General features: G+C 54.3%; 50 protein-coding genes and 2 pseudogenes (1 of these 52 running past the window's edge). 36 read left to right on the top strand and 16 right to left on the bottom strand.

Annotated elements, in window-relative coordinates:
• The 8 genes from FQ179_RS10780 to FQ179_RS10745 all read left to right on the top strand — a co-directional run.
• Window positions 1-1,230 carry the 3' portion of a caspase family protein gene (locus tag FQ179_RS10780; RefSeq protein ID WP_149397302.1) on the top strand. Its footprint begins 2,304 nt before the window's first position, so the window shows 1,230 of its 3,534 coding nt (coding positions 2,305-3,534); its start codon lies beyond the left edge, outside the window; it ends in the stop codon at window positions 1,228-1,230.
• Between the two features lie 33 nt (window positions 1,231-1,263).
• On the top strand, window positions 1,264-4,368 hold the full coding sequence (locus tag FQ179_RS10775) for a CHAT domain-containing tetratricopeptide repeat protein (RefSeq protein ID WP_149397301.1): 3,105 nt from the start codon (window positions 1,264-1,266) through the stop codon (window positions 4,366-4,368).
• A gap of 208 nt (window positions 4,369-4,576) precedes the next feature.
• Entirely contained in the window at window positions 4,577-4,906 is a 330-nt protein-coding gene (locus tag FQ179_RS10770; protein ID WP_149397300.1) for a YegP family protein, read from the top strand.
• Between the two features lie 271 nt (window positions 4,907-5,177).
• Window positions 5,178-6,308 (top strand): TAXI family TRAP transporter solute-binding subunit, encoded by a 1,131-nt coding sequence (locus tag FQ179_RS10765; RefSeq protein WP_149397299.1) that lies wholly within the window; start codon window positions 5,178-5,180, stop codon window positions 6,306-6,308.
• Window positions 6,309-6,314: 6 nt separating this feature from the next.
• Window positions 6,315-8,255, top strand: coding sequence for a TRAP transporter permease (locus FQ179_RS10760; protein ID WP_149397298.1), 1,941 nt, complete (start codon window positions 6,315-6,317; stop codon window positions 8,253-8,255).
• Between the two features lie 342 nt (window positions 8,256-8,597).
• Window positions 8,598-8,885 carry a hypothetical protein gene (locus FQ179_RS10755; protein WP_223146239.1) on the top strand — a complete coding sequence of 96 codons (288 nt, stop codon included), beginning with the start codon at window positions 8,598-8,600 and terminating at the stop codon, window positions 8,883-8,885.
• Window positions 8,882-9,850, top strand: coding sequence for a c-type cytochrome (locus FQ179_RS10750; RefSeq protein ID WP_149397297.1), 969 nt, complete (start codon window positions 8,882-8,884; stop codon window positions 9,848-9,850). The genes FQ179_RS10755 and FQ179_RS10750 overlap by 4 nt, the downstream gene beginning before the upstream one ends.
• On the top strand, window positions 9,847-11,547 hold the full coding sequence (locus FQ179_RS10745; RefSeq protein WP_223146238.1) for a cbb3-type cytochrome c oxidase subunit I: 1,701 nt from the start codon (window positions 9,847-9,849) through the stop codon (window positions 11,545-11,547). Before FQ179_RS10750 ends, FQ179_RS10745 begins: the two co-directional genes overlap by 4 nt.
• 59 nt (window positions 11,548-11,606) lie before the next feature.
• On the opposite strand, the gene FQ179_RS10740 is transcribed toward FQ179_RS10745, so the two are convergent.
• The gene (locus FQ179_RS10740; RefSeq protein ID WP_149397296.1) at window positions 11,607-12,644 is read right to left on the bottom strand and encodes a nitronate monooxygenase family protein; all 1,038 of its coding nucleotides are present in this window, start codon (window positions 12,642-12,644) and stop codon (window positions 11,607-11,609) included.
• A gap of 189 nt (window positions 12,645-12,833) precedes the next feature.
• Window positions 12,834-13,739, bottom strand: a complete 906-nt coding sequence (locus tag FQ179_RS10735) for a LysR family transcriptional regulator (RefSeq protein WP_149397295.1) — start codon at window positions 13,737-13,739, stop codon at window positions 12,834-12,836.
• Window positions 13,740-13,838: 99 nt separating this feature from the next.
• Here FQ179_RS10735 and FQ179_RS10730 point away from each other — a divergent pair, with 99 nt between their 5' ends.
• A complete protein-coding gene (locus FQ179_RS10730; RefSeq protein WP_149397294.1) occupies window positions 13,839-15,044 on the top strand; it encodes an MFS transporter in 1,206 nt (401 codons plus the stop codon).
• 225 nt (window positions 15,045-15,269) lie between these two features.
• Window positions 15,270-16,073, top strand: coding sequence for a 2,5-didehydrogluconate reductase DkgB (dkgB, locus tag FQ179_RS10725; RefSeq protein WP_149397674.1), 804 nt, complete (start codon window positions 15,270-15,272; stop codon window positions 16,071-16,073).
• Window positions 16,074-16,168: 95 nt separating this feature from the next.
• On the opposite strand, the gene FQ179_RS10720 is transcribed toward dkgB, so the two are convergent.
• Window positions 16,169-17,092: a LysR family transcriptional regulator gene (locus FQ179_RS10720; protein ID WP_149397293.1), complete on the bottom strand. Its 924-nt coding sequence runs from the start codon at window positions 17,090-17,092 to the stop codon at window positions 16,169-16,171.
• A gap of 260 nt (window positions 17,093-17,352) precedes the next feature.
• Here FQ179_RS10720 and FQ179_RS10715 point away from each other — a divergent pair, with 260 nt between their 5' ends.
• The 3 genes from FQ179_RS10715 to FQ179_RS10705 all read left to right on the top strand — a co-directional run bounded on the left by FQ179_RS10715 (window position 17,353) and on the right by FQ179_RS10705 (window position 20,377).
• Window positions 17,353-18,741, top strand: coding sequence for an L-serine ammonia-lyase (locus FQ179_RS10715; protein WP_149397292.1), 1,389 nt, complete (start codon window positions 17,353-17,355; stop codon window positions 18,739-18,741).
• Window positions 18,742-18,966: 225 nt separating this feature from the next.
• Window positions 18,967-19,440: a nuclear transport factor 2 family protein gene (locus tag FQ179_RS10710; protein WP_149397291.1), complete on the top strand. Its 474-nt coding sequence runs from the start codon at window positions 18,967-18,969 to the stop codon at window positions 19,438-19,440.
• 196 nt (window positions 19,441-19,636) lie between these two features.
• Window positions 19,637-20,377 carry a sulfite exporter TauE/SafE family protein gene (locus FQ179_RS10705; RefSeq protein WP_149397290.1) on the top strand — a complete coding sequence of 247 codons (741 nt, stop codon included), beginning with the start codon at window positions 19,637-19,639 and terminating at the stop codon, window positions 20,375-20,377.
• A 123-nt stretch (window positions 20,378-20,500) separates the two neighbouring features.
• Here FQ179_RS10705 and FQ179_RS10700 read toward each other — a convergent pair whose 3' ends face one another.
• Window positions 20,501-21,139 (bottom strand): sulfite oxidase heme-binding subunit YedZ, encoded by a 639-nt coding sequence (locus FQ179_RS10700; protein ID WP_149397289.1) that lies wholly within the window; start codon window positions 21,137-21,139, stop codon window positions 20,501-20,503.
• 1 nt (window position 21,140) lies between these two features.
• A complete protein-coding gene (msrP, locus tag FQ179_RS10695) occupies window positions 21,141-22,124 on the bottom strand; it encodes a protein-methionine-sulfoxide reductase catalytic subunit MsrP (RefSeq protein WP_149397288.1) in 984 nt (327 codons plus the stop codon).
• A 196-nt stretch (window positions 22,125-22,320) separates the two neighbouring features.
• Here msrP and FQ179_RS10690 point away from each other — a divergent pair, with 196 nt between their 5' ends.
• Both FQ179_RS10690 and FQ179_RS10685 read left to right on the top strand, forming a co-directional pair.
• A complete protein-coding gene (locus FQ179_RS10690) occupies window positions 22,321-22,992 on the top strand; it encodes a heavy metal response regulator transcription factor (protein WP_149397287.1) in 672 nt (223 codons plus the stop codon).
• Window positions 22,989-24,428 carry a heavy metal sensor histidine kinase gene (locus FQ179_RS10685; RefSeq protein ID WP_149397286.1) on the top strand — a complete coding sequence of 480 codons (1,440 nt, stop codon included), beginning with the start codon at window positions 22,989-22,991 and terminating at the stop codon, window positions 24,426-24,428. The genes FQ179_RS10690 and FQ179_RS10685 overlap by 4 nt, the downstream gene beginning before the upstream one ends.
• Here FQ179_RS10685 and FQ179_RS10680 read toward each other — a convergent pair.
• Entirely contained in the window at window positions 24,364-25,260 is an 897-nt protein-coding gene (locus FQ179_RS10680) for a LysR family transcriptional regulator (protein WP_149397285.1), read from the bottom strand. The two genes, FQ179_RS10685 and FQ179_RS10680, sit on opposite strands and share 65 nt — an antisense overlap.
• Window positions 25,261-25,383: 123 nt before the next feature.
• Between FQ179_RS10680 and FQ179_RS10675 the strand changes: the two genes are divergently transcribed.
• Window positions 25,384-26,514, top strand: coding sequence for an alkene reductase (locus FQ179_RS10675; RefSeq protein ID WP_149397284.1), 1,131 nt, complete (start codon window positions 25,384-25,386; stop codon window positions 26,512-26,514).
• Between the two features lie 215 nt (window positions 26,515-26,729).
• Here FQ179_RS10675 and FQ179_RS10670 read toward each other — a convergent pair whose 3' ends face one another.
• From FQ179_RS10670 to FQ179_RS22295, 7 genes are all read right to left on the bottom strand, one after another.
• Window positions 26,730-27,227 (bottom strand): RcnB family protein, encoded by a 498-nt coding sequence (locus FQ179_RS10670; protein WP_149397283.1) that lies wholly within the window; start codon window positions 27,225-27,227, stop codon window positions 26,730-26,732.
• 313 nt (window positions 27,228-27,540) lie between these two features.
• Entirely contained in the window at window positions 27,541-28,389 is an 849-nt protein-coding gene (locus tag FQ179_RS10665; protein ID WP_149397282.1) for an NAD(P)-dependent oxidoreductase, read from the bottom strand.
• 102 nt (window positions 28,390-28,491) lie between these two features.
• Complete coding sequence (locus FQ179_RS10660; protein WP_149397281.1) at window positions 28,492-29,133, bottom strand: ABC-type transport auxiliary lipoprotein family protein; 642 nt, start codon at window positions 29,131-29,133, stop codon at window positions 28,492-28,494.
• Window positions 29,130-30,068, bottom strand: a complete 939-nt coding sequence (locus FQ179_RS10655; protein ID WP_149397280.1) for an MlaD family protein — start codon at window positions 30,066-30,068, stop codon at window positions 29,130-29,132. The genes FQ179_RS10660 and FQ179_RS10655 overlap by 4 nt, the downstream gene beginning before the upstream one ends.
• Entirely contained in the window at window positions 30,068-30,877 is an 810-nt protein-coding gene (locus tag FQ179_RS10650) for an ABC transporter ATP-binding protein (RefSeq protein WP_149397279.1), read from the bottom strand. Before FQ179_RS10650 ends, FQ179_RS10655 begins: the two co-directional genes overlap by 1 nt.
• On the bottom strand, window positions 30,871-32,025 hold the full coding sequence (locus FQ179_RS10645) for an ABC transporter permease (RefSeq protein ID WP_149397278.1): 1,155 nt from the start codon (window positions 32,023-32,025) through the stop codon (window positions 30,871-30,873). The genes FQ179_RS10650 and FQ179_RS10645 overlap by 7 nt, the downstream gene beginning before the upstream one ends.
• A gap of 224 nt (window positions 32,026-32,249) precedes the next feature.
• The gene (locus tag FQ179_RS22295; protein WP_188074583.1) at window positions 32,250-32,393 is read right to left on the bottom strand and encodes a hypothetical protein; all 144 of its coding nucleotides are present in this window, start codon (window positions 32,391-32,393) and stop codon (window positions 32,250-32,252) included.
• Window positions 32,394-32,601: 208 nt separating this feature from the next.
• Here FQ179_RS22295 and phaP point away from each other — a divergent pair, with 208 nt between their 5' ends.
• The 4 genes from phaP to FQ179_RS10625 all read left to right on the top strand — a co-directional run bounded on the left by phaP (window position 32,602) and on the right by FQ179_RS10625 (window position 35,661).
• Window positions 32,602-33,030, top strand: a complete 429-nt coding sequence (gene phaP / locus FQ179_RS10640) for a TIGR01841 family phasin (protein WP_149397277.1) — start codon at window positions 32,602-32,604, stop codon at window positions 33,028-33,030.
• A 247-nt stretch (window positions 33,031-33,277) separates the two neighbouring features.
• A complete protein-coding gene (locus tag FQ179_RS10635; RefSeq protein WP_149397276.1) occupies window positions 33,278-33,988 on the top strand; it encodes a haloacid dehalogenase type II in 711 nt (236 codons plus the stop codon).
• 167 nt (window positions 33,989-34,155) lie between these two features.
• Complete coding sequence (locus FQ179_RS10630) at window positions 34,156-34,479, top strand: type II toxin-antitoxin system HipA family toxin (RefSeq protein ID WP_149397275.1); 324 nt, start codon at window positions 34,156-34,158, stop codon at window positions 34,477-34,479.
• Between the two features lie 387 nt (window positions 34,480-34,866).
• Complete coding sequence (locus tag FQ179_RS10625; RefSeq protein ID WP_149397274.1) at window positions 34,867-35,661, top strand: SDR family NAD(P)-dependent oxidoreductase; 795 nt, start codon at window positions 34,867-34,869, stop codon at window positions 35,659-35,661.
• 170 nt (window positions 35,662-35,831) lie between these two features.
• Here FQ179_RS10625 and FQ179_RS10620 read toward each other — a convergent pair whose 3' ends face one another.
• Window positions 35,832-36,716, bottom strand: a complete 885-nt coding sequence (locus FQ179_RS10620; protein ID WP_223146236.1) for a LysR substrate-binding domain-containing protein — start codon at window positions 36,714-36,716, stop codon at window positions 35,832-35,834.
• Between the two features lie 313 nt (window positions 36,717-37,029).
• Between FQ179_RS10620 and FQ179_RS10615 the strand changes: the two genes are divergently transcribed.
• From FQ179_RS10615 to FQ179_RS22920, 4 genes and pseudogenes are all read left to right on the top strand, one after another.
• On the top strand, window positions 37,030-38,148 hold the full coding sequence (locus tag FQ179_RS10615; protein ID WP_370459869.1) for an S-(hydroxymethyl)glutathione dehydrogenase/class III alcohol dehydrogenase: 1,119 nt from the start codon (window positions 37,030-37,032) through the stop codon (window positions 38,146-38,148).
• Window positions 38,149-38,309: 161 nt separating this feature from the next.
• Window positions 38,310-38,921, top strand: a complete 612-nt coding sequence (locus tag FQ179_RS10610) for a glutathione S-transferase (RefSeq protein WP_149397272.1) — start codon at window positions 38,310-38,312, stop codon at window positions 38,919-38,921.
• A gap of 328 nt (window positions 38,922-39,249) precedes the next feature.
• Window positions 39,250-39,789 (top strand): RNA polymerase sigma factor, encoded by a 540-nt coding sequence (locus FQ179_RS10605; protein ID WP_188074582.1) that lies wholly within the window; start codon window positions 39,250-39,252, stop codon window positions 39,787-39,789.
• Between the two features lie 155 nt (window positions 39,790-39,944).
• Window positions 39,945-40,232, top strand: a pseudogene (locus tag FQ179_RS22920) (hypothetical protein); the annotation flags it as partial.
• 26 nt (window positions 40,233-40,258) lie between these two features.
• Here FQ179_RS22920 and FQ179_RS22715 read toward each other — a convergent pair.
• Window positions 40,259-40,561, bottom strand: coding sequence for a hypothetical protein (locus FQ179_RS22715; RefSeq protein WP_255474946.1), 303 nt, complete (start codon window positions 40,559-40,561; stop codon window positions 40,259-40,261).
• Between FQ179_RS22715 and FQ179_RS10600 the strand changes: the two genes are divergently transcribed.
• From FQ179_RS10600 to FQ179_RS10555, 10 genes are all read left to right on the top strand, one after another.
• A complete protein-coding gene (locus tag FQ179_RS10600) occupies window positions 40,560-42,917 on the top strand; it encodes a TonB-dependent receptor domain-containing protein (protein ID WP_255474945.1) in 2,358 nt (785 codons plus the stop codon). The genes FQ179_RS22715 and FQ179_RS10600 overlap by 2 nt on opposite strands.
• A 316-nt stretch (window positions 42,918-43,233) precedes the next feature.
• Window positions 43,234-44,034, top strand: coding sequence for a Slam-dependent surface lipoprotein (locus FQ179_RS10595; protein ID WP_149397269.1), 801 nt, complete (start codon window positions 43,234-43,236; stop codon window positions 44,032-44,034).
• A 192-nt stretch (window positions 44,035-44,226) separates the two neighbouring features.
• Window positions 44,227-45,702 carry a surface lipoprotein assembly modifier gene (locus FQ179_RS10590; protein WP_188074581.1) on the top strand — a complete coding sequence of 492 codons (1,476 nt, stop codon included), beginning with the start codon at window positions 44,227-44,229 and terminating at the stop codon, window positions 45,700-45,702.
• A gap of 310 nt (window positions 45,703-46,012) precedes the next feature.
• The gene (locus tag FQ179_RS10585; RefSeq protein WP_149397267.1) at window positions 46,013-47,641 is read left to right on the top strand and encodes an ABC transporter substrate-binding protein; all 1,629 of its coding nucleotides are present in this window, start codon (window positions 46,013-46,015) and stop codon (window positions 47,639-47,641) included.
• Between the two features lie 356 nt (window positions 47,642-47,997).
• Window positions 47,998-48,975, top strand: coding sequence for an ABC transporter permease (locus FQ179_RS10580; RefSeq protein WP_149397266.1), 978 nt, complete (start codon window positions 47,998-48,000; stop codon window positions 48,973-48,975).
• 12 nt (window positions 48,976-48,987) lie between these two features.
• A complete protein-coding gene (locus tag FQ179_RS10575) occupies window positions 48,988-49,905 on the top strand; it encodes an ABC transporter permease (protein WP_137238516.1) in 918 nt (305 codons plus the stop codon).
• Window positions 49,902-50,888, top strand: coding sequence for an ABC transporter ATP-binding protein (locus tag FQ179_RS10570; protein WP_149397265.1), 987 nt, complete (start codon window positions 49,902-49,904; stop codon window positions 50,886-50,888). Before FQ179_RS10575 ends, FQ179_RS10570 begins: the two co-directional genes overlap by 4 nt.
• Entirely contained in the window at window positions 50,885-51,886 is a 1,002-nt protein-coding gene (locus FQ179_RS10565) for an ABC transporter ATP-binding protein (RefSeq protein ID WP_149397264.1), read from the top strand. Before FQ179_RS10570 ends, FQ179_RS10565 begins: the two co-directional genes overlap by 4 nt.
• 7 nt (window positions 51,887-51,893) lie before the next feature.
• Window positions 51,894-52,802 carry a prolyl oligopeptidase family serine peptidase gene (locus tag FQ179_RS10560; RefSeq protein ID WP_149397263.1) on the top strand — a complete coding sequence of 303 codons (909 nt, stop codon included), beginning with the start codon at window positions 51,894-51,896 and terminating at the stop codon, window positions 52,800-52,802.
• 32 nt (window positions 52,803-52,834) lie between these two features.
• Complete coding sequence (locus FQ179_RS10555) at window positions 52,835-53,965, top strand: M20 family metallopeptidase (RefSeq protein WP_149397262.1); 1,131 nt, start codon at window positions 52,835-52,837, stop codon at window positions 53,963-53,965.
• A gap of 302 nt (window positions 53,966-54,267) precedes the next feature.
• Here FQ179_RS10555 and FQ179_RS10550 read toward each other — a convergent pair.
• Window positions 54,268-55,138 (bottom strand): annotated as a pseudogene (locus FQ179_RS10550) (LysR substrate-binding domain-containing protein).
• Between the two features lie 142 nt (window positions 55,139-55,280).
• On the opposite strand from FQ179_RS10550, the gene FQ179_RS10545 reads away from it, so the two are divergent.
• Window positions 55,281-55,874, top strand: coding sequence for a hypothetical protein (locus tag FQ179_RS10545; protein ID WP_149397261.1), 594 nt, complete (start codon window positions 55,281-55,283; stop codon window positions 55,872-55,874).
• 9 nt (window positions 55,875-55,883) lie between these two features.
• A complete protein-coding gene (locus tag FQ179_RS10540; RefSeq protein WP_255474944.1) occupies window positions 55,884-57,644 on the top strand; it encodes a rhodanese-like domain-containing protein in 1,761 nt (586 codons plus the stop codon).
• The last annotated feature ends 27 nt before the right edge of the window (window positions 57,645-57,671 follow it).

The raw sequence follows: 57,671 nt of genomic DNA, 5'->3' as shown, positions 1-57,671 counted from the left end.
ACCCACGAGAACGCACAGGCTGTCACGCCCGACGCGCCACTCCAGTTGCGTGTCGCCGCCCAACTGGCGGCTAACGAACATGTGCTCCCAGTGAGCCTCGAAGGCGAGTTCATTCTTCCTCTGGGGTGGTCAGAGTCGCACGACGGGCAGGTCACGATTCACCTAGAACGTCTGCCCGACCCGAGCGCCAGGTCGCTACTCGGCGCGATCTGCATCTATTTTAAGAAGGTGGTGTCAGAGCGGCTTGGCACCACGTACACCTATCCACTGCTTACAATGACGCGGGTTGAAGAAGGCAAACTCCTGCGCGAGCCGGATGAGCAACGCATTCGCGCAAGCGTGGCAACCGCAAATAAGATCGTTCTCTACGTTCACGGCATCATAGGCGACACCGAGCGGATGGCGTTCAGCGCCTACTCCGAAGGAGTGCCCGCGAACGTCCCGCCGCTTGGTAGTAACTTCGACCTCGTCCTGGCGTTCGACTACGAGAACCTGAACACCTCGATAGAACACACGGCACGCGATCTGAAGCAGCGGCTCGAAGGTGTCGGCCTGGGTTCGGATCATGGCAAAACGCTGTGCATTGTGGCGCACTCTATGGGCGGGCTGGCTGCCCGTTGGTTCATCGAGCGGGAAGGAGGCTACCGCGTGGTGCAGCATTTGGTCATGCTAGGGACGCCGAATGGTGGCTCGCCATGGCCGAAAGTGGCGGACTGGGCCACCATGCTCATGAGCTTCGGTCTGAACGGGCTGGCGAGGGCCCCCTGGCCGCCGACCACGCTTGGCTATCTCGCGCGGATTGTCTCCAAAGTTGGTGCGCTGGCGGCGAGCCGTGCCGATCACGTTCAGGTGGCGCTCGCACAAATGGCGCCCCGATCAGCATTCATAAACGAACTCGCAAATAATGGTGATCCAGGCACGCGGTATTCCATGATCGCGGGTAACACCTCGCTCATTCCACTCGTCACCGATCCGGGTCAAGACTCGAGCAAACTCCAGCGCTTGTTGGGCAAGCTTGACCCGAGCCGCATGGCGCATGAGCAGGCGACACTGCTCGCCTTCTTTGGCGAGCCGAATGACATTGCGGCGAGCGTCCAGGCGATCCGGGCTATTCCATCAAACCACACACCTTCTCCCACCTTCGACGAAGTAGCCTGCGATCACCTGACCTATTTCACCACCGAGGCTGGTCTTGTCAGCCTGGCAAAGCTGATACAGCAGGACGAATAAGCTGACGACATCCCACCCTAAGAGGAGTCCGTGATGCAGAGCGACCTGAACAAGGCTTTGTCGATCGAAGAGTTGGTTTTGACACCTGTGTTACTCGTTATCGACCACTGGCAGACGATGGACCTGAATGAGGAGTGTGCTGCGGCTATCCTCGTACGCCAGGCGGATATTGGCGCGTTCCTGTCGTTCGTCCTTCCAGCAGGGAAGATCGTGCCGTTTATCGCGGCATTAACGGACGGCGATCCGCGCGCTCGAGTCGCACTGTCACAAGTTGTCGAGATGCTCAATCAAGCGTGCCCGATTCTGCGAAAGGTTTGCGGCGATTGTTTCAGACAGGGTGCCTGGGAGGATTTGAGCCGCAAGTCCGCTTTCGCTGCACGAGTGGCATCTGTCTGCGATCGGCCCGCTGATCTGGTTAGGTTCTGCTCGCAACTCGCTCAGGCGCGCCGTGCGGTACGTGACAATCTCGGGGCTGTGGACGCCTACAGATGCGTGATCCAAGCCGCCTCCGGGCTGCCGAACGAGAAGTCATTGCTTGCAGTGGCGCACGGAAACCTGGGCCTCGTGCTGTCCGATATCTCGCAGTTTGACGATGCCTTGGAGCACTTTCGGCTCGCGTTGCTGTACGAGTCCGATCCAAAGGGTATTCGTATGATTCAGACCAATCGCGCTGGCTGTCTTGCGAGGCTCGGGGAGTATCGCGCTGCGGGAGAAATCCTGAGCAAAGAAATCGCGCAGCTGGAAGAGAACGGAGTCACTGATATTGACTTGGCAATCGCACTCGATACAAACGCCCAAACACTCATTGCGCTGGGGCAGCTGCAGCCTGCGCTGGAGATGCTGGAGCGCGCCAGAAGCCTTTTTCCGTCGGACGATGGGCACAATCGCGCAGTCAACGCGATGGCGATGGCCAATGCCTGCCAAGAGGCTGGCGATGATGTAGGGGCTGCCAAAGCGTTCGAACTCGCACACAAGCTCGCTGTGGGCGATGTCCGCAAGTCCATTGACGTTGAGTTCTACCGGAATGGATTCGAGCAGGCCACCGCCGTGAAGACGGATGCGCGGGCAGCGCACCAATTTAAGCAGGGTCTTCATGAGAAGCAACATGACAATCCGTCTGGCGCATTTGCATGCTGGCAAGAGGCCGTGAACTTGGCTCGGGCAGGAAACGATATAGGCTTGGCCTTGCGTATCTCTGCCAATGCGGCGGCGCTGTTCTTCGACTTTGGGCAGATCGATAGAGCCCTCGATGTCTGTCGCGCAGTTCGTCAAGAGGCGTCCGCTCGAGGTCTCGCCCTCCCTGAACTCATGGTTCTTGGCACAATGTCGGCCATGGCCGCATCGGGCATCAACATTGACGACCCCCTTGGGGCCCTCGGCCCGCTCGCCCGGAGCATCGCCTTGCGCAATGTTCATAGCCAGATCGTCGCAGGGTTCGATCTCAACCCGGTAGAGAGGAGTGGAGCCGTAGACGCGGGGCAGTCGGCAAATGAACTCGCTATGTTCGCGGCAACGTATTCTGCGATTGCCTTGGCCGCTGATTACTTTCGACAAGCGGTCGAGATCGCTAGATCAATAAAGGGCCACCCAGCGTTGGTCAATCGGCTGGCGGGTCTGACACCTCTTCTGGAAAAGCTTGGTGACGCTGCCGGTGCGAACCAGACGGCAGCTGAAATCGAGAGCTTGCTTAAGTCAGGAGCATTGTCGTTACAGGGGGAAATCGTTGCGCACCGAGCACTTGCGAAGCGTCTTGAGAAGATTTCGTCAGCGCAAGCGATTGCGCACCTGCGCAGTGCAACAGCAGCAGCGGAGAGGATGAGAGCCCAGATTCCTCCTGGCCCGAAACGAGCGGACTTCGATCGCCAATTTCGAGACGTCCCATACATGCTGGCAGAGCTACTCTTTCGGGAAAAACTATTTCCGGCCGCGTTCGAGGCATTGCAAGGTGCAAAGGGCCGGCGACTCATCGAGGCGAAGGCTCTGAAAGCCGTCAATGCTGGGGAATACGCCGATGCACTTCCCTCTGCGGACGAAGCGCATCAGCTGCTGCTGGGCACCGGCAACCGTTCGGTGCTCGTTGACTTTGTCGTAAGTTTGAGGGGTGATGCAATCACGGCGTATGTGGTCGCCGACGGTGCGATTCAGCCCGTCTGCGTCACGGGTGACACATCGGCTTTCAACCAGGTCGAACGAGGAAATGCGGCCGAACGCGAGGAGCGGGTCGTGGAGTTGTGCATGCACAACCCGCTCTTGCGCGAGCTTGCGGAAGCTGTTGCCGCAGTGATCCCCGCTTCTCGGCCGATCCTGCTGGTCCCGGATAAGGTGCTCTACAACCTGCCGCTACACGCAATCCCGGTTCATGGAAAGCCTTGGATTTTGCGCAATCCAATCAGCTATCTTCCTAGTGTTGCCTTATTGCGTTTTCGACGAACGGTACCGCAACGCCGACACGCACTCGTTGCAGGGGACTCGCGCGGAGACCTCCTGGGTGCCCGCGAAGAGTGCAGCCTTGTCGGCAGCGTCTTGGGGACGACCCCGTTGATCGGACAGGCATGTACGTGCGCTGCAGTCGAGAAACGCTTGCGCGAAGACCGGCCCGATAGCGTCCACCTTGCCATGCACGGGCGTGGCGATCTGCGCCACGGAGACCGTTCGAGTTTGCTTTTCGCTGACGGGATGGGCGGCGAGGAGTGGGTTGGGTTCGATGCGCTGACGGAGTTTGACTGGGCTGCTCGTTTGGTGGTGTTTTCGGGTTGCAGTACGGCTGTGGCGGGCATGCGATACAGCTCGCAACTGCTTAGTGTGGCGAACGCGGCACTTGAAGCCGGTGCCGAAAGCGTCATCGCGAGCATGTGGCCAGTCGACGATACGTCGGCCAAGATGTTTATGACCTCGTTCTACAAAGGACTCGACCACGCGGCGCAATCCGGCTTAGTGGACCTTCGTCTTATTCTAGTGCAGGCGATTGAGGACGTCCGGAAGCAAACCCAATGGGAGCAACCGACCCGACGCCGGAACGGCCGACATGCAGGGCTTCCCGGCATCAAGGTTGAAGAGAACGCCGTAGCGCCCGACGTGAAAGCTGCGCTGGCCTGGGCACCGTTTGTGTTGATCGGGGCGCCGTTGCTGCAACTTTGATGTCAATTCTCTGCAGGTATACGCAACTCACGAGCCATTATGAAGCAGGCAGAAATAGTCGGTTGCGAGCTTACCACGCATGCCGGTCAGTGACGCGCGATGATACGCTCGTGTGGATTGCGTCGACGCTGTGTAAACCAAAGCAGGAGCGTCCAACCTCGAGAATTGATTTATAGTACTCAGACACAATATCTACTGGGAGGCATTCATGAGCGGCGACTATATCCTCAAGCGTAGCGGTGATCAATACATGTTCAATCTCAGGGCGGGTAATTATCAGGTTATCTTGACCAGCCAGCGTTATAGCAGCAAGGCGGCAGCCGAAAACGGCATTGCTTCCGTGCAAAAAAACTCTGCCGACGACGCCCGCTTCCAGCGGCTCAAAGCCAAAGACAACTCAGACTACTTCAACCTGACCGCCGGTAATGGTGAAGTTATTGGACGCAGCGAAATGTACACAAGCTCGGCCGCAAGGGATAAGGGTATAGAGTCGGTCAAGAACAATGGCCCAACAACAAAAGTGCAGGATCAAACCTAACAAAAGCGCCAGGGCACACCTAATTTAATCAGCCAGTATTTTGAACGGCACCCCAAAAGGTTGGACACCAATCCAACTTGTGGGGTGCCGTTCATATTAGCGTTAACCCCACTCTTAACGTACTCCAAACGTTTGCTTTTGTAGATACTAATTGGTCACAAGCCGCCGCTCAGGCACACTGCTTCGGGAAATGGCCAACGGCCAAACTCTACAACTATAACGATGATGCCGATGTGCTGAGTCCCGTATCGCGCACGGCAATGGAGATACAATGAGCCTAGCTAAATTTGCCCTTGCTACAGCAACCTGCCTGGCGCTGAGCGCGCCCACAGCTTTTGCTCAAAAGCTTCCCGACACCATGTCGTGGACGGCCTACGATGTGGGTTCAGCCGGTTATGCTGAAGCATCGGCCATTGCCGACGCGTTTGGCAAAAAATTTGGTACTAAGGTTCGGATTCAGCCTTCGGGCTCTGCGATAGGGCGTCTTCAGCCCATATTGACTAAGCGTGCTGACGTAGGCTTTCTGGCGACCGAAACCTTTTTTGCCACTGAAGGTATTCACGATTTCTCGGCACGTCGTTGGGGGCCTCAGAATTTACGTGTACTCGCTGGCCGGCCCGCTTCCGTTGGTGTGTTTACTGCAGCAGATAGCGGCATTAAAAACATATCAGATTTAAAAGGAAAGCGGTTGGCTCTGGTTGCCGGCAATCCATCCGTCAACGTAAAGTGCGAAGCATTCCTGGCTTTTGCAAACATGGACCTGAAGGACGTTGCTCCTACTTTGTTCCCGACGTACAGTGCGGCCATGAGCTCAGTCAATAAAGACGAGGCGGATGCGTCTTGCACCACAACAACCCCAAGCCAGGTATACGAATTACAAGCTTCTCCCAAAGGCATCCATTGGATTCCTCTTCCAGCCGACGACAAAGAGGGCTGGAAACGTCTTTCCGATATTGCGCCGTTTCTGCAACCTTTCAACGAAACAATCGGTGCGGGCATCAGTGTAGAAAAGCCTGTCGCCATTGCGGCGTACCGTTACCCCATGCTGGTTGTGCGTGCAGACATGACTGACGATGAGGCTTATGCCTTTACCAAGGCTACAGACGAAACCTTTAACCTTTACAAGGATGCGACAGCTGTCATGGGTCGTTGGTCCATGGATATGGCCGGAGTTCCAGCTGCTGACGCGCCTTTTCACGCTGGCGCCATTCGCTATCTTAAAGAGCGTGGCATTTGGACTGACGAGCATCAGGCCTGGAACGATAAGCGTACAGCACGGCTGAACGCACTGATTGCTGCATGGCCCAAAGCCGTCGAGGAAGGAAAAGGAAAGTCAGACGAAGAGTTTGCAGCTATCTGGGAGCAGAGTCGCAAAAAGACGCTTAGTCAACTTGCTCAGTAAGAAATCATGAGCTCAGTTAACAGCACTGTCGTCATCGCTGCCGATACACCCAAAGAAACCGAATCCCGGTTGCGTGGGCCCATAAAGTGGACTGCGTTATCTCTGGGTGTGTTGGGCCTTTTGATGGCCATAAACCAAACCTTTCATATTAATTTTCTAGGCTTTGCCCCTCTTGGTAATTCTTATCTTTACTACCTGATTGGTATTTACCTGGCTGCCACCTTTATCTGTTTCCCGGCCCGAGGTGGCGCAACCAAGGTATCGTGGCTCGACTGGTTGCTGGCGCTGGCTGCACTGGCATCATGCGTTTATATTGGCTACCACGGCTTGACCATTATTCAGGAGGGCTGGGATTACTCTGCCCCCGTGCAGGCAACCCTTATATCCGGCGTCCTGCTTATCACTGTTCTTGAAGGGGTGCGTCGCTGCGGCGGCTTGCCTCTGTTAATCGTTGCTCTGTTTTTTGGTAGCTACCCCTTATTCGCTGACTATATGCCTGGTTTCCTGTGGGGCACCAGCTACACGTTTGGCGAAACTATCCGTGCTCATGTCATGGGTGTGGAAAGTATTATCGGCATACCTATGCAGGTTGTCGCCGATCTCGTCATTGGCTTTGTTGTGTTTGGCGCAGCCTTGACAGCGACAGGTGGTGGAGACTTTTTCATGCGCTTTGCGACAGCGCTAATGGGTCGCAGTCGCGGGGGGCCAGCAAAGGTTGCTGTCGTGTCGAGTGGTATTTTGGGTAGCCTTTCAGGCAGTGTGATTTCCAATATTCTCACTACCGGCCCGATCACGATACCTACCATGAAGCGCGCTGGTTACCCAAATCATTACGCAGCCGCTGTTGAAGCCTGTGCGTCTACAGGCGGCACACTCATGCCACCTGTTATGGGTGCAGTGGCTTTCATTATGGCGTCATTTTTGGGCGTTCCCTATTCCGACATCATGGTGGCGGCTTTCCTGCCAGCGCTACTGTTTTACATCGCTCTGTTGTTCCAGATAGACAACTATGCAGCTCGTCGGGGCCTGAAAGGGTTGCCTGAATCTGAAATTCCAGATCTAAAGAGCACCCTGAAAGACGGCTGGCCGTATGTGTTTAGCTTGGCCATGTTGGTGTATATGCTGCTGTTTATGCGCCTGGAAGCCTACGCGCCTTACTATGCCACCCTGGTCTTGCTCGGTATTTCTCTGTTCAAGCGCAGTCATCGTTTAAACCTTAAGCGAGCAGTCGACTTTACGACAGAATTGACAACAGGCGTTGCCAACCTGGTGGCTATTTTGGCGGGCATTGGTCTGGTTGTCGGTGGGCTTTCATACACCGGAGTGGCTGGCGCCTTTTCGCGTGAACTCTTACTGTACGCCAATGGCAGTGTTCCTCTTATGCTTATCGCAGGCGCGGTGACCAGCTTTGTGCTGGGCATGGGCATGACGGCCAGCGCTTGCTATATTTTCCTGTCTATCCTGCTCGCTCCTGCGCTCATCGCAGCAGGGCTTAACCCACTTGCCAGCCACTTGTTTATTCTTTATTGGGGGATGATGTCCTACATCACGCCACCAGTCGCACTGGCTTCCATTACCGCTGCAGGCGTGGCGGGTTCCGACAACACTCGAACAGGCTTATACGCCATGCGTTTGGGTGCCATCCTGTTTATTTTGCCTTTCCTGTTTGTAATTAACCCCGCGTTAATCATGCAAGGCCCAGCACTTGATATTGCTCAGGCGGCGATTACGGCCACCATCGCGGTTTGGCTATTTGCTTCGGCTCTGGAAGGCTACTTGTACCGAGTAGGTGCTATCGGCTGGTGGCTGCGCGTATGTATATTTGTGGGCGGCTGCCTGCTCGTTTACCCTGAACCCGTCACTGATATGTTGGGTCTGGGGTTGGTGGCGTGCATCTATATTGCAGGGTTGTGGGCCATCCCAAAATTCAGCACCTCACAAAGCTAGGGGCTTGTCAGGTAATACAAAAAAATGGTTTCCATCAATCGGTTCGGCATGCTGCAAGGCCCGTATTTGTTGATGGAGCCATCAATAGCAAGAAGAACATATTCCTGACTGAAGTGATCGCGTTCTCTCCCGGCAGAGCGGTTTGCCGCCCTTTGCAAAACGGCACGACATCGCCAATATGATCATCCGGCTCAAAAATAGTGCACCCACCAATCTTGATGCAGGTTAAGGCTGAACTTCAGAAGCACCTGTAGGCTTCATTCAAGCGTGCATACGAACCCAATAACACGATAAGGTTCGCGAAGTAGCAGCGCCGGCAGCATCTCTTGGGAAGGGGGTGGTATGGCTCAGCGACTGATTGATTTCACGATTTCTATTTTGGCCAGCATAGTGTCGTTTCTGCTGTCCTGGCCATACTTTCGCAACTTTGAGTATTGGCCCGAATCGCACACGATGTGGTGGGTGTACTTCGTGGTCGGCTTTGTGCTGGCGGTGTACGTCTTCTATGTTCTTCTGCGCATTACACGCACCTTGTTCGAGCACGACGGGCTCGATCGCGCTGAGACGGCCGCTGCTGCCGCTGCCCAAGCGCGTGAGTCTGCAAAACCTGACGTCGGGAGACCATCATGAGTTGCGGCGAAGGCAAACCATGTCTGGAAGCGAACTACCGGCGTATGGCGCTGATCGTACTGTTTTTCATGATGCTAATCTTCCTGGGGTTGTCGGCGGTTTCATTTATTGATTCCAGAAATCAGGTAACGCCAGACACCATCAGCTTCGGGTCGCATGAAGCCGTGGCCGGCAAACGTGTATTCCAGGCCTACAACTGTATGGGCTGCCACACCATGGTTGGCAACGGCGGGTATCTGGGGCCAGATCTTACCAACACCTATGAACATGCCGGGTCTGCGTGGCTCGCCGCGTTTCTGCCCTCGGCCGGTACATGGCCGACCAGTGGGGCGCTGAAGATACAGTTGCAAGATAAGGGGCATGCGACAGACAGTGGGGCAGCATCGCTGGACGACTATTACAAGAAATACCCAGGTGCTGCCGAGCGTGTACAGCGGCGAGGTGGCCATGCTTCGATCATGCCCAATCTGCCGCTGACGGCTGACGAAGTGTCCAGCTTGATCGCCTATCTTAAGTACACTTCGGCTATGAATACCGAAGGCTGGCCGCCCAAACCTAAGGTTGATGGCTTGACCTTCAAGTACGCGTCGCCTGGGTTAAACATGGCTGTTGCAGAGTCTGTTTCTGCGGCGGCAACTGTTGCTACCACTGAGGCTGTTGACCCCACTACGCGTGGCGCGCAACTGGTAAAGGATTACGCTTGCACGGCGTGCCATGCGGCCGACAAACAGAAACTGGTTGGTCCGGGTTGGGGTGGTTTGTACGGGTCCAATGTCACACTGACAGATGGCACCACGGTGGTTGCCGACGATGCCTATCTGACCGAAGCAGTCCGCAATGCCAACGCGCAGATTGTCGCTGGCTATACAGCGGGTGTCATGCCCGAGTACGCGAACATGCTCAAGAATGATGAAGTCGCAGCGATAGTGGCCTACATCCGCAGCTTGCAGGAGAACGGGAAATGATCAAAATTCAGTATCAAACCCAACGTCTGAGCCTGCGGTTCTTCATGCTCATGCTGGTGCTGTTCGTGTTTCAGGCCGGCTTCGGCATGTTACTGGCATTGCAGCAGATTGATCCTACGTTGCTCGCGGGCGTATTTAACTTCAACGTGGCGCGTGCCGAGCATCTAAACCTGGGCATCATCTGGATTCTGTGCGGTTTCATCGGCACAATTCTGTTTGTCGGGCCGTTGCTGTCCAATCGCGAACTGGCCGCGCCGTGGCTGATCAAGTTTCTGTTTATTGCGGTCGTGGCGGTCACCATATGGAACGTGTGTACCCAGTATCTTGCCCAGACTGGCGTTGCCGGCTGGTGGCTGGGGCAACCCATGCTGCAAGAAGGGCTTGAGTACCTGGAGGCCGGGCGTATTGCCGACATCGTGATCCTGATCGGTTTCTGCATCCTGTGCTATGTGGTGCTTAGAACGTTTCCGCCACGACGTGAATGGAATGAAATCCACTGGGCACTTGGCCTCGGTGTGACTGCGCTGACCCTGGCATGGCTGTTTGGGTTCTTCTTCATTGAGCGGCTGGACCTGCAGGAGTATTTCCGCTGGTATGTGGTGCATTACTGGGTTGAGGGTGTGTGGGAAGTCATCCACATTGCACTGGTCGGTTTCCTGCTCGTGCTCATGTTTGACGCCAAGGTCAAAAGCGTGGGTTATGCGGTGTTTTGGGGCGTGACACTGGTTTGGCTTTCAGGCTTGCTGGGCAATGCACACCATTACTTCTGGGTTGGTACACCCGAGTTCTGGCAGTTCTGGGGTTCGCTGTTTAGTGCGCTGGAACCGCTGCCGCTTATCTTCTGCTTCTGGCACGTGTATCTGGACGCGCACCATGATCGCAAGCCGCTGAAAAACGCGCCCGCGTTCTACTTCATTCTTGGCTCGGTGGTACTTGAGCAGGTGGGCGCCGGTATCCTCGGCTTTACCATGACCTTTGCGCTGACCAACGTGTGGTCGCATGGCACCTGGGTAACACCGGCTCATGCGCACCTGGCATTGTTTGGCACATTTGGCATGCTCGGCATCGGTGCAGCCTACTACGCCGTTCCGTTGATGCGAGGGCTGACCGATTACGATCAGCGCGTGGGCAAGCTATCGTTCTGGCTACTGTTTATCGGCATGCTCGGCATGGCGTTTGCGTTCGCACTCGGCGGTACCGTGCAGGTATTTGTGTATCGCACGTTGGGGCTAGACTGGTTTGGCGGGGATGTCTTCCCGGCGATGAGTCTGTTCAAAATTCTGGTGCCGGTGTTCGGGGTGATATTCAGCGTAGGAACTATCACGGTGGTATACGATCTGCTCACGCTGGGGCATCGTTCGGCAGCGGCGGCCCCGGATCTGGCCGTCTCGGGTCGGGGCCTTCCACCTGTTACTGGCTGGGGCAGCTACTTGACGGGTTTCGAAGCAGGCATGTGGTTGCTGGCGTTGTGGGTCTTTGGTGCGGTGATCACGCTTGGCCTGCTAAGTTTCAACCTGCCAGCAGTGCAGGCCGGTAATGCAACGCTACCCTACCTGTTGGCCAGTATCGGCTACCCGGGCTTGCTGCTTGTTACCCTGCTGTTTGTGTGGCGCTTTACTGCATCGCTGGGAACGCGTGTGTACGAACCCAAGAGCACAGATACAGCACCGCCACCTTTGGTGCCTGTTCGTACCTGAGTGTCAGCAGGGCGCAAGCTGTGTCTTTCGGCATCGCGGACGGATCAGCGATGCCGACTTTACAACAATTCGGCTAGCTCGCGAGTGAGCGTTGCAGCAGACACCTCCTTGCAACCGGAGGTGTTTTGCCCTGCCCATAAAGGTGAGAAGGCGTCACTGCCCATGCTTTCTGCTTTGGCGCGCAACGGTGCGGAGGCTATCGAGGCCAATGGAAATGTTGGAGCAAGAGGGTTAATTGGCCCCAGTTCTTTCATCATGCGATTGAACATGGCGCGCGCGGGTCTGCCCGAGTAAATATTGGTCAGTGCCGTGACTGAAGACCACTCGCCTTTGAGTGCGGCCCTATGAACTGCACTGGTGGCTGCTTCAGGGCAAAGCAGGTAAGCGGTACCCACCTGAACGCCTGAGGCCCCCAAGGTCATGGCTGCCTTCACACCGCGTGCATCGGCGATCCCACCCGCAGCAATAACAGGCACTTTCACGGCCTGTACGACTTGGGGAACCAGCGCAAACGTACCCACCTGGGTGCTGATATCTTCGCTAAGGAACATGCCTCGATGCCCGCCGGCCTCGACGCCTTGGGCAATAATTGCGTCAGCGCCATGCGACTCCAGCCACAGTGCTTCTTCAACTGTGGTCGCCGACGATATTATTTTTGCGCCGCAACGGTGCACGATGTCCATAATCTCTTGCGAGGGCAACCCAAAATGGAAGCTGACAACGCTAGGCTCGAACTCGCATATCAACTCGGCCATTTCCTTGTTAATGGGCATGCGTGTAGGGGCTGACGGTGCGGCTGGCTGAGGGATGCCCAGCTCTGCATAGTAAGCACTAAATTGCGACAGCCAGGCGCTGGCCTTGCTTTCATCCGGCATGGGCGGTTCGTGGCAGAAAAAATTAACACTAAAGGGGCGGGCAGACTGATCTCGTATGGTGTGTAGCTCACGGCTGATTTCTTCAGCGCTGAGCAGTGCACAAGGCAAGGAACCTAGCCCGCCTGCATTCGAAACCGCAATGGTCAGCGCGCTTTTCTGAACACCCGCCATAGGGGCCTGGATGATGGGAAGCTCAATTCCCAGAAGTTGCTGTAGCCGCATTTTATTTATCCTTTTCTGCAAGTGTTATTTTTTCTTTGGCACATGGTTGAAGCCTTGCCAACGTCAGGGTGCTGTCGTTGTCAGCAACGCAGTTGCTAATGCATTTGTGCAGTCTAGCGTACCTCAAAATACACGTTGTGCGTTATACCTATCCATCTGCTTGACATGACCCTAAAAGAGACTGGCGCCTTACTCGCAACCACCGGTATTCGCGTCCCAGTGTTCGGCTAGATAGTTAACGAAAGAGGCGATACGTGCCGTCAGCGCTGTGTTGCGGTAGTACACGGCGTTGATGGGCTGACGTATATCCAGCGTACGGCTGCGAAACAGCTGAACCAACCGTCCGGCGGCAAGGTCACGGTGCGTCATGAAGTCGGACAGACAGACAATACCGGCCCCTTCAAGTGCTAATTGCCGCAAGGTTTCGCCGCTGGAGGCCGCCAGGCTGGGCGTAATTTGCAAAGGCATGTCGTCACGGTCGGGCAGTGGCCATTCGTTAAGTGTTGAGGGTCGGGTAAAACCAAGCAATTGGTGTTTGGCCAGATCGGCAATTTGCCTGGGCCTCCCGTGCCGCTCCAGGTAGGCCGGTGCAGCCATCACTCGCAGGCGACTGCTACCAATAGGGCGAGCGTGTAGCGTCGAGTCTTTGAGGCGGCCAATGCGAATGGCCACGTCAGTGCGATATTCGAGCAAGTCGATCAACCCGTCGTTGCTGTTGAGCTCAAGCTGTACGTGCGGGTAGCGCGCGCGATAGCCTGCAACCAGTGGTACCACCGCATGCAGCATAAAGGGTGATGCGGCGTCTATGCGAAGGCGTCCGGCAGGCGACTCACGGCGTGTGGCCATTTGTTCTTCGGCGTTGCTGACCGCCTCAATGATTTGACGAGCCTGCTCAAGAAAAGCGCTGCCTTCCTCGGTGAGTTCCAGCCTTCTGGTTGTTCTGCGCAGCAGTGTTGTTTGCAGCTTGCTCTCCAGTCGGCTCAGGGTGCGACTGACTGCCGACACCGCCAGCCCCAGCTGTTCGGCTGCGCGAGATAACGCGCCGGTGTCTACCACCGTTATCAATACCTGCAATTCGTCCAGAGTAATTTTCATTGTTTACCTAAAGGCAAAAATAATTTGTGGATAATAGTCTTTTTCCAACAGAGTGAAACGGCGAAACTGAGTGTCCTTTGATTATTGCTGGACATCATCATGCCTATTGCCTTGTTGGCACTTACCATTAGTGCCTTTGCCATCGGGACGACTGAATTCGTAATCGTTGGCCTGATTCCTACTATTGCCACCGACCTTAGCGTGAGCCTGCCGGCCGCAGGCTTGCTGGTTTCACTGTATGCATTGGGCGTGGCCGTGGGTGCACCACTGCTGACAGCCTTGACTGGCAAGGTGCCACGCAAAGCGCTGCTGCTCGCGTTGATGGCGTTGTTTACGCTTGGCAATCTGGTCGCGTGGAAGGCACCTGGCTACGAAACCCTGATCGTTGCGCGCATCCTGACTGGGTTGGCACATGGGGTTTTCTTTTCGATTGGCTCCATTATTGCCGCCAGCGTGGTTCCGAAAGAGAAGGCTGCCAGCGCAATTGCCATTATGTTCACCGGCCTTACCGTAGCGCTGGTAACGGGTGTGCCGCTGGGTACCCTGATAGGACAGCACTTTGGCTGGCGCGAGACATTTCTGGCTGTTTCTGCACTGGGTGTGGTGGCTTTCTTCGGTAGCCTGCTATTTGTGCCCAAGAGCGTGCCACACAGCAAGCCTGCAACAGTGCGCCAACAGCTCGGCGTTCTGGCGCAACCGCGCCTGCTTCTGGTCTATGCCATGACCGCGGTCGGCTACGGTGGCTCGTTTATCGCGTTTACCTTTCTGGCGCCTATGCTGGAACATGTTACGGGCTTTTCTGCCAGTGCAGTCAGTGCGGTGATGCTGGTTTACGGTATATCGGTGGCGGCTGGCAACCTGTGGGGCGGCAAACTGGCCGACCGCCACGGGGCGATCCCGGCACTCAAGCTGATCTTCGCGTTGCTGGCGGTGGTGTTGCTGGTACTGACCTTTACCGCAACAAACAAGTGGTTGATGCTGGCCACGGTGCTGGTGTGGGGGGCGGTTGCCTTCGGCAATGTGCCAGGCTTGCAGGTTTATGTGGTCAAACAAGCACAGCGATTTACGCCCCAAGCCGCTGACGTGGCGTCGGGTTTGAACATCGCCGCCTTCAACCTTGGCATCGCCGGAGGCGCCTGGGCCGGTGGCCTGATCGTGGAACGATTCGGCCTTATCCATACCGCCTGGGTGGGTGCGCTCGTGGTACTGGGTGCGCTACTGCTTACGGCATGGAGTGGCCGTCTGGATCGCCGAGACAGCGAGGGGGCGGATGCCGCCGCCATGTCGCACGCCGTGCAAGCATGACCTTATAAAAACAGCAACACACGGCTGTGCGTGCAAGCGCAACTAACCTGGCCGGCGTGTTGCATCAAAAAGCTATTTCAATACAGGTTGGTTTGTCGATAGATTGCAGCAGCACCGATGCCTGCAACTCAACGACAACGACTTCAGATCGACTGCTTGCCACCTTTACGTATGGCTAGCACCTGTTTCGCTTATTACCTTTTTATCAAACCACGGAGAATTATTATGAACATCCCCGCCTTTGGACTTGGCACCTTCCGCCTTCAAGGTCAGACCGTCATTGGTTCAGTGCGCAATGCACTGGACGTGGGCTATCGTGTTATCGACACTGCCCAGATCTACGGCAACGAGGCCGATATTGGTCAGGCTATCGCTGAGTCTGGTGTACCGCGTAGCGAGCTATTCCTTACTACCAAGATCTGGATCGAGAATATGTCTGCATCCACGTTGATACCAAGCTTGCGTCAAAGTTTGGAAAAGCTGCGCACCGACCACGTAGATCTGACCTTAATCCATTGGCCGTCGCCCGGCGGTGCTGTGCCGCTGAAAGAGACGTTAGATGCGCTGCGCGAAGCCCAGACAGATGGGCTTACCAGCCAAATCGGCGTCTCAAATTTCACGACTTCTCTGCTGGCTGAAGCCATTGCGGTAGTAGGACGTGAGAATATCACCACCAATCAGGTGGAAATCAGCCCTTATCTGCAAAACCGCAAATTGGCAGTTTTCGCGCGTGAACAGGGTATACATCTGACTTCATACATGACCCTGGCTTATGGTGGTGTTCTCAATGACCCGTTGCTTGGCGAAATTGCCACGGCGCATGGTGCTACCCCAGCGCAGATCGCCCTGGCTTGGGCATTGCAGCAAGGCTATGCGGTGATTCCGTCGTCGACGCGCCGTGAAAACCTGCAAAGCAATCTTAACGCGGTGAATATTGTGCTGACAGATGAAGACATGGCCCGCATAGCAACTCTTGATCGCGGCGAGAGACAGGCCAGTCCGGAAGGCATCGCGCCAGAATGGGATTGATAGTGCGGTAGTTGTTAAATGTGTGACCTTTGAGGGGTTTTTACGTCCGGTTCACCACGCTGTGAGTTTATGGTTTGGTGGACCTTTAAGCAGTCTCAATGTTCTTGTGTTGGCTTGGCTGCTAGTGTGCGGCTGGCGTTACGTTTTATCTCTGTCAAGAATGCCTGAAGGGCGGGATGGCAGCGGTCTGCCTTGCGGTAGGCGAGCAGAATACGCCGATGGATTTCAGGGCGTAGTGGCACAGCTTTAACCCCGTCGAGAGGCTTAATTAGGCGCAGTCCCGATGCAATCGAAATCGAGCAGCCCGAAGCAACCATAGCGGCCACCATTTCAAAGCCCGTGCAATGTGCATTGATCCGTGGCTCAAACCCAGCGCGCCGACATAAATTAGCAATGAATTCACCAAACGAACTGGACGTTGAGTCCAACGCCCAGGCAGCTTCCCGTAGTTCTGATATTTGTAGCGAGGAGCGGTTGGCCAATGGATGATCGACCGGTAGCAAAATATGCAATACGTCTTCAGCCAGGGGAACCAGGTCATACGCATCATGATGCACGCCGGGATCGGCAGCCAGGTCGTCAATGACCGCAACGTCGGTGCGCCAGGCACTTAACGCCGTCAGCCCTTCTTGTGGTTCCATTTCTTGCACTACGATCTGCAGGCGCGGATAGGCAGCCTGCAAGGCTTGCACTGTGTCCGCCAGAATTGCAACGGCGAGTGAAGGGAAGGCTGCAATCCGCAGTTGCCCGGCAATGTCGCTGCGTAACTGAGCCAGTTCAGACCTGGCCTCATCCAGTATGACCATGATGCGCTCGGTGTGGCGAACGAGCGCGTCACCAGCGGGAGTCAGAGCAACTCCGCGCCCACGTCTTTCAGTTAGTGGCGTATCCAGGCTGCATTCAAGCTGTGTGATCTGCTGTGATACTGCCGAAGGCGTTAAGTGCAATGATTCAGCGGCGGCCGCCATGGTGCCGCAGCGGGCTAGTTCGCGCAGAGTCAGCAGACGGCTGATATCCATGGTCTATATTCAGCCCTAATCAAAATAATTAGATTTTTTAATGGATATATAAAAAATATATCAATAGACGTAACGATACTATGTTTTTACCATGGATATCAGTGCTCAGTGCTCAGTGCTCAGTGCTCAGTGCTCAGTAGCCAGCACTAAGTAGCCAGCAATCAGCAGCCAGCAATCAGCAGCCAGCGCTTAGCGCTCAGCTTTCAACATTCAGAAATCGCGTAAGTGTGGCGAAGATTGCGCTGCAAGGAGAACGGACGATGGCCATTAGTGTATTTGACCTCTTCAAGGTTGGAATCGGTCCCTCAAGTTCACATACCGTCGGGCCTATGCGCGCGGCCAGACAATTTACGCGGGCGTTGCAGCATCATGACAAAATGGCTCAGACAGCACGCATACACGTGGCGCTATACGGCTCACTTGCCGCAACGGGTAGGGGCCATGGCAGCGACAAGGCGATTTTGTTGGGCCTTGCCGGCCATGCTCCCGATACCGTATACGTGGATCAGATTCCTGCCGTTTTGCAGGCCATCCGTAGCACTGCTTCGATTCGCCTGGGTAACGTTCGTGACATTGGCTTCGACGAAGCAAAAGACATCGTCTTTTATCCCTTTGAGTCACTACCATTTCATGTCAATGGCATGAAATGTGCGGCGTTTGATCAGGACGGCGCTCTGTTGCATGAGGCGACGTACTATTCCGTGGGTGGGGGGTTTATCGTCAGTGATGCGGTGGCGGCCGATGACGCCAAGCAGAAAATTATCGCGCCTGATATGAGCATTTTGCCCTTCACGTTTCATCATGCCGACGAGATGCTGCAATTAACCCAAGAGCATAGGATCAGTATTGCAGAACTGATGCGTCGCAATGAGCATTATTGGCGCACTGATGAAGCAATCGACGCTGACCTCTTGAAAATCTGGGCCGTCATGCAGGCTTGCGTGCAACGTGGCTGTCGTACCCAGGGTGTTTTACCCGGTGGCTTCAAGGTGCGGCGACGCGCAGCAGAATGGGTGCAGCGCCTGGGGGCTTTTGTTCGCACACCCGAAGACCCGATGCGCATGTTGGATTGGGTCAACGTGTGGGCCTTGGCCGTCAACGAAGAAAACGCCGCAGGTGGCCGTGTGGTGACTGCTCCGACTAACGGTGCGGCCGGCATTATCCCTGCCGTATTACATTACTACGTGAATGCTATTGCAGGGGCCAACGAGCAAGGTGTCATTGATTTTCTGCTGACGGCGGGTGCCATTGGCATTCTGTATAAAGAGAATGCTTCAATCAGCGGCGCCGAAGTCGGTTGTCAGGGCGAAGTTGGTGTGGCTTGCTCGATGGCGGCGGGTGCATTGTGCGCGGTGCTGGGCGGCTCACCCGCTCAAGTCGAGAACGCCGCCGAAATAGGCATGGAACACCATCTGGGACTCACCTGTGACCCGGTGGGTGGCTTGGTGCAGATTCCGTGTATAGAACGCAATGCCATCGCCTCAGTCAAGGCCATAAACGCCGCACGGATGGCGTTGCAGGGCGATGGTGTGCACCATGTCAGCCTGGACCAGGTCATCAAGACGATGCGCGAAACCGGTGCCGACATGAACAACAAATACAAGGAAACCGCGCGTGGTGGGCTGGCCGTGAATATTGTTGAATGTTGATGTGTGCGGCTTAGATGGCGGTGATGGGCTTGCGGCAAATCTTGCGCGCTCACTAGTATGCGTGTGCCATCAGCACTGCTTAGGCTATATATGCACCGCATATTAAATGTGGGATCGATGGCCATAGGTGTAATCTGTAGCGTCCACAGTTTGGCTTTCTGCTCTGATCAACACAAGGTATGACTTCTTGTACCGATCAACGTAAAACTTAATCGAGATATGTCTATGCCAGAACCCCGTCCCCCTTTTCCACCTTTTACCCGCGAGACCTCAATCCAGAAGGTGCGCCGTGCTGAAGATGGCTGGAATACCTGCAATCCTGAGCGCGTTTCGCTCGCGTATACGCCGGATAGCCGTTGGCGTAACCGCAGTGAATTTGTAGTCGGTCGTGCCGAAATCGTCGGCTTTCTTACGCGTAAGTGGACGCGCGAGCTGGATTATCGACTCATTAAGGAATTATGGGCGTTCAACGATAACAAAATTGCCGTTCGATTTGCATATGAGTGGCATGACGACAGCGGCCAGTGGTTCCGCTCTTATGGCAACGAAAACTGGCAGTTCGATGCGGCTGGGCTGATGGAGGTCAGACATGCCTGCATTAATGATCTTCCGATCAAAGAAACTGATCGCAAATTTCATTGGGACAGGAGTGGCCCTCGTCCTGCCGATCATCCTAGCCTAAGCGATCTGGGCCTCTGACACCATGCCGTGTGTCGTAAATTAGCGCAGCGATGCGCTCCCCACCTTTGCGGACGTGCTCTTCGGTTGATCTTGGGTAAGAGGCGTAGATCGATCAGGTCAAAGCGAATAAAAAAGTCATAGCACGAGGCCACTCAGGCACTGCCTGAGGCTGTCTTTTCTGTTTGGCTATGCATAAAGATCAGGGTGCTCCAAAATGTTTTCACAGTTTTTCCCGGAATCTTTTTTACTGATTGCGATCGTCTTTGTGCTGGCGGGCTTGATAAAAGGGGTCGTCGGCATGGGTTTGCCTACGTTCTCGATGGCGTTATTGGTACTGTTTATGGATCCGGCAGAAGCCGCCGCCTTGCTTATTATTCCGTCATTAGTCACTAACCTTTGGCAAGCAGGGCCTTTGCGTTCCCTGGTGCCTTTGCTTCGCAGAGTCGGTCGAATGCAGCTAGGTATCGCGATTGGTACTTTAGTGGGTACATTGGTTTTGGGAGCCCCGACGGGTAGATCGGCGTCCGTGGCGCTAGGTGCGGCTCTTATTATTTATAGCGGATGGACGCTGTTTGGCACACAATTGAGCGTACCGGCCCGCTCAGAAAAATGGCTCGGCTCAGTAATAGGCGTATTCACAGGCGCAATTACCGCAGGCACTGGGGTATTTGTTGTACCCGCAGTGCCTTATTTGCAGGCGTTAGGTCTTGATCGCGATAAGCTGGTTCAGACTATGGGTATTTCATTTACTGTCTCTACCGTGGCATTAGCGGTAGGTTTGTGGATTAACGACAGTTATTCAGCCGGAGCGGTTGGCGCATCGCTGGTAATGCTCATTCCTGCTTTGCTCGGTATGTATATCGGCCAATCTTTGCGCAAATCACTTTCACCAAAAACGTTTCGTCTCTGCTTTTTAACAAGCTTAATTGTCATAGGTGTTTATTTGGTTATCTAGCGGGTTATACGGTAAAAAAGTCTGATCAAAAATGGTGTGTATTCTTGGTAGCGCAATAAGGATGACAACGGTGAAGACGAAGGCTAATGGCGCCGGTTGCGGAGAACATAATGGTGATGACGGCTATCGGCGTCGGTTGCGAAGAAAATGGCCTAATCTTGCCAGTAACAAAAATGCCAGAATACCGCCATACACATAAGGTTCAAGAAAATCATTCTTGCCTGAGCGAACCAGCCAGAAGTGCCAGATCGACAGGGCAGCAATCGCATAGACGCTGCGATGTAAAGTCTGCCAAGAACTCCCTAAACGCCTCATCCAGCCATGGGTTGACGTTAGCGCCAAGGCAGCCATGGGCACAAAGGCCAGCATGCCTATTGTGATAAACGTGCGGTCGACCACGTCTTGCCACATGAGCGCCAACGATGCGCCACGTTCCCAGAAGGCCCAGCCAAGCACATGTAAAAATGTATAAAAAAACGCAAATAGCCCAAGCATGCGACGAAAACGTACGAGTACAGGCTGGCCAATAAGTCGACGCAAAGGCGTAATGCAGAGAGTGAGCCCAAGCGCTACCAACGCCCAGATACCCGAGGATCGAATCAGAAATTCGGGAGGGTTGGCCCCCAGGCCCTCGGACAGCCCCAGATAGATCCAGCTCAGCAAGGGATAAAGGGCGATCAAAAAAATCAGAGGCTTAACGCGTGCCACCTCGTTGGCGGTCCATTTGCGCGGGCCAGTCACAAACATCGTTGATGACGCCATTCTAGTAGTACCTCTTTAAATCCATGCCAGAATAAAGATCAGCCACTTGCTCGCCGTATCCGTTAAACATAAGGGTGTCCACGCGCGGCGAGAAAATGCCATCGCCGATGCGCCGCTCGGTGGCCTGACTCCAGCGCGGATGGGGAACTGAAGGGTTGACGTTGGCATAGAAACCGTACTCTCTGGGCGCTATCTTTACCCAACTGGTTTCGGGAAGTTTTTCCAGCAAGCGGATCTTGACGATAGACTTGCCCGACTTAAAGCCGTACTTCCAGGGAATGGCTACGCGCATGGGGGCACCATTCTGGTTGGGAAGCAGTTTCCCATAGACGCCAAAAACAAGCATGACCAGCGGGTGCATTGCCTCGTCAATACGCAATGCTTCCACATACGGCCAGTCGATGATCCGACTGCGCAACCCGGGCATGTTTTCTGGTTGCACGTCAGAAACAAACTGCACGTACTTTGCCTTGCTGGTAGGTCGAACCTGGCTTAGTAGCGTTGACAGTGAATAGCCGCTCCACGGAATAACCATGGACCACGCTTCTACACACCGCAATCGGTACACGCGCTCTTCGATGCTCGCGAGCTTGAGCAAGTCATCGATGTCAAAACTGCTCGGCTTTTCAACTTCTCCTTCAATCTCAATCTTCCAGGGCCGGGTTTCCAGTTTTTGTGCGTATTGTGAAGGGGCGGATTTATCCGTCCCGAACTCGTAAAAGTTATTGTATGTAGTGACATCCTTCTCGGACGTAAGCTTGTTCTCCAGCCAGTAGTCAGAATTGGGCGTGCCAGATAAACGGCCCTTCTCCTGGCCGCCTAGTGCAGCGCTGCTATGTAACAGCATGGCGCTACCCGAGACGCCGGTGGCTCCTAACGCGATAGCGCCGGCGCCCGCTCTCTTTAACCATGTGCGCCGTGATTGCCAGATGTGCTCAGAGGTGATCTCGGAAGGCGGGATGTAAGGCTGTTTTATTCGCGACATGTGCGGGACTCCTGTGTGGGATGCATTGCTTGCAAAAAGTGGCAAATAGCACCAGAACATCTTGCTATCACCGTTGCGCAGGAGTCCACATTAGCTAAAAGGTGCTGACCGTTTAATGACGGTTTGATGACAGTTTTGTCATGAATCAGGCGCGACATCTTGCTAAGATGTGTTCAATACCATCCTGGAAACCATAGTGACTATCCTCGTCATTGAAGACGACGTAAAAACCGGAGACTACCTCAAGAAGGGGCTGTCCGAGTCCGGCTATGCCGTCGATCTAGCCCGCAACGGCATCGATGGCTTATATATGGCGCTTGAGCACGATTACGATCTCTTAATTCTTGATGTCATGCTGCCAGGCAAAGACGGCTGGCAGGTCATGAACGAGCTGCGCCAACAGTGCGATGTGCCGGTAATCTTTCTAACGGCGCGCGATCACGTTGATGATCGCATAACAGGTCTGCGGCTTGGTGCCGATGATTATCTCGTCAAACCGTTTTCATTTACTGAATTGCTTCTGCGTGTGCGCACCTTGCTGCGACGCGGTGTGGTGCGCGAGTCAGAAACCTTTCAGCTGGCAGACCTTCAGCTTGATCCCTTGCGTCGTAAGGTGACGCGTCAGGGCGTCAATATTGTTCTGACCAACAAAGAATTCATGCTTCTGCATCTGTTGGTAAAGAGGCAGGGTGAGGCTCTGTCGCGCGCGGTGATCGCGTCCCAAGTATGGGATATGAACTTCGATAGTGATACCAATGTGGTGGATGTCGCCATTAAACGCTTGCGCGCCAAGATCGACGCACCTTTCGAGAAAAAGCTGATTCATACCGTTCGCAGCATAGGTTATATGTTTACGGAGCAGCCTTGAAATACAGGCCGCTACGTTCTCTCACCGTACGCGTGACGCTGTCGTTCGCGCTCATTTCATGCCTGGTAGTGTCGGGGCTTGGTTTGTATTTATATTCGTCGGCCAAACAGGCAATGGAGGAGCGGGCAGACTACACGCTTATTGCTCGGGTCGAGCGTTTTCGTAATCTGCTGCATGACTTGTATAACGTCATACAGATGGAGGCCAGGCCCGCTATTTTTGAAGGCATGTTGGGCAATGAGCAGGATGTGCGTATTTTCAGGCGAGCAGGCGAACCCCCATTTATTAATGTCAACCCCGATGGGATGAAGCCGCCCAAGATGGTACCCGTTCCGATCGAAAAACCATTGACCCATAGTGCGCTGTATGCGGGCGAACGACCTGACGGTATCCGAGTACGTTGGGTATCGGCACTTGCCGAGATTGGGCAGGGTGGGGGCACCGTAGAGATTACTGCCGCCTATGTAATGGTGCAGGAAGAGATGATGCTCGCCGCATATCGGCTGCGCGTCATTGCAGCCATTGCGCTGGCTGTTCTGTTAACCACACTGTTGGGCTTCATACTACTCAGACGAGGTCTGGAACCCTTAACGATCATGAGCAATCGCGCTGCGGAGATCTCGCCAGCCAATCTATCTGCGCGTTTGCCTGATGACGATGCGCCTTCGGAACTGCACCGGCTTGTTCTCGCTTTCAACGCCATGCTGGATCGTCTGCAGGCAGGCTATGAGCATTTGTCGCAGTTTTCGGCAGATCTTTCGCATGAAATACGAACGCCGATCAATGTATTAATGGGTCAGACTCAGGTAGCGCTAGGCAAATCACGAACCCCCGACGAATATGAGCAGTTGCTGGAATCAAACCTGGAAGAATTTACGCGTTTGGCGCACATCGTCGAGAACATACTATTTCTTTCCCGAACTGATCAGGATTTCACGGCTGTTGAGTGCGCTCCACTGGTGCTTTCGGAGGAACTCCATAGAATCGCCGATTATTTTGAAGGTTTGGCGCAAGAACGCGAGATGAATTTCGAGGTAATAGCGAGTGGCACAGGCCATGCCAACCTTGTGATGTGGCGCAGGGCTGTCAATAATCTGGTTATCAACGCTATTCGTTATGGAAATTCAGGTTCTACCATAAGGCTATATGCCCAGGCCAATGATCAAGGATCGACTGTGTGGGTTGAAAATTCAGGCTCTCCTTTGCCACAAGAAGAATTAAACCGCATGTTCAGCCGCTTTTATCGTGGCGACAAATCGCGCAGCGAGTACACCGAATCTAATGGGCTGGGGCTGGCGTTGGTCCAAGCCATTATGACGATACACGGTGGCAGCGCAACAGCGTCAGCCTCAAGTGAAGGCCTTGTGCGGTTCAGCCTGTGGTTTCCTGTAGCGTCTTCGTCGGAAACGCATCACAAAGGTACTCCACAAACCTGACGACCTTGGGGCTGGCAAGCCGGCGAGAATGATGCAATACCCACAGCTCTATGGGTCGGTCTGGCACCGTGCCCCATACGGCCAGGCCAGTGTTTGGCCCTAACGATTTTAGCAGCGAGCGTGGTAACAGCGCTGCGCCTGCTCCGGCCATTACCGCGTCTCTGACCATAAGCAGCGAAGACAGGCCCAGACGAACGTCAGGCATGACGGTGCGCAGAGTTTCGCCATCGTGAAAGTGCCATGGGCTTGTAGTGACGCCGTTAGGAAGCAGTGCAACGGCGGGTACGGTTACAGGCTCGGTAGACTTGTTTGAGGGGCGTGCCAGCGACGCGGGTGCTACCAGTACGATCTCATCGCGTGCAAAACACCGGCCTACCAGCGTGGCATCAGGGCGTGGGTTTACCCTGATGACGACATCGTAGCCATCTTCGATCAGATCAACATTGCGGTCGACAGCGGTAACTTCGAGCCGCACTTCGGGGTACGCCTGCATAAACCCCACCGCAACTGGCCCAAACATGGCGTGCGAGAACAATACGGGGGCATTTACGCGCAGTAGCCCGCGGGGCTCGGCGATACCTGCTGCCACGTCGGCGCCAGCCTCGATAATTTCGCCTAACAGCCCATGTGTGCGCTCATATAAGGTTTGGCCTTCTTCGGTAAGACGCAGCGAATGTGACCCGCGCTCAATAAGGCGTACGCCCAGACTTTGTTCCAGATCTCTTACCCGTCTTGACAGGGTGGCTTTGGATCGCCCACTGATACGGCTTGCCTTGCCAAACCCTTCGTGCATGGCAACCAGATTGAAGTCTGTCAGCGATGAGAGATCCATGGGTGTTTCAATTTTAAGACAGTGTGTGCAAATTATAGTGTCTTCACAATGAATATGAAACGGCATATTGTGGTGATAAGTGCATTGCACGACTTCAAACATACGCTATTCAGGAGAATCACTATGACCGTCAATACCTTATGGAGTCCGGTGACCATTGGACGCTTGAAACTGGCTCATCGTCTGGCGATGTCACCCATGACACGCAGCAGAGCGCATGCCGATGGCACACCGGGAACATTGGCCGCCCAGTACTACGGGCAGCGAGCGTCCCTTGGGCTTCTGATTACAGAAGGAACCCAGCCGTCTGACGATGGGCAGGGTTACCTCACTACCCCTGGCATATACACCGACGCACATGTGGCGGGCTGGCGCCAAGTGGTTGACGCCGCCCATGCCAATGGCGGGCACCTGTTCATTCAGCTGATGCACGTAGGGCGGGTATCTCATCCAAGCAATACGCCTCATGGGCGCCAAGCTGTTGCCCCGTCGGCCATTCTTCCGGAGGCAAAGATATTTACCGCTGCAGGCATGATGGATATTCCCATGCCGCGCGCGCTAACAACCCAAGAGATAGCAGCCACCATTGACTATCACCGCCTGGCTGCCAGAAAAGCGATCGAAGCCGGCGCTGATGGTGTGGAAATACACGGTGCCAACGGTTATCTGATCCAGCAGTTTCTGTCGCCCAATGCTAATCACCGTTCGGACGCCTATGGTGGCAGCATTGAAAACCGCGCACGTTTTGCGTTGGAAGTTGCAGCGGCGGTCGCCGACGAGATTGGAGCGGATCGCACAGGCATCCGTCTGTCCCCAGGTTCGCAGCTTGTTGGCATTAACGAGGGGGATCAAAGCGATGATCAGTATCGCTATCTGGTGGCCCAGCTCGCGGGCTTGAATCTGGCGTATTTGCACATCGCGCACAACGGCAACGATGTGTTGTTGAGCGACATCCGCCGTGCCTGGCCTACGGCGCTGCTGGTCAATCGTGGCAACCGGCCGCTAGAGCTGATCGCCAAAGACATTGAAGTGGGGCTTGCCGATATGGCGCCGGTAGGGCGCTGGGCACTGGCCAACCCTGATTTCGTATACCGCTTGCAGAAGGGCTTGCCGCTAAATACACCTGATCCCACAACATTTTTTGGGGGCGGTGCGGCAGGTTATGTGGATTATCCTGCGTTGCGACCTGTGCAGGTGGCTTACGGTGATGCAACCAAAGGCTACCCCAGTCAGCAGATCGCGGGGGTAGCTTAAATCAAGTGGGAGGGGTAGCTTAAGTCAAGGCTTGAATAACGCTAACCGGGTGCAACAGCCCGGTTTCCCCAAATGTGGCTACGCGCACGGTAATCCAAAAATGCAAGCCCAAAGTGCAAGCCCAAAAAAGCCTGAGCCCGGTTAATTACCGGGCCCAAGCCTTCAGTCATTGCCAATTAACTATTTAGCCTTCTAAAGCCAACTCAAAAAAACGGTTAGTTACTAAGAATGATTTGCGCAATCAAGCCTGTGGCGATGGCTGTAAGCAGAAAATCGCTGCCGGACTGTACCCAGTAATAGCCGCGAGGTGGCGCATACAGATGGTAGTGGTGCCAATCGTTAACAATATATTGTCTTTGGCGATACTGGGCTGGAACCCATCCGCCTCTGTAATAATTGTGATACGGGCCTGCTCCGCGCCCGTAGTAGGTGTCGTGCCCGCGCCTATAGTGGCCGTGCCCGCGCTCATAGTGGTCGTGCCCACGTGCGTAGTTATCGTGTGCCCAGGCACGGTTTTCATGTCCGCGAGCGTAGCGATCACGGTTAGATGGGCCAGGGTGAACCATGCGCCCTGGCTGGTTATTTCGGGGGCCTTGTCGGGCTGACGAATTGTGCTCACTATTCTGGTGATCATGATGGCCCTCAGCGAAAGCCGTACCGCTCATTGCCAGGCATGCTGCCACCAAGGCAGAGCTAAGAATTTTACTGATCATAATTAAACCCCTGTAGTTGCTTCGCAATCGGTGGAGTCCAAAACGTGTCAATGATTTTGCTCTGGCATTAGCGTATTGACTGTTACCGATGGTCTGCTCAGTTCCTATCTGAACACTGAGGGTGTTTCAAATCTGTTGCGATGTGGGTTATTTTGATTGCAATAGATGTCCAGCACTGCACGCCGCCGTATGTGCTGATGTGGGGTGAGCCGGGGTAGGGCCAGCCCATTCCCGGCCCATACTCGGTAGCCACGCCATTTCGATAACCTTTGATCGGTTCTTGCACTAAGTAGACCGTGCCCGGTGGATATTTCTACGCGGTACCCTGGCCACCGAACACCTTCATGAGAACCTCGGCATCGCTGCGCTCTTCAGCCCAATCTGCTGCAAAGTCTTCGTATACCCGCGCAATACTCATGTAAATGCCAGACTCTGGGCGTTCTTCCAAATAAGCAGAAATCTCATCCATTTCAGCAACCCAGCGATAGGCCTTGGGTAACATGTCGGGCACTGCACGTTTGAACCAGGCAAACATCTGCGGCTGGCTGGCGGCTAGTTCACTGTTTAGTTCGTCTCCTACCCCGTAACGTTCGGCCGCCAAAATCATCACCGATCCTAACGCGGTAAGGCCTTTTGTAATACCACCGTAGCTCATTTTTAGAGCCGATGCTGCACCGACTGGGGCGTCAAGCGGTATCACGTTCAGGCCAACGCTTTTCAGTTTGAGGGCGGTATCCCCCATTGGTCCTGACAGGTAGAACTTGGTGTGGTTGCCGTCCCCCCTGGGTGGCGGGCCGATAATACTGCCGTCCAGAAAAGATGTGCCTGTATCTTGAACGACCTGCATAATGGCTGTAACCGTGTCGGGTGACACCGCATTGCAATCGATATATATCGGCTTTCGAGAGGCGGCCCGCAATGCCGGTGCCAGGCGCAAGGCAATAGTTAATGCGTCTTTAGGCGGCAAGATGGAAAGCAGGAAGTCCGCTTCCATTAGTTTCTCGTCTTCAACAGCAACCATTCCTGCTGCTTCAGCGCGCATTGCACTGGCTGCGCTGCGGCCTTGCAATGACGTGAGCACCTTGGCACCGTGCTGAACCAGACGGGCACCCACCGCTGCCCCCATGTTTCCGGGTGCTGTGATTGCAACGGTAATAGTCATGGGGTTTTCCTTTGAAAATGCATGGGCAGTCGAGTTAGCCCGAAGTGTCTGTGATGCGATGTATCCAGCCGACATAGGCAGTGCAAGAAACAAGAAGCGAGTTCACTTCACACGTGTTGCGTATTGCAGTGTCCACGTGACTATTTCAGCGGCCAGTCTGTCGGAAGCGCGCCCAAAAGCCTCTACCACTTCTGGAGCTTCTTTGCCTTGAACAGGCTCAGCCACTTCAAATCGGCGTGTGGCGATAGTGCGATTATCATCAGGTCGCGTCAGCGATGCGTCATAGTGGATATGCACGATGGGAGCGTCGTCCTGGTATACCACCTGAAACTCAACTAAGTCGCCCCCAAGTTCAAAGTCGGCGTTTGCGCCGCTGCTGTCAATACTGACTGAGGTCAGGCGGCCGTCGGAACGAAACGCACTAACCAGCCGGTTGCGTAACAGGATGGGCGCTGGGTCGCTCCAGCGAACGCCACTGTATGCGCTGACCTGGCTTCCTTGTGGCACCACCAATACACGTTGGCTGTCGATAACCTGGCTGCTGTAAGGCGTGGCAACACGCAATGAGCGGGACGGAGCACGGGGTGTCATGCCACTTGTTTGCCTGGCAAGAGGTGTAGCCGGAAGCTGGTACACGATTAACGTTTCTTGCTTGGGCAATATCGAACAGGCCGATAACGTAAGCGCGGTTATTACAAGCCCAGTGCGGCATATTTTTTTTGCGCAAGATGCAGCAACAGTCATGGTCGAAACTCCTGGATTTTTTCGCGACCCAACAGATAATTTGCCGGGTTTTCTTCCAAACGGCGAATCATGGTGTGCATGGAGGCAAGCGTATTACGCAATTCTTGCAGCGCCGGCCCAATCTCGCTTAAGCCTTGCATACCACCATTGATCGCACTTTTATTTTTGCGCACTATTTCATTAATGCTGGCGGTGGTTTTCTCCAGCGAGACCATGGCTCGCTGTGCACTACTAAGCGCGCCGGCTCCCTGGTTTTTTACCAGGCCGTCGGTAGTGCGGACCAAATCGGATGCTTGCTGCAGCGCCACTGTGGCTTGCTTGCTCGCGGCAGTCAAAGATTTCAACAAAGCGGAAACGTCATCTTTCTGCTCGGCCATCGCATTAGCTACCTGTTCAAGTGACGCCAATGTGCTGTTCAGACTTTGCGCAGTCTCTGGAGACAAAATAGCCTTGGCGTTCATCACCAGTTCGGTAAGGTTTGTCGACAGGTTATCGCTATTGGCTAGCAATTGGCTTATGGCTGAAGGTGTCGCCACAATAATTGGGTCTTGCCCGCCCTCGGCAACCAGAGGCAGGCTGTCGGGCGTCCCGCCACGCAACTCTATAACGACAGTGCCCGTGATACCGGTCAACACAAGTTTGGCGCGTGTATCTTGATGAATTGGGATATTGCTGTCAATGCGGATGCGTGCCCGTACTTTGCTGGGGTCTTGGGGGTCTAGCGACAGTTCGGTTACGTCGCCTACTTTTATGCCGCTGTACTGAACGGCACTGCCTTTGGTCAAACCGCGTACGGTTTCATTAAAAATTACGGTGTAATTTCGCAGGTCTACGTCTTTATACGATTTGCCTAACCATAAGGCGAACACCAACGCGGCGCCGGTGACAATGAGCGTGAAAAGACCAATCAACACATGATGGGCGCGTGGTTCCATTATTTAACCTCCCGAGCCGCGTTAATGGCCTTGCTCGCGGCGCGTCCGCGTGGCCCGTGAAAATAATCATGTACCCAAGCGTCCTGGGTGTCTTCAACGACCGGCAGAGTGTCAGCCACGAGAACCTTTTTATCCGAAAGCACCGCTACACGGTCGCAAATGGTGTAAAGCGTGTCAAGGTCATGAGTGACAAGAAACACGGTGAGCCCCAGCGCATTGCGCAAAGTAAGAATCAATTGATCGAATGCGCCCGCGCCGATGGGGTCCAACCCTGCGGTGGGCTCATCCAGAAAAAGTATTTCAGGATCCAGGGCCAATGCGCGGGCCAAAGCGGCGCGTTTGACCATACCCCCTGATAAAGAAGCAGGGTACTGATCGCCGGCTGCGGCAGGTAACCCGGCAAGCGCAATCTTTACGCCAGCCAAATGCTCGGCCTCGGTCCGGCTTAGCCCGGCATGTTCGATTAAGGGCATGGCGATGTTTTCTGTGACGGTTAGCGAAGAAAACAACGCCCCACGCTGAAACAGCACGCCAAAACGGCGCTCCATCCTTGAGCGTTGCTCCGGCGTCATCGTAAGCGCGTCTTCGCCGAAAATATGCACCGTGCCTTGTGTTGGCTTTTGCAACCCAACGATAGAACGTAGCAGTACCGACTTTCCGCTGCCCGAGCCTCCCACCACGCCGAGAATCTCTTTGCGGTATACATCCAGGTTTAAGTCTTTGTGCACCACGTGCGTGCCAAACTGATTGGTCAAATTGCGCACCTGGATAATCGCTTCGCGGCTTACTGACGCAGGGGAGGTCACCATCCCATCTCCATGAAGAATAATGCTGCCAGCGCGTCAAGCAAGATAACGATAAAAATCGTCTGCACCACAGCAGAGGTGGTGTGTTCACCCACTGACTGAGCACTACCAGATACTTTGAAGCCTTCCAGGCAGCCGATGATCGCAATGACGTAGGCGAAAATCGGCGCTTTGACCATACCAAGCAGAAAATGCCTTAGCTCAATGCCTTCTTTAAATATAGAAAAGAACATGGTTGGCGTGATGTTGAGCGCCACGGCACAGACCAAGGCCCCGCCCAATATGCCTGAAATCATCCCGATAAAGGTTAATAGTGGCATCGACACCAGTAAGGCAAGTATGCGTGGCAACACCAACACGTCGATCGGATTTAGCCCCAACATGCGAATTGCGTCGATTTCTTCATTGGCCTTCATGGAGCCTAGCTGTGCGGTGAAGGCGCTGGCGGTTCGTCCCGCCATCAGGATAGCGGTGAGCAATACGGCAAACTCACGCAGAAACGAAAAAGCGACCAGATTGACGGTGTAAATGGTAGCGCCGAAGTCAGCCAGTACTGTTGCGCCCAGAAACGCAATCACCGCGCCCACCATAAAGGTAAGCAGCGCCACAATGGGGACGGCATTTAGCCCGGTTTCTTCGATTTGTGCGGCCACCGACGTCATGCGCCAGCGGCTCGGATGAATACTGTTTCGGACCAGCGCTTCGAGCGTAAGCCCCATGAACCCCAGCAACATGCCACTCTGCTTCCATAGCCGCTCCATGCTAAGCCCAATACGCCCCAACAACTCTGTTGCGAGGGACGATTTGGCTGCTGGGGGTTTAGTGCCAGCCGCGGTCTTTGTAGCCGCAACCGCCTGCAAAAGCGCACCGCGCTCGGCGGGCAAAGTGGCGAGCAGGCCATTAAGTGCTTCGTCAGACCCCAGCAATTCAACCAGGCGTGAGGCACCGGCCGTATCCAGAGCCGTAATGCCTCCGGCGTCGATGTGGTCGGCTGATAGAGAACCTATGTTGGCATGCTGTGCCCGGAATCGCTCGATTTTCTGTCCCAGCACCGTATAGTTGTCAAGCGTCCAGTCGCCTTGCAAGTGTAAGCGGCTGGGCGTGCTGCGCGTATTTAAGGCGAAAAAATCAGAATTGGAAGCTTGTGTCATAACCATGCCCGAGAAGGGCCAAATTCACGCATAGAAAAGCCTCCCCATTTTACGTACATGCTGTTTTCGTGGTGTCTTTAGGACGACGGACATGGCAGGCAGAAAGACTCTCATCAATGGGAGTGAGACTGCCATTGATAACACACGACGACGCAGACTGGTTTTGGGCTGTCGGGCAAACGCTCGTGTTCATCGTCACAAAGCCAGTTGAAATCATAAGCTGCTTATTGTGCGCTATACACCTTTTTCTCCGCAAAATATGTGTTTAGCACCTGGAAGTCCTTTAAAGACTCTACATCGACGTCAAGCACGTCACGGGCGATGACGATGAAGCCTGCTCGTTTGCCTTCGATGACGGGGTCGGTCAAATCGGCGGCCGGTTCTACTTTGTCGCTTTTCTTTGCCAGCTCACTGAGGGCTCATTGAGCCGGTATCACGGTCCAGGCCTACTGCCTGTGCGGCATAACGCGTTACGTCGGGTCTGCAGTGGCAATGTGCCCAAAACACAATTTTTGGCAATATTGGCAATAGCACAGTATGCTAGACACACCGTAACTGCCATGAAGGAGATAGCCCATGTCCCAAAACTCAACCAATTACACTGGCGCAGCAGGGGCCAATCCATTTGGTGAGCTCACCAAAATGCTAGAGCAATTCAAAATACCAGGCGTTGACATGTCAGCGATTGCCGATGCGCGGCGTCAAGATGTCGAGTCATTGGTTCAGGCGAATAAAGCGGTTTATGAAGGCATGCAGGCGCTAGCCAATAAGCAGACTGAAATGCTGCAGCAGGCGATGCAAGGCTTTCAGAGTGCGGGTGCTTCGGGCATGTCCGACCCGGCCCAGCAGACTGAAATGGCGCGCAAGGCTTATGAAAAGGCGTTAACTGATATGAAAGGTTTGGCCGACATTGCACAAAAATCACAAGCCGATGCCATGGCCATCATTATGGAGCGGGCCGCTCAAAATATGCAAGAAATCAAAAAGATGACGCAGCCCAAGTAAACCTTTGCCGGCACACTGAGACGTCGTTCTTCGGGTTGAATGTTTTCGACGCTCAGTGGTCGCATCTGGCCGAACATGGCCTTGCTGCCATCCACAGTAGAAGTAGCTCGGTCAGCTTATATCATTCACTTTTTTTATGCCCACAGCCACCTTACAGTCGCTCTCCCACGCTAAGCGGCCGTCTGCCTGCTCGCTATGCAAAAGGTCGGTAGGGCATTGATAAACCGAATTAGTTAAGGACACCACTATGACCGACGAACGTCTAAAAGATGTCCGTGTGCTTGCTTTTGATGTGTTTGGCACTGTGGTGGACTGGTGTAGCTCAATCGCATCAGAAATAGAGCAGCTAAACCCAAGAATTGACGGGCGCGTATTCGCAAGAGCATGGCGGGCAGGCTATCAGCCCACCATGCAGCGTGTGAGGGCTGGCGAATTGCCATGGACGCGTATCGACGATCTGCACCGAATGATTCTTGACGACATTCTTATAGAGTTTGGCATGTCAGAATTGGACGAATCGCAGAGGCATCAATTGAATAAGGCCTGGCACCGGCTTCAGGCATGGCCTGATTCGGCGCAGGGGATTACACGCCTAAAAACACGCTACATCACCACAACTTTGTCGAACGGCAACATTAATTTGCTGGTCAACATGGCAAAAGCAGCCAACTTAAACTGGGACTGCGTCTTATCGGCCGAGGTATTCAAAGCATACAAGCCTGATCCAAAAACTTACCTTGGTGTGGCAGGTATTTTTGATGTGAGACCTGATCAAGTGATGCTGGTCGCAGCACATCAAGATGATCTGGATGCGGCACGAGAATGCGGTTTGCTCACGGCGTATATTGAGCGGCCCACCGAATTCGGTACTGATATGCTTAAGGATGTGAGCCCCCATCCGGCCAACACCCTGCACGCCCGCACCATTACTGCACTCGCTGACACCTTGCTTTCCTGACGAACAGCTTTCTTCAATTCGTGGCCGCTTATAGCCCTGCGTAGCCAAACACAGAGGGCCAAAGTCGTCTCGAAGCTATCGCCGGTCGACCACCGTCTCTTGATCAGGGTGCACTGCAAGTACTCCCTGACAACGTCCCACCCGAGAGCGCTCAAGAGGTATACGACGTGCTGTCTGCCTACCCGGTCATAGGTACAGGTGTAAACCAGTTATCCCCATTCAAGGCGAAGATGGCAATGGCGGTGCGTTCAAAGAACGCGCACTGGGTCATGCGAGACATTGTGCGTCGTCATTGGTTGTCTGTAGGAGCAGAGCATGGCGTCGTGGCTCTGGATGGCCGCGGGACCAAGGCGTTTCTGGACGATATAGTGGCACAAACCCCTGAAGTCGTGCGCACGGTCCGTGCACAGTTGCCAGAGAGTTTCCCCACACATGTAGCTGACAGCATCCTCATCGGGCTACAGGACGCAGCCGATAAGCTGGCCGGTTAGAGCCCGTCGTCAACGTCGGATCAACGATAGCTACTGTGTCAGGGAACCCCATTGAACAGGAGCTATGAGTTCATCTGTGTGGCCGGTCCGGGCAATATTAGGCCGTCTTTGGAAGTCATACATCGCGCTCTGATGAGTTCTGCTATCGCACCAGCCCCCTGTTTCCAATGAGCGTAAGATGCCACATTAAGGTTAAATCAAGATGAAGCAAGAACTTGACACGTCGCCAGATACAATTGCCTTCCATGGTCTGGAGAACAGATGCGTAGCACTTGTAACGGGTGGCGCGATGGGTATTGGGGCGGCTATGGGTTTAGCTGCCTTGCTTTGAATTGCGGCGCAAACCCTGACTATCTACAACCGTCTTAAATATCTTCAAAATTTAATATGACAATTTCTAACTCTTCTCTACCGGTCAGCGTCGTAACTGGCGCCGCGCGCGGCATCGGGCTCGCAACCATTCGATGGTTTCTGGCTCACGGCCACCAGGTGGCTATGCTCGACATCGATGCCGACGAACTCTCAAAAGCCGCACTCGAATATCAAGGTGACAAGCGCGTACTTGCGCTGCCCTGTGACGTGTCGAACCCCGAGCAAGTGCAAGAGACCATGGCACGGGTCGAGGCGCACTTTGGCCGCATCGATGCGCTGGTGAACAATGCCGGCGTTGCTGTGTTCAAGACGTTGGGCACGACCTCATTCGAAGAGTGGCGCTACGTGATGGCGACAAATCTGGATGGCGCCTTCCTTTGCTCGCAAGCCTGCGTACCCGTGATGTTAAAGAACGGCGGCGGTTCAATCGTCAACATCGCGTCGATCTCGGGATTGCGCGCCAGCACCTTGCGCGTTGCCTATGGCACCAGTAAGGCCGCGCTCATCCACCTTACGCGTCAACAGGCGGTTGAATTCGGAACCATGGGAATCCGGGTCAACGCAATCGCGCCAGGACCTGTCGAAACCGAAATGGCCAAGCAAGTCCATTCGGCAGCAATCCGGGCCGACTATTACGACAGTATTCCGCTCGGTCGCTATGGCACTATGGAAGAAATTGCGTCGGCGGTCGGTTTTTTGTGTACACCGGGCGCCAGCTATGTGAATGGCCAAGTGCTCGCCGTCGACGGCGGGTTCGATGCAGCGGGCGTCGGTTTGCCGACTCTACGCCGTGAGGCCGGTGGACGCTAAATGCTTTGAAGTCTTCCTTAGGTCACTCACCAGTCACGCCCTGACACTGTGGCCTAAGGAGGCGCTCTATCAAGCTGCGCAGCGCTCCTGAGCCTGGACGTAACACAACGGCCATCAACGTCCGTTAGTGGCCGTTTAGACACTATCAGCAACGGGTTGATTCGATCCAATCAATTATCGGTGCTGGCAAGGCTTTGTGTCAGATGGTCAAGCAGAAATCGCACTTTTGGTGAAAGGTGGCGATTGTGCGGGTAGACCGCCCAAATGCCCTCATCTGGCTGCTGGTACTGTGTCAGCACCGCAATCAATTGCCCCGAGTCTAGGGATGGTTGCACGTAATAGTCTGGAAGTTGCACAATGCCCACGCCTTTTAGGGCCGCGTCGAGTAATGCCCAACCGCTACCGCAAACAAGGCTGCCCTTGATGCGAAGATTTCTCGTCTTATTGTTTTCCTGGAAGCGCCAATAGTCATGGTTGCCTTGCAGGCAGTTATGACTTTCTAAATCTATTAAAGACTGTGGGGTTCCACGGTTTCCCAGGTACTGGGGCGAAGCACATACGTACTGGGTTCTTGAGGCCAGCCGCTTGGCCATCAAGCTGGAATTTTCAAGCGTGCCCATGCGTACCGCCATGTCATACCCCTGTTCGACCAAGTCTAGGGTTAGGTTCGTCAGGTTCAGTTCGACCTGAAGTTCAGGGTAACGAAGTACAAAATCGTTGATCAAGGGCGCGATTGTTTTTTCGCCATACGTCACGGGTGCAGTAATTCTAAGCTTGCCGCGTGGAGCCATCTGAAGGTTGGTGACTATGCGCTCGGCCTCCTCCAGGCCGTCCAGCACCTGGCGACAATGCTGGAAGTAGATCTGCCCCGACTCCGTCACGGAAACCTTGCGTGTGGTTCGGTAGAACAGCTTGGTTGCCAACCTGGCCTCCAGGGCACTGATCTGCCGGCTGACTTGCGCCGTCGAGATACCCAGCCGTTTTGCGGCCTGCGTAAAGCTCTCTGTTTCGGCGACCGCCACGAATTCTGTGACGCCTACCCATGCAAACATCATCCCTTCCTTGTGCGCCAAAACGGCGATCGCTTGGCACACCGTTATTGTTACCATATGGAAATAGTATTTTTATTATAAGGGGTATTGTTATTGTTTTAATCAATAGTAAACTCCTCATAATCGGACAAAGCCACTGCTGCGCAGTAGCGCCTCAATGCCCCTAATTCCACTTACTCAAAATGACGAGATCGCGATGTCCATACCTGTGGCCGTCTGCCCGTTACCTGAATAAGGCTTGCACTGTGCAGATCAAGAGTCTGCCACTGCAGCTTCACCGTATATTGCAACCTATCAAGAAGAAACTATGACTCAAATGATCAAATCCAAGGCCGCTATCGCGTGGGGGCCAAATCAGGCCCTGTCCATCGAAGAAGTTGATGTGATGCCGCCGCAAGCCGGCGAGGTGCGTGTTCGCATTGTTGCCACAGGTGTCTGTCATACCGACGCATTCACGCTGTCGGGTGATGATCCTGAAGGAATATTTCCTGTCATTCTCGGTCATGAGGGGGGCGGCATTGTGGAGTCGGTCGGAGAGGGCGTCACCAGCGTTAAGGTCGGTGATCACGTCATTCCGCTGTACACGCCCGAGTGTGGTGAGTGCAAATTCTGCAAATCAGGCAAAACCAATCTGTGCCAGAAAATTCGCGAAACCCAAGGAAAGGGTCTGATGCCGGACGGCACCACGCGCTTCTTCAAAGACGGCCAGCCGATTTTTCATTACATGGGTTGCTCGACGTTTTCCGAATACACGGTGCTGCCCGAAATCTCGCTGGCCAAAGTCAACAAAGATGCGCCGCTAAAAGAAGTGTGCCTGCTGGGGTGTGGCGTTACCACCGGCATGGGCGCTGTGATGAACACGGCCAAGGTCGAGGAAGGCGCTACCGTGGCCATCTTCGGCATGGGTGGCATCGGTCTGTCGGCCATCATAGGCGCGACCATGGCCAAGGCCAGCCGCATCATCGCGATCGACATCAATGAGAGCAAGTTCGAACTGGCGCGCAAGCTTGGCGCTACCGATTGCATTAACCCGAAGAGCTTCGACAAGCCGATTCAAGATGTGATCGTCGAGTTGACCGATGGTGGCGTTGACTACTCGTTCGAATGTATCGGCAATGTCAACGTCATGCGCTCGGCGCTGGAGTGCTGTCACAAGGGCTGGGGAGAGTCAGTCATCATCGGTGTCGCCGGTGCCGGTCAAGAGATCTCAACCCGTCCGTTCCATTTGGTAACTGGTCGCGTCTGGCGTGGCTCTGCCTTTGGTGGTGTTAAGGGCCGTTCAGAGCTGCCAGGCATCGTGGAGCAGTACATGCAGGGTGAGTTCAAGCTCGACGACTTCATCACACACACGATGGGGCTGGATCAGATCAACGAAGCGTTCGAACTGATGCATGCCGGCAAGAGTATTCGTAGCGTGATCCATTTCGATAAGTAAAGCGGTGCGGCTACCTTGGGCAACAACATGCAGTGCATAATGGATGATGCCTGTCCGAGGCTGGTGTTATTTTGCGACCCCCCACTGACACTGGGCCGGGTCGCCGGGCAGGCTTGTTCAAGAAGAATAAATTAATTGCAGTAGCCTCAGAGGAGCTCTACATGAAAATGTTTTATGCCGCAACGTCGCCTTTTGCTCGTAAATGTATGGTCGTGGCCCACGAAACAGGCCTTGCGGATCGCATCGAGAAACTACCGGGTGCTGCGCACCCGGTGAACACAGACGCGAACATCGTCGCTGTAAACCCGCTGGGCCAGGTGCCCACTTTTATAACCGATGATGGTCAGGCATTGTTCGACAGTCGCGTCATCTGCGAATATCTGGACGAGCTAGGCCAAGGTGCTATGTTCCCGCGTACCGGTGCAGCCCGCTGGCGTGCGCTTACCGAACAGTCTCTGGCCGATGGCATTCTGGATGCGGCAATTCTGGCTCGCTACGAAGGCGCTGCGCGTCCAGAGGAGTTCCAGTGGTCTGGTTGGACGCAGGCGCAAATGAAAAAGATTCACGAGGCGCTGGATTACTTTGAAAAAAACGCGGAAACGTATGTGGATGGCCGCGTAGATATCGGTGTAATCACGCTAGGCTGCGCCCTGGGCTATCTGGATTTTCGTTTTGCTCACGACGACTGGCGCGCCACCCGACCAAAGCTTTCGGCTTGGTTAAAGGCGTTTGGCGAACGGCCCTCTATGCGTGAGACGGCGCCGCACGCCTAGTGAAGGCGGGCCCGTCTTACAGAGTTGCTTAAAGACTGTTGTGACTCGGGCCGGTGTTATGGGCCAGGTGAGCCATGCCTGTGCCCTGAGTGATGTCGCCCAGTGTGGCTATGCAAAACGCAGTGCATGCGCCAGCGTGCACGGCTGGCAAACTGTGCCACGCAGTAGCGAGTAAACCTTACTCGAAAATTACTTCTTGAAAGTGCTGTTTCTTGCATTATTTCAATTGAAATAAGTCGCAATTACATAAGTGATTTTTCTACACTTTAGGTTGTTTGTAAACCAGCTCGCACTCCAGCTGCTTGCTGAAGTTTTCAGAGAACCACTCTTGATCGCAAACCCCCAAACCCTCTACCAGAGGCACGCCGCCGAAATCAATAGTTATTTGCGCCGGTGCGGCCACAGCCGCGACGACGCTGAAGATCTGACACAAGAGGTGTTTACACGTTTATTGGGTACGGCTCGCCCACTTCACAGGCATCATCTTCGTGCCTATCTTTATACGGTTGCACGAAACCTTTCCACTGACGTGTACCGCCGACAGCAGATTGCTCCAGTTTCTTACGTGCCCCAAGAGCACTATTGCGACGTTCCCGACCCTACACCATCACTTTACCGCGTCGTGTTTGGGCGGCAGCAATTGATGACCGTAGAAAAGGCACTCACGGCATTGCCTGCTAACACCCGTCATGCCTTTGAGCTGTATCACTTCAGTGATCTCACCATTGCTGAGGTTGCGGCAAAACTAAACCTTTCCATCTCTCGCGCCTGGTTACTAGTTAAGCGGGCCAATCTTCACGTGCACGCCAGCTTGCACAAAAGCGCAGTGGGGCATAACGAACGAAATTCGCAGCCCTCGCCCTTATGAATCAGGGAAGGAGAGTCTGCAGTTAATTTTGCGGGAATTTGCGCACTTACGGTGGAGAAAATTATCCACCTTCATTCGTTTCATCCTCAAGGCCCTGTAAGGCGATAGTTTTCAGCATCGCGTGATCAGGGTTGTTGCAACACACCGGGGATACGATGAAATCAAACCGCAAAATCAAGCGGGCAAAGACCGCCCGCCGCCTGCGTCCTATCGCTCTTTTACTAAGCCCAATTTTTACTTCACTGGCTATTGTGTCGACAGCCTACGGGCAGTCCTCCCCAACCATAGCGTTCAAAATCCCTCCGGGCTCGTTGTCCGACGCAATCGATGCGTTTGGCCAGCAGGCAGGGCTGCGCATCTCATATCCAGAAAGCCTTGCAGCCGGAAAGCAGTCGGCTGGCATTACGGGCCAGGTCTCAGCCACGCAAGCCCTGGCGAGCATTCTTGAAGGCTCAGGCCTCTCGTATAGTTATCTAGATGCCAATTCCATTTTTATCAGCAGCAGTGACAGCAACACCGCTCGTAACAGCGGCAGTGAGCGCGCTGACAGCAACAGCAACAGCAACAGCGATAGCCGCTCCGACAACGCCAACGGCGCCAACAGCAGCACCAGCAGCACCAGCAGCACCAGCAGCACCAGCAGCACCAGCAGCAACATCACCACCAATACAAGCAGCGTCAACGACAGAACCAGTCGCAACAACGACAGCCCCGCTACAGCCAGCGGCTCTACCCGTTCCACCAGTGTGGCCAGCCCATTGAGTGGCACCATGGGTGACCACCTCACGCTAGACACCATTACCGTCAAAGGCAAATTAGAGCTAGACCCAGCCGACGAGCCATACCGCACAGCGGGCTCCAGCGCGTACCTGTCCAGCGAGCATATCGAGCGTTTCCGCGGCACATCTGTAGGCGACTTCCTCTCCGGCATTCCCGGTGTCATGAATGCCGACAGCCGCAACTCCGGTGCGGTTGATGTCAATATACGCGGCATGCAGGGGCAGGGTAGGGTGCCTGTGCTTGTTGACGGTGCAACGCAGGAAACCACAGTATGGCAAGGCTATAACGGTGCGACCCCGCGTACATATATTGATCCTGACTTTATTGGTTCGGTTTCGATTGAGAAGGGAATTAGTTCGGCCGCAGACGCTACCGGCGCAACAGGTGGGGTTGTGCGCGCAACCGTTATTGGTGTCGATGACATTTTGCTGCCGGGTAAAACCTACGGCATACGGTTGAAGGGAGGACTTACGACTAATAGTTCTCCGGTGCCCGCAGCGGGTACTAACGGCGGATGGGATAGTCTGGCCACCAATTTGCGGGTTTATGGTGGTGTATTGCCCCCCGATGATGCAGTCTTTTATTCCGATGGTATGCGGCGCCCACCTCTACTTAAACCCACCGGCGGATCGGGCAGTGTGGTGGTAGCTACGACAACCGATTACATTGACTTCGTCGCTGGATACGTGCGACGTGTGAACGGCAATTATCATGCGGGAAAGCATGGCGGCGGAGGTGCGCACCTAGTCGCTAAACGAAATCCGAGATTTGGGGATTTAGAAGTAGGTAATGGCGGTTTGAGCGATTATCGCGCCGGTGAAGAAATACTCAATACCTCGCTGGATAATAAATCATGGATGCTGAAGACTACAGTCAAAATTGAACCTTCTCAAAGACTAGAGTTGGGCTACCGCAGGTATTTGAGTTACTACGGCCACCTACTTTCTTCTCGGCTGTTTGGGGCACCTTATCAAAGTTGGTTGAGTTCGATCGACCTTGATACGTATACAGCACGCTATCGCTGGACGCCACAGGATAATAATTTCGTCGATCTCAAGATTGACGCCTATCTCTCAGCGGTGGAAAGCCGTATTAACGTTCTGGACTTGGATCATTCATGGGATGGCAGCGGTAGCATTCGGCCTACAGTCAAAACTTTCTATCCATTCTTTCAGTGGACGGACTCAAAACGCTGGGGAGCTAGGGCTTCCAACACCTCGCGCTTCTCGACTGATGTAGGTGATTTACTGTTGCGTTACGGGGGGGCGTTTGTTCGTGAGGATACTGGCCTGCCTAGTGGAGTAGACCGGGATTACTATGCTTGGACACTGGGGGGAGACACGCCACGACAGGGGCGGCGCGAAGAAGTTAGCGGCTTTGCCACAGTTGAATGGCAACCTGTTAAGTGGATTACGGCCAGCGCAAGCACGCGTTATTCCCAGTTCATTACACTGGATAACCACTTCACCAGAACATCAACATTCAAACGTAAGGACGGTGGCTGGTCACCGCTTTTCAGCCTGATGGTAGAGCCGCGTGATGGTCTGCAGCTTTATACAAAGTTTGGACGGGCAGTACGAGCGCCAAGCATTTTTGAATCGCTCACGGGCTCTTCATTCTATTACTCCGTAGAAGAAAACCAGCTCAAGCTTGAGCGAGCTCGTAATCTGGAAATCGGAGCTAATTTCGTCAAGAACGATGCGTGGCTAAGCGGTGACAAATTACGCATTCATGCCGCTTATTTTGATAATCATATTGATGATTACCTCACCCGAGCCGGAATTGCTCGTGAACGCCCCGAAATGCCTGGCCGATATAGAGAATCGCTTGGCCGAGTTAATCTTGACTATGCGGAAATGCGTGGCCTTGAAGCTTCCTTGAATTACGATACGGGCCGTTTCCTTGTAGGCATTGGTTGGAACCATTACACCCACGTTATGTTCTGCGCTCGTAAAGGTGTACTGAAACCCACGGAGCCTAGATGTCTTGCCGGCGGCCTACCTCACAGCTATTCATTGCAGCAAGTGCCTCCCAAAAACACGATTACATTGCAGCTTGGTGCCCGCTTGCTACAGGAGAAGCTTGAGATAGGCTCTAGGGCAAGTTACATAGGTAGCCGATTTGCGCCAGGTTTTGGTAGCCGGATCGGTATGGGCGGGGTGCAACCCTCTCGCTGGAAGCCATACACCTTGGTTGACGTGTATTCCACCTACAAGCTTAACGATAACGTCAGCTTCGATCTTGCCATAGATAATCTGACTGACCGTTATTACATGGATGCGCTCAATGCCGCTCAGATGCCAGCCCCGGGCCGTACCATTCGCGGCAACGTCACCATAAAGTTTTGACTGTGTGGATCATAAAGAGATGCTCCTGCACTGTAAAACCGCCGTCTTTAGGCTTTGGTTACATCGAGAAGCGGCCTTGCCGTGAGGAGCTCCAAGTCGCCTGCTGCGATCGGGTACCACATTCATACGTGGACAAAAACATCTTATTGCAAATGAGACGTGTTCTTATTTAAAATACATCCCATGCAGGTCGCACCAGGCGCACTCGGTGTCATCCACGGTAAGGCCTGCTGTACTTCTTGGTCGCTTCGCGTCAGATAACGGGGGTTCTTATGAAGCGTGTGTTCTGTTTTAACTTCATTTGCAAGGAGCTATTATGAATGGCGCTTTGAAAAAAGCAGTACTGACGCTTGCTGTTTCCGGCATGGCCGGCATGGCCGGTATGGCGCAAGCCGAAGTGGTATCGGGTCTAAGCTACTCTGATGCTGGCGGCGTACGTGTCGGGGCATCTACCTATCCTAGAGATGATCGTGGCAAACCTGGTGCTGGCGTTGATGGCCAGTTACGCGGTGCAATCGCTGCGACGTCGCATTTCGCTAATGCTGAGTATAAGGACGAAAACGCTGTTTACCACTACAGCGGGCGAAAGCTTGTAGCAGGTGGCGCTCCGGGTGCAGGCGACCCACGTGACCACAGCAAACTCGGCGTATGGTCGTTCGCCCAAGCGGGTAGCCGTGATGTTTGGTTTGGCGAATGGAGTGCAGAGTCCGCTACGGGCGATGTAGGTAGCAAAACCCCAGGCACACATACGGTTTGGTATGTGGGTGAAAACGGCGATGTCGCCAGCACCTTGCCTACCGACGCACCCGTCCGCTATACCGTGCGTTCTATCAATAACTACACCGGTGCAGCGTTGCCCACCAGCACGCTTACGGCTAACTTCGATACCGGTGTAGCGCGTTCGCGAGGCGATATTCGCTTTAGCCGAGGCGAAATCAGCACGGTTGATAAAGACGTGCGTCTGGCGGCTCGTAACGTCAGGGTAACAAGCAGCGGTGGCACAGGCGGTAGCCTCGAAGGTAAGTTCTTCGGCACAGGCGCCGCAGCGGTTGCCGGCATTGTTAAGTTCGCAGACCGCGATCGCGACACTGCCTTCGGCGGAACCAAAACTCGCTAAGTAAAAGGGGCGCAGTCTTGTGGCTGCGTCTCTTTACTGCACATTGATACGTGCATCTCCTAAATGATGTTGCTAGAACAAGGGCTTGCTTCGGCAAGCCCTTGTTTGCTGCGATCCATCTTATTGTGCTTTGCGGCGATCTCAAATCGCGTACTGTCAGCACGCCATCTATTTTCAGCATATTCAGGTCTCATGAAAAACGTTTACTTGCCCTCTCTTTTTTTGGCAGGCGCGCTTGGTGCTGTGCCCGTGTTTGCACAGTCAGTCGACGATACTCGCCAACTCTTGCGACAGCGCACCGAGCAACAGACTGTAGAGCGTGGGCTTCAAGACAATTCCTTTGTTAAACCGGTGCCGCAGCCTCCAGCCTCACAAGTAGATAATCAACCACAAAGTGCAGAACAAAGTACTTCAGAGTTGGGCCAGGCACTCTATTTGTCGCTACAACATCGCCAGTGGATGACGGCGCGCTCGCTGCTGGCACAGTATCTGACCCTATCTGATCGTGACCCGCTACTGGTTTATTACACGCAAGGTTTGCTTGCCCGGGCAGACGGCAAGCTAGGGCAGGCTGAGGATCAGTTTCGTGCACTGTTGGCTTTGCAGCCCACGTTTCTTCCGGCACGGCTTGAACTTGCCAGGGTTTTGTTTGAGAGCGCGCAAGACAGGGAGGCGTACCAATCATTTTCAGACATTGATGCATTTCTTGGTACAGCTGGCGCCGGTGCAGCGGGCATTAGAAGAACTGTCGCCACTTATCTTGATGCCCTTGAACGACGCAAGGCCTGGCGCACATCGATAAGCATGGGTATGCGTTGGTCTGATAATGTCAATCGCACATCTGCAAGTCGCACCTGCCTGGTTCCCGCTAGTCGCGGCCTATGTCTTATTGAGCGTGCGCTTCCCGAACCTATTAAGGCATTCGGGCCAGAGTTTGCATCCAGCACCCAGCGGCGCTTTCCGTTAGCAGGGCACCATGGCCTCTATGTACGTGCGCAGACGGATGGTAGTTGGTACCGAAATCACCGCGACTACAACGAAGCCTCGGTGGCTGCAGAGGCCGGCTATAGCTACCGTAACGCCAACCACCAATTTACCATTGCGCCAACGTATTCACATTACATATGGGGCAAAAACTCTTTTTACGATAGCTGGGGGCTGAATACAGGCTGGCGATACACACCCTCACCGCACTCGCTGGTTACGCTGGAGGCTGACTACAAAAACATGCAGTACCGCCAGCAGGCCTACGCTCGTTACTTCAACGGCCCTAACCGAAGCGTCAGCGCTACCTATTATCGTGATATGGAAGCGGGTTGGACGCTATTCGGTGGCTTTGATGCCGAAGACAGTCGCGCCAAGGCCAGTGTGCAAAGCTACCTTCAGCAAGGTGTGCGTCTGGGCGCATCACTACAAACGCATGGTTTTACAGGCACTGCCTTGGCCACGCTCAGGCAACGCAGTTACCGTGCCTATAACCCCTTGCTCGAAGCCCGCCGCCGCGACCATGAACAGAGCTACTCTCTTGTACTTTCCTCAGCGCGTTGGTCTGTGGCGGGCTTTGTTCCAAGCCTGACGCTGCGCCACAACAAGGTGCGCAGCAACGTAGGTTGGCTGTATTCCTATGACCGCAATGTAGTTGCTGTGACGATGGAATATGTGATTTAACACGGATGTCGGGGGGGGGCAGGTTCACGCCGCCTATTTTGATGCACTGCGTGACCGAGTGCGGTGCGAACACACCTGCAAGTGACGCGTAATTAGGCCGCTGTTATGGACATTGCGTTTATGGCGAGTTCTGGTGACAGGTTTGCTGAGCAGGGTATAGGCCTTCAATAATGGGTGCAGTCAATCGCAGAGCGCAAAAATGGCACCTCCATTTTGTGTCTCTTGTGTATACAGACTTATCCGCATTGACAAGCCCTCCCGTGGTTGCTGATAATCGCGTCTTTGTTTTTATACTGAGCGGAGCGGTTTAATGAAACCCCAATTAAGATTGGCCTTGTTTACAGTCGGCACGAGTTTGGCTGTTGCCCTGGGCGGTATTTCGCAGGCGCAGACTTTAACCATCGCCCTGTCTTCCGAGCCGACGGCTGCTGATCCGCACTATCACAAGCAGACCCAGAACGACGCACTGGCTGCGCACGTGTTCGAGTCTCTGATTAATCGTACTGCCGACATGAAGATGATCCCAGGTCTGGCGACGTCATGGGAAAACGTTGACGATCTCACCTGGAAGCTAAAGCTGCGAGAGGGGGTAAACTTTTCCAACGGTAAACCCTTTACGGCTCAGGATGTGTTGTTTTCCATTTGCCGTACATTGAATAACAAGGGCAATATTTCGGCGTCATACACGACAGTCACCAAGCTGCTCACAGATGTGCAGACACCCGATGACCATACCGTGATTCTCAAGACTGCCGAGCCATTTCCGCTTATGCCTGCAGAGCTGGCGCGCCAACTGCCCGTCATCTGGAACGGTATAGTCGAACACGGCGCTCTTACATTCGCACCCAAGGAAGGCTGTGGCGTGACAGGCCCTTGGCCTGCTGTCGCTGACTTCAACAACGGAAAATTTGCGATTGGCACCGGCCCTTACACGCTCAAGTCATACGTAAAAGGCACGGGTATTGAACTGGAGCGCAACGAGAACTATTGGGGCACCAAGCCTGAGTGGAAAACCGTTAAGTTCGTGCCAGTGCCTAGCGCCGGCCCTCGCCTGACCGGGCTGCTTTCGGGAGACTTTGATGTCATCGAAAACCCGGCTGCGCGCGATCTGCCTCGCTTGAAAGATGGCGGGTTTGAATATATTGCCACACCATCCACACGTCTCGTGTTTTTCCAACTTGATATTGGGCGCGACACCAGCCCATTTGTTAAGGCGGCTGACGGCAAAAACCCACTGCAAGATTTGCGCGTACGCAAGGCCATCAATATGGCTATAGACCGCAAGGTGATCCAGGATCGCATTATGGATGGTCTGTCTACTCCCGCTTATCAGTACATGCCTGATGGCATGTTTGGTGCTCTACCTAATGCGCCGGAAATCAAGTACGACCCCGAAGGCGCGAAGAAGTTGTTGGCTGAGGCGGGCTACCCGGATGGCTTCGAGCTGACCCTGTCTTCGACCAACAATCGCTACGTCAATGATGGTCAGGTAACCCAGGCCGTTGCCCAGTACCTCTCGCGTATTGGCATCAAGGTGCATGTGGACGCCATGACGGCTTCCATTTACTTCCCCAAGCGTGCCAAGCGTGAGTTCAGTTTTGCTATGGGTGGCTGGCCTTCCGAAACGGGTGAGGCATCGGCATTGTTTCAGTTGTGGGTGGCTTCCACCGATGCGCCGAAGAGCTTGGGTACCAGCAACTATGGTGGTTTTTCGAATGCGGAATTCGATAAAGTCTATCGTCAGGCGATCATGACCGTAGATCCCGTCAAACGCGAAAAATTGCTGCAGCAGGCTACTCAAATCGCATTGGACAACGTGCCACTGATTCCTTTGCACTTTGAGAGCAGTGTTTGGGGCTTCCGCAAAGGTCTAACTTACGAAGGCCGGCGCGACCAATACACGCTGGCTATGTCGGTGCATCAGGCAGCCGGTAAATAGCGCTACATACGCTTCTGTGCTCCCGCCCGCCTTATCGTGGGCGGGAGCATGTGTGAAATACGTATAGCAACTCTTTGGCATCATTAAACGAGTCGTGCATGACCTGGTCACGAAGACAGAAGCTCATCACGACGCACGGTTGTCATCCCCTCCCGACCAGATTGTTTGCAGGATGGCCAGTCAGTAGTGCCACGCACTCACCATAACGCTGTAACCGTCGTGGCTTTCGCTTGGCGGGATGCGGCAGGGCGTAACTGTGTTTAGATATGGCTCACATAACTGCCATTTCTTCCATCCAGTCAAACTGCAAGTTTGCGCCGTAAAGACTGTATTCATGACTATCAAGGCCTTTTAACGTGGCATTGTTTACCTTGCGCAGGTTGCTCCAGAGCCTGTTTGTACTGCTGGCTGTTTCGATTGTTGTGTTCTTCGCCGTCTATGCGGTGGGAGACCCTATTGAGCTGTTGGTAAGCCCCGAAGCCACGGCCGAAGACCGATTGGCAACGATTGTGCGGTTAGGGCTCGACCAGCCCATCTGGAAGCAATACTTCGTTTTTCTGTGGAATGCCCTACACGGTGATTTGGGTACATCGTTCGTGCATGGCATTCCGGCTATCTCGTTGATTTTGCAGCGGATGCCGGCCACATTCGAACTGGTGATTGTTGCTATTTTTCTGACCTGTTTCTTGGGGATTCCGCTGGGCTTGGTTGCCGGCCTGTATCGGGATCGCCTCCTGGGTCGTGGAATCATGGCGAGTTCTGTGCTGGGTTTTTCTTTGCCCAATTTCTGGCAAGGCATGATGCTGATCCTGCTGTTTGCCGTGTTGCTTGGCTGGTTGCCCGCATCGGGTCGGGGCGATACCGTTCAGGTACTAGGCGTACCGTGGTCAATTTTTACGGCTAATGGTTGGGCACACATCGCCATGCCAGCCGTCAATCTGGCATTGGCCAATATTGCGCTGGTATTACGCCTGACCGCATCAGGGGTGGCTGAGGCCCAGTCACAGGAATACGTAAAGTTTGCCCGCGCCAAGGGGGTAAAGCCAGGTCGTATTGTGCGGCGGCATATTCTTCGCAACATACTTATTCCGGTGGTGACGGTAGTGGGTATGGAGTTTGGCAGTCTTATTGCTTATTCCACAATCACCGAAACCGTATTCGCCTGGCCCGGAATGGGCAAACTCTTGATTGACAGTGTTTATCAGCTGGATCGCCCGGTCGTGGTCGCTTACGTGATGCTGGTAACGCTGATTTTTGTGCTCGTCAACTTCATCGTTGATCTTCTGTACGCCGCACTGGACCCTCGCGTTCAGTTGGTGGCGTCTGCACAATAAACGGAACAACTTATGACACATCCCGCAAATAGCGAGAACGCGCGCACGATCGAACCCTTGATCCAGACGCCACACCGTAAAAGTATTCTAAAGAAGCTGCGCAGCCGTCCGACCATAAGCGGGTCGGTCATCGCGCTGGTTGTCCTGATCGTGCTGGTCATGGCCGCGCCATACTTTGCGCCGCAAAACCCCTACGACCTTGCCAGCCTGAATCTGCTCGATGGGCGACTGGCGCCGGGCGCAGAATCAATGGATGGCCACGTCTACTGGCTTGGTACAGACGATCAAGGCCGAGACATGCTTAGCGCCATTCTTTATGGTCTACGTATAAGCCTGATCGTAGGTTTGTCTGCGGTAAGCTTGGCCGCCACTATAGGGAGCCTGGCGGGCTTGATGGCGGCATATATCGGCGGGTTTGTCGATACGCTAATCATGCGCGTGGTCGACTTCATGCTCGGGTTTCCCACGATATTGGTCGCCCTGGTATTGTTGGCCATGATGGGTCGTGGCGTCGATAAGGTGATTCTCGCGCTTGTCGTGGTGCAATGGGCGCATTATGCGCGCATCATGCGAAGTCGTGCGTTGCAGGAGCGTCGTAAAGAATACGTGGAAGCGGCTGCCAATCTGGGTTTCCCCGCCTGGCGCATCATGGTCTTTCATCTTCTGCCCAACTGCCTGGCGCCTGTCATGGTGTTTGGAACGATACAGATAGCTACCGCCATTGCGCTCGAGGCAACGCTGTCGTTTCTTGGGGTGGGTGTGCCCATTACCGAGCCGTCGCTGGGTTTGCTTATTGCAACTGGGTTTGAATACCTGTTGTCGGGCGATTACTGGATCAGCATGTTCCCAGGTGTTGCGTTGCTGCTGTTGATTCTGTCCATCAATATCGTGGGTGATCGCCTGCGCGCCGCTCTGGATCCTCGTCAATGAATAATGAAATACTGCTGCAGGTAAGCGGACTGCGTACCGCGTTTCATACGGAACAGGGGGCGTGGCCGGCTGTGGATGGCGTCGATCTGACAGTGCGTCGCGGCGAGATCCTGGGTCTGGTTGGAGAGTCTGGTTCGGGCAAATCAGTGACGGGTTTTTCGTTGCTGGGCCTGATCGACCCACCGGGCGAAGTAGTTGCAGGCGAGATCCTGTTCAAGGGCGAAGACCTTCGCAAGTTGGACGAAGAGCAAATGCGTCGACTGCGAGGCAACCGCATCGCCATGATATTTCAGGATCCACTGATGACGCTGAACCCGGTTTTGCGCATCGGTGAGCAGATGATGGAAGCCATTTTCACGCACGAGCGCGTTTCGACGAGCGTGGCCCGCGAACGATGTCGTGAGGCGCTGGATATGGTGGGTATTCCGGCTCCGGAGAAACGCCTCGACAGCTATCCGCACGAATTTTCGGGTGGGATGCGGCAGCGGGTGGCTATTGCCATTGCCTTGCTGAATAATCCGGACCTGATTATTTGCGATGAACCGACGACCGCTTTGGATGTCACTATTCAGGGTCAGATTCTGTATCGCATGCAAGAGATCTGTCGTAAGAATAATACCGCGCTGATCTGGATTACGCACGATCTGGGCGTAGTAGCCGAGTTGGCCGATAACATCGCTGTCATGTATGCAGGGCGCATTGTTGAAGCCGGCCCGGTCGATGATGTGCTTGACGCGCCGCGCCACCCTTATACCAAGGGGTTGCTGGAGTCCATGCCGTCCACAACTGAACCCGGCGCGCGTCTGTACCAGATAGATGGGATGGCACCCAGCCTGACCGGGCGCCCATCTGGCTGTGCGTTCCGCCCTCGCTGCACCAATGCCATTGCCTATTGTGCAGAAAAATTCCCCGATGTTACCCATGAAGGATCGCGTAGCTTTTGCTGCCACGTTCCTGTTGTCTTTCAGGCGGAACAAGCATGACCCAGCGTGACACCCCTGTCATTGAACTGCGTAACGTTCACAAGCGTTTTGAACAGCACCCCGATCTTGCACAGCGGATACTATCGCTGGCCGGTAGACCTCTGGATCGCCGTACGGTACATGCAGTAAATGGTGTTGATCTGGCCATTAATCGTGGCGAGGTGCTTGGCTTGGTTGGAGAGTCTGGTTGCGGAAAGTCGACCTTGGGTCGTGTCGTGGCAGGCTTGCATCGACAGACTGAGGGAGAGCTGCTTTACCAAGGGCGCTTGGTTGCCGCGATGAAGGGGGCGGAACGTCTTGACTACACCTTGGGCGTGCAGATGATCTTCCAGGACCCGCAGGCGTCACTTAACCCGCGTCAGCGATTACACCAGATTCTGGGCGAAGCCTTGCGTGTACACAAGTTGTCGCCTACCGGGCAAATTGGCGCACGTGTCGATCAGGCGCTGTCAGAGGTGGGTTTGCACAAGGAATATCGCGATCGTTACCCACATCAGATTTCGGGTGGGCAGCGTCAACGCATAGGCATTGCTCGCGCACTGATGGTTGCGCCAAAGTTTCTTGTTTGTGACGAGCCTGTGGCGGCCCTAGATGTATCGATACAGGCCCAGATCATCAATTTGTTTATGGATCTGCGCGAGCAGCATGGGTTCACGTATTTATTCATCAGCCATGATCTTGGTGTAGTCAAACATATTTCTGATCGCGTTGCGATCATGTATTTGGGCAAAATCGTAGAGCGCGCTTCTGCAAAGGAGATTTTTTCGCGGGCCAATCATCCGTATACTCAGGCCTTGTTGGCCGAGGTGCCCGACGTTAAGCGGCGTGGCCGTTCATTTGTTCCGATTCAGGGAGAAATTCCATCGCCTTTGAATCCACCTACGGGTTGTGCCTTTCATCCTCGATGTCCACGTGCGATGCCACGATGCAGCGAGCAGGTACCAGAGTTAAAAGAAATCGCACCGGATCACTGGTCGGCCTGTCATTTGAACGATTGAGAACAGCATGAACTCCCCAGACAATTCCAATATCTATCGCATGGAACGTGAGCTTGCCCATTCGGGACGCAACGCAATTGTGTATATAGACGAAGAACACAATGCAGACAGACCAGTCACATTGCATACCTATCGTTCGGGCGCTTATACGCCCGGGCAGCCCGTGGTCATCGTGCAGCACGGCATGCTGCGCAATGGCGATGAATATCGCGATTTCTGGATACCAGCTGCGGATAAGCATAAGTTGCTGATCATTGCGCCAACCTTCTCCGATGAAGCTTGGCCTGATGTAGAGCATTACAACAACGGTAGCGTCTTTAGCTCAACAGATGGCAAGCCCAGGGCGGGCGATAGCTGGGCCTATGCGACAGTTGGTCGCATTGTCGATTGCCTGCGTGCTTCGGGTGTCGTCGACCATAATAAGGTTTATTTGTTTGGGCATTCGGCTGGCGGGCAGTTTGTACATCGGTTAATGAGCAGTCAGTCGCATGAACCATTCCACGCTGTGGCACCTGCCAATGCAGGCTGGTACACCTTGCCTACGTTTGCCCATGACTTTCCGGAAGGCATGGACGGTATTGGCCTCAACCAGCAAAACCTGCAGCGCCTGTTTGCCTACCCCATGATGATTCTGGCCGGCGACCAGGACGTGGCGACAGACGACCCCAACCTGCCGTCCGATGCCGCTGCCTTACGGCAAGGCCCGCATCGATATGCACGGGCGCATCATTATTTTGAAACCGGCAAGCGAGAAGCAGAACGCCTTGGCGTGCCGTTCAACTGGACCTTGCAAACCGTTCCTGGCATTGGGCATGATGGCAGAGCCATGTCAGCCGCATGCGCGAGCTTGTGGTTTGAGAACCGATTGCCCAGTGATAAAGAGCTTGACGCCTTGGCCGGCCAGCACGTTGCCTGATTATTTAACCTTTTACTTAGCGAGCACACTCCATGACCTATACACAGAAAACCCAAGCGCTTGTTTCGGGTATCCAGGAATGGATACGCTGCGAGTCGCCCTCTAGTTCAAGTGAGGGCGTTGCAGCCATGGCGAAGCTCGTTCAGGAAAAAGCAGCAGAAGCCGGCTTGAGGGTGGAGGTTACGTCTATTGGCGACGAAGTGGGGCCGCTGGTTTACGTGACCAATCGCGCTAAAGAAGATGACCGCCCGGGCATACTGATTCTTGGGCACTTGGATACGGTGCATCCGATTGGTACCTTGCAGGAGAACCCTTGCCGTATTGAGGATGATCGTTTGTACGGGCCAGGCAGCTACGATATGAAGGCCGGCATCTATCTGGCATTGACGGCAATGATGGACTTGGCAGAGCCCAATGCTACGCCGTTGCCAGTGGACTTTCTTATGGTGCCAGATGAAGAAACAGGCAGCCATGCATCCCGACCGTCGATCGAACAGTATGCGGCCAATGCCAAATATGGTCTGGTCTGTGAGCCTGCCCGTCCAGATGGCGGCAAATGCGTGACGGCACGTAAGGGAACGGGCATGCTGCGCCTGAACGTTAAGGGACGGCCAGCACACGCTGGTATGCAACACGAAAAAGGTCGCAGCGCCATACGCGAGATGGCTCACCAGGTTCTGGCACTGGAAGGCATGACCGACTACGAGCGCGGTGTGACCGTCAGTGTAGGAACCATCGCCGGCGGTACAGTGACCAATACCGTCCCGGGGCGATGTCGTTGCGTTGTTGATTTTCGTGTGCCTGACATGGATGCGGCAGACGGTGTGATAGGCCGCATGCGCAGCCTGCGTGCTGTAGACCCTGATGTTGAGTTGGACATCGACGTTGAGCTTAATCGCCCGCCCATGGTCAAGACAGAAGCATCGGCGGCGTTGCTTCAGATGGCGCAAGCATGCGCAAGCAAGGCCGGCTTTGCGCTCGAAGACGCTCCTATGACTGGCGGTGGTAGTGATGCCAACTTTACCTCTGCAATGGGCGTGCCAACGCTAGATGGTCTGGGGGCTGATGGCGATGGTGCTCATACACTAAATGAATATATCTTGGTATCGACGCTGGAAATGCGTCAGGAGTTCTGGGCTAAGCTGTTGTGCGAGCTGGATTGAGCGGCTTTGGGTTTTTTCCCGAATTGAATTAATTCAGCCATGGGGCAACGTACGCCATTTGATCTAAGATGTGCGGTTGAGGCGCGGCGACGACGCCTGACGAGCCTGCTGGTGAGGCTTATTTCGATGCCTTGCGTGACCAAGTGCGGCGCTATTTCGCCAGCAGTTGATTCAGAAACTGGTTGCTGCCGGGATGCAGGCATTCATGAAAAGGTCCGGCGGGCAGAGGTGTGAGCAGAGTGTAGGCTGTCAACAATGGTCGTCGTCAGTCGCCGGGCGGGCATTATTTTTGACTTCAGTAGTTAAACAGCAACCGACACCGTTTGCTCGAAGTGTTCCTTGAGCATCTCATAGATATGCAGAGTCAGCGGGCTGATGGTGTCTTTGCGAGACCACAGCATATACGTGATGGGTGGCAAGGGCGGTAACCCATCGCTTTCGCCCATGACACGCATGTCAGGCCCGAGAAACTCTACGCTGCGAGCGGTAATGCCAAGGCCAGCGCGTACGGCTGCTTTAATCCCGACTAGCGTAGGGGCTAAATAATTAATGTGCCAGGTCAACGGTGTCTGCTCCAGGGCCTGCAGCGCAATTTTCCTGAAGATGCTGCGCTCATCAGCCAAGATCAGTGGCAGTGGTGCACGCTTGTTGTGTACATAGTCGGCGGCGCACATCCATGCTGTGGGAGAGGTACGCAAGGCAAAGCCGTTCAGGCCTGAGTCGTGGCGTGTAGAAATAGTGAGGTCTATGTCGCCAGATGCCAAGGCGTCCATAAGAAATGGGCTGCGATCCACACGAATCTCTAGCCTTACCTTGGGTGCATGTCGTGCAATATGCGTGAGAATGGGCGGCAAAATGGTATCGGCAACATCTAGCGGCGCACCGAAGCGTATTTGCCCCTCCATCTGCTTTTGCCCTACGGTACGCAAGGCTTCGTCATTAATCGCCAGCAGCCTGCGACCGTAGTCTGCCAATTGTTGGCCTTGCGGGGTAAGAACACGCAGCCTGCCTTGCTTCTGAAATAGCGGTAACTCTAACTGTGCTTCCAAACGTTGCATCTGCTGGGTGATCGCCGATTGGGTTTTGCACAGGATGCTGGCAGCTTCCGAAAATGTATTAATTTTTTTTGATGGTTGCCAGTGTTCGGAGTAGGTCAAGATCCAGGTTTTTCATATTGAGCGTCTTGGTATGACGACTTATCTCAGGAGTGTTTTTACTGTCAATATATTAGCATTGCTTATGTAATACAAAATACTATTAAATTGTGCCTCTCGCCATATCGTCCTATATTGGATACAGCTCACAGGAGATAGCTATGAATACAGAAAACGAAAGACAGGCGGCCGTATCGCGCTTTATTGACATCGCCAAACACCAGACAGCCGGGGAAGTAAATCGGGAGAATCTCGACGTCGTGCTTGGCGCCTTGATCGATATTGCCTCCCATACCAAATTGTGGTCCGAAAATGACTACCCACCGCCAGAAGGCGATGAGTTGCAAGCACGTTATCTTATCCACCAAGAGCCAGACAGCACGTATGCGCTGTATCTGAACGTTATGCGTCCAGGCAAGAAAATTGTGCCCCATAACCATACGACATGGGCCTGTATTGCTGCGGTCGAAGGTACCGAGAGCAACTATCTTTACGAGCGCACTGACGATGGTGACAAGCCCGGCTATGCCACGCTTGAGCAGACGGGCGAAAAGCAAATCGGGCCGGGCAAGGGTATAGCCTTGCTGGCAGACGATATTCATGCGGTGCGTATTCATGATGAGGATGGCATTCGCCATCTGCACATGTACGGCCTGGCGTTGGAAAAGCTCGACAAACGCATCGCTTTCGACATGGAAAACAATAGCTGCAACATCATGTCGGTGGGTGTTAAAACCCGTCAAAGCGCAAGCTGATACTGCACCATGATTTCAACTACCTTGCGCTACCTCGACGCCCATCAACTGAAGGCCTGGATTCACGATGCTGAGGAGCTGGCGCTGCTCGATGTGCGCGAGCACGGTCAGTACGGTGAAAATCATCTTTTCTTTGCGGTTCCGCTGCCCTATAGCGACTTAGAACTCAATGTGCTGCGTCTGGTGCCTCGCAAGGCTACGCGCATTGCCATATACGGTGACGGGCAAACCCGTGGCGCAGTGCGGGCGGCGGGGCAAGCTTTGCTGCGCATGGGTTACGACAATGTGCATGTGCTGGAAGGCGGTATTGATGCATGGCTGAAAGCGGGCTATGCCACGTTTGCAGGCGTGAATCTGCCCAGCAAAACTTTTGGTGAGCTTGCTGAACATGTGTACAACACACCAAGCGTGTCTGCCGCAAAGTTGCGTGACATGCTTGCTGACGAACGTGAAAACATCATTGTGCTCGATGGCAGGCCTGTTCCCGAATATCGCAAGATGAGTATCCCGGGGGCGTATTGTTGTCCGAATGGCGAGCTGGCCTTGCGTGCGAGGGAGCTAGCCCCTGATCCCGATACCACCATTGTGATTAACTGCGCGGGCCGTACGCGCAGCATCATCGGCGCGCAGACGCTCATCAATCTAAACGTGCCCAACAAGGTTCTTGCACTGGAAAACGGCACGCAAGGGTGGTATCTGGAAGATTATCCTTTAGAGCATGGCTCCAGTCGCCTGTACCCCGAGCAGGTTAGCGAAGCGTCTAAAGTTGCACAGCGTGAGCAGGCTATCAAGCTGGTTGAAAAACTCAAAATTCAGACTGTTGATGCGCGGCAGGTTAAGCAGTGGTTGGATGAGGATACGCATACGGTGTTTTTGTGTGATGTGCGCACTGACGAAGAATATGCGCTGGGTGAGTTGCCGAGCCTGGTGCAGCACACGCCGGGTGGGCAGTTAATTCAGGCGACGGATCAGTATTTGGGTGTGCGTAAGTCTAAAGTGGTTCTGTGCGACACCGATGGCATACGTGCGCCTGCTGTTGCGAGCTGGCTCAGGCAACTGGGTTGGAATGTTTATCTGCTGGCAGACCCTTCCGCGCTAACGGGTTTGCCCGAAGCACCGCGATTTGTACCAGTGCTTGAACATACTAAAGAGCTGTCAGTCGACACTTTGGCCAGTTTTGTGCGCGATCACCCTCGGGCAATCTTGCTCGACGCCAGATCTAGCACTGCTTATCGTGCAGTGTGTCTTAAGCAGGCAGCCTGGACGATACGGCCTATGCTGGCTGCGCAAATACATGGGCAGCTGGGTCTTCCGATGCTGGATGGGCAAGCACTAGATCAGGACGTTCGCGCGATGCTGGATGTGCACGGGCACAGGGAAGGGGAAGGGGAAGGGGAAGGGGATGACCAAGGCCAGAGACAAGGACAGGGCGACGGCCAGGGACAAGATCAGGGACAGGCAGATCGCCCCGTGCTGTTGTTGGGATCGAGCATTAGCAAACTAAGGCTGTTGGCTCAGGACCTCGAGCGCATGGGCTGTACGGCTGTGTACGTGTGCGTTGTTGACGCTGGGGCGCTGAAAGCCAGTGGCCTGCCGCTGGTAGAAGATGATGACATCTTGCCGGATGAAGCATGCATCGATTACTTGTTCTTTGTGCACGACCGCCACGACGGCAACAAAGAAGCCGCACGCAAGTATCTGGAATGGGAAACCAATCTGGTTTCGCAGATAGATGATCAGGAGCGTAATACGTTTTCTATTGGGTTTTGACTGCAACATTGGTGATGTCATCGTGAA

The organism is Pusillimonas sp. ANT_WB101 (genome assembly GCF_008369125.1).
In the GTDB taxonomy this organism is placed as follows: domain Bacteria; phylum Pseudomonadota; class Gammaproteobacteria; order Burkholderiales; family Burkholderiaceae_B; genus Allopusillimonas.
This window is presented reverse-complemented; position numbering and strand designations above follow the sequence as displayed.

Bases quoted from the DNA above. Each gene is read 5' to 3' on its own strand.
- FQ179_RS10705 (WP_149397290.1), top strand. From the start codon at position 19,637: ATGTTTTCACAGTTTTTCCCGGAATCTTTTTTACTGATTGCGATCGTC.
- FQ179_RS10575 (WP_137238516.1), top strand. From the start codon at position 48,988: ATGACACATCCCGCAAATAGCGAGAACGCGCGCACGATCGAACCCTTG.
- FQ179_RS10560 (WP_149397263.1), top strand. From the start codon at position 51,894: ATGAACTCCCCAGACAATTCCAATATCTATCGCATGGAACGTGAGCTT.
- FQ179_RS10670 (WP_149397283.1), bottom strand. From the start codon at position 27,227: ATGATCAGTAAAATTCTTAGCTCTGCCTTGGTGGCAGCATGCCTGGCA.
- FQ179_RS10660 (WP_149397281.1), bottom strand. From the start codon at position 29,133: ATGACTGTTGCTGCATCTTGCGCAAAAAAAATATGCCGCACTGGGCTT.
- FQ179_RS10595 (WP_149397269.1), top strand. From the start codon at position 43,234: ATGAATGGCGCTTTGAAAAAAGCAGTACTGACGCTTGCTGTTTCCGGC.
- FQ179_RS10735 (WP_149397295.1), bottom strand. From the start codon at position 13,739: ATGAAAATTACTCTGGACGAATTGCAGGTATTGATAACGGTGGTAGAC.
- FQ179_RS10720 (WP_149397293.1), bottom strand. From the start codon at position 17,092: ATGGATATCAGCCGTCTGCTGACTCTGCGCGAACTAGCCCGCTGCGGC.
- FQ179_RS10680 (WP_149397285.1), bottom strand. From the start codon at position 25,260: ATGGATCTCTCATCGCTGACAGACTTCAATCTGGTTGCCATGCACGAA.
- FQ179_RS10610 (WP_149397272.1), top strand. From the start codon at position 38,310: ATGAAAATGTTTTATGCCGCAACGTCGCCTTTTGCTCGTAAATGTATG.
- FQ179_RS10765 (WP_149397299.1), top strand. From the start codon at position 5,178: ATGAGCCTAGCTAAATTTGCCCTTGCTACAGCAACCTGCCTGGCGCTG.
- msrP (WP_149397288.1), bottom strand. From the start codon at position 22,124: ATGTCGCGAATAAAACAGCCTTACATCCCGCCTTCCGAGATCACCTCT.
- FQ179_RS10615 (WP_370459869.1), top strand. From the start codon at position 37,030: ATGATCAAATCCAAGGCCGCTATCGCGTGGGGGCCAAATCAGGCCCTG.
- FQ179_RS10565 (WP_149397264.1), top strand. From the start codon at position 50,885: ATGACCCAGCGTGACACCCCTGTCATTGAACTGCGTAACGTTCACAAG.
- FQ179_RS10590 (WP_188074581.1), top strand. From the start codon at position 44,227: ATGAAAAACGTTTACTTGCCCTCTCTTTTTTTGGCAGGCGCGCTTGGT.
- FQ179_RS10675 (WP_149397284.1), top strand. From the start codon at position 25,384: ATGACCGTCAATACCTTATGGAGTCCGGTGACCATTGGACGCTTGAAA.
- FQ179_RS10775 (WP_149397301.1), top strand. From the start codon at position 1,264: ATGCAGAGCGACCTGAACAAGGCTTTGTCGATCGAAGAGTTGGTTTTG.
- FQ179_RS10620 (WP_223146236.1), bottom strand. From the start codon at position 36,716: ATGATGTTTGCATGGGTAGGCGTCACAGAATTCGTGGCGGTCGCCGAA.
- FQ179_RS10715 (WP_149397292.1), top strand. From the start codon at position 17,353: ATGGCCATTAGTGTATTTGACCTCTTCAAGGTTGGAATCGGTCCCTCA.
- FQ179_RS10545 (WP_149397261.1), top strand. From the start codon at position 55,281: ATGAATACAGAAAACGAAAGACAGGCGGCCGTATCGCGCTTTATTGAC.
- FQ179_RS22715 (WP_255474946.1), bottom strand. From the start codon at position 40,561: ATGGTGCCACTCAATGGGCTGGCCACACTGGTGGAACGGGTAGAGCCG.
- FQ179_RS10600 (WP_255474945.1), top strand. From the start codon at position 40,560: ATGGGTGACCACCTCACGCTAGACACCATTACCGTCAAAGGCAAATTA.
- FQ179_RS10650 (WP_149397279.1), bottom strand. From the start codon at position 30,877: ATGGTGACCTCCCCTGCGTCAGTAAGCCGCGAAGCGATTATCCAGGTG.
- FQ179_RS10625 (WP_149397274.1), top strand. From the start codon at position 34,867: ATGACAATTTCTAACTCTTCTCTACCGGTCAGCGTCGTAACTGGCGCC.
- FQ179_RS10755 (WP_223146239.1), top strand. From the start codon at position 8,598: ATGGCTCAGCGACTGATTGATTTCACGATTTCTATTTTGGCCAGCATA.
- FQ179_RS10760 (WP_149397298.1), top strand. From the start codon at position 6,315: ATGAGCTCAGTTAACAGCACTGTCGTCATCGCTGCCGATACACCCAAA.
- FQ179_RS10555 (WP_149397262.1), top strand. From the start codon at position 52,835: ATGACCTATACACAGAAAACCCAAGCGCTTGTTTCGGGTATCCAGGAA.
- FQ179_RS10770 (WP_149397300.1), top strand. From the start codon at position 4,577: ATGAGCGGCGACTATATCCTCAAGCGTAGCGGTGATCAATACATGTTC.
- FQ179_RS10750 (WP_149397297.1), top strand. From the start codon at position 8,882: ATGAGTTGCGGCGAAGGCAAACCATGTCTGGAAGCGAACTACCGGCGT.
- FQ179_RS10740 (WP_149397296.1), bottom strand. From the start codon at position 12,644: ATGCGGCTACAGCAACTTCTGGGAATTGAGCTTCCCATCATCCAGGCC.
- FQ179_RS10700 (WP_149397289.1), bottom strand. From the start codon at position 21,139: ATGGCGTCATCAACGATGTTTGTGACTGGCCCGCGCAAATGGACCGCC.
- phaP (WP_149397277.1), top strand. From the start codon at position 32,602: ATGTCCCAAAACTCAACCAATTACACTGGCGCAGCAGGGGCCAATCCA.
- FQ179_RS10635 (WP_149397276.1), top strand. From the start codon at position 33,278: ATGACCGACGAACGTCTAAAAGATGTCCGTGTGCTTGCTTTTGATGTG.
- FQ179_RS10645 (WP_149397278.1), bottom strand. From the start codon at position 32,025: ATGACACAAGCTTCCAATTCTGATTTTTTCGCCTTAAATACGCGCAGC.
- FQ179_RS10570 (WP_149397265.1), top strand. From the start codon at position 49,902: ATGAATAATGAAATACTGCTGCAGGTAAGCGGACTGCGTACCGCGTTT.
- FQ179_RS10710 (WP_149397291.1), top strand. From the start codon at position 18,967: ATGCCAGAACCCCGTCCCCCTTTTCCACCTTTTACCCGCGAGACCTCA.
- FQ179_RS10655 (WP_149397280.1), bottom strand. From the start codon at position 30,068: ATGGAACCACGCGCCCATCATGTGTTGATTGGTCTTTTCACGCTCATT.
- FQ179_RS10585 (WP_149397267.1), top strand. From the start codon at position 46,013: ATGAAACCCCAATTAAGATTGGCCTTGTTTACAGTCGGCACGAGTTTG.
- FQ179_RS10745 (WP_223146238.1), top strand. From the start codon at position 9,847: ATGATCAAAATTCAGTATCAAACCCAACGTCTGAGCCTGCGGTTCTTC.
- dkgB (WP_149397674.1), top strand. From the start codon at position 15,270: ATGAACATCCCCGCCTTTGGACTTGGCACCTTCCGCCTTCAAGGTCAG.
- FQ179_RS10665 (WP_149397282.1), bottom strand. From the start codon at position 28,389: ATGACTATTACCGTTGCAATCACAGCACCCGGAAACATGGGGGCAGCG.
- FQ179_RS10540 (WP_255474944.1), top strand. From the start codon at position 55,884: ATGATTTCAACTACCTTGCGCTACCTCGACGCCCATCAACTGAAGGCC.
- FQ179_RS10730 (WP_149397294.1), top strand. From the start codon at position 13,839: ATGCCTATTGCCTTGTTGGCACTTACCATTAGTGCCTTTGCCATCGGG.